This is a genomic window from Flavobacterium sp. (assembly GCF_050696275.1).
Classification (GTDB): Bacteria; Bacteroidota; Bacteroidia; order Flavobacteriales; family Flavobacteriaceae; genus Flavobacterium.
This window is the reverse complement of sequence record NZ_JBOGUT010000008.1, coordinates 1-57,671: the sequence shown is the minus strand read 5'-3', so window position 1 is coordinate 57,671 and position 57,671 is coordinate 1. Positions and strand designations below refer to the sequence as shown.

The 57,671-nt window shown below is 34.1% G+C and carries 61 protein-coding genes and 1 tRNA gene (1 of these 62 running past the window's edge); 38 read left to right on the top strand and 24 right to left on the bottom strand.

Annotated elements, in window-relative coordinates:
• The 9 genes from ACRDEC_RS06240 to ACRDEC_RS06200 all read right to left on the bottom strand — a co-directional run.
• A protein-coding gene (locus ACRDEC_RS06240) for a T9SS type A sorting domain-containing protein (protein ID WP_431497473.1) crosses the window boundary here: on the bottom strand, positions 1-1,382 show its 5' portion. 1,141 nt of this gene lie to the left of the window's left edge; the window shows 1,382 of its 2,523 coding nt (coding positions 1-1,382); its start codon is at positions 1,380-1,382; its stop codon lies off the left edge, out of view.
• A 105-nt stretch (positions 1,383-1,487) separates the two neighbouring features.
• A complete protein-coding gene (gene rpsA / locus ACRDEC_RS06235; RefSeq protein ID WP_431497472.1) occupies positions 1,488-3,260 on the bottom strand; it encodes a 30S ribosomal protein S1 in 1,773 nt (590 codons plus the stop codon).
• Between the two features lie 420 nt (positions 3,261-3,680).
• The gene (locus tag ACRDEC_RS06230; protein ID WP_431497471.1) at positions 3,681-5,006 is read right to left on the bottom strand and encodes a nucleoside permease; all 1,326 of its coding nucleotides are present in this window, start codon (positions 5,004-5,006) and stop codon (positions 3,681-3,683) included.
• A 167-nt stretch (positions 5,007-5,173) separates the two neighbouring features.
• Positions 5,174-5,857, bottom strand: coding sequence for a (d)CMP kinase (cmk, locus tag ACRDEC_RS06225; protein WP_431497470.1), 684 nt, complete (start codon positions 5,855-5,857; stop codon positions 5,174-5,176).
• 9 nt (positions 5,858-5,866) lie between these two features.
• Complete coding sequence (gene porQ, locus ACRDEC_RS06220; protein ID WP_431497469.1) at positions 5,867-6,883, bottom strand: type IX secretion system protein PorQ; 1,017 nt, start codon at positions 6,881-6,883, stop codon at positions 5,867-5,869.
• A gap of 91 nt (positions 6,884-6,974) precedes the next feature.
• Complete coding sequence (lon, locus tag ACRDEC_RS06215; RefSeq protein WP_431497468.1) at positions 6,975-9,425, bottom strand: endopeptidase La; 2,451 nt, start codon at positions 9,423-9,425, stop codon at positions 6,975-6,977.
• Between the two features lie 206 nt (positions 9,426-9,631).
• On the bottom strand, positions 9,632-10,600 hold the full coding sequence (locus tag ACRDEC_RS06210) for a DUF6252 family protein (RefSeq protein ID WP_431497467.1): 969 nt from the start codon (positions 10,598-10,600) through the stop codon (positions 9,632-9,634).
• Between the two features lie 48 nt (positions 10,601-10,648).
• On the bottom strand, positions 10,649-11,986 hold the full coding sequence (locus ACRDEC_RS06205) for an MFS transporter (protein WP_431497466.1): 1,338 nt from the start codon (positions 11,984-11,986) through the stop codon (positions 10,649-10,651).
• Positions 11,987-12,050: 64 nt separating this feature from the next.
• Positions 12,051-12,866, bottom strand: a complete 816-nt coding sequence (locus tag ACRDEC_RS06200; protein ID WP_431497465.1) for a M48 family metallopeptidase — start codon at positions 12,864-12,866, stop codon at positions 12,051-12,053.
• Between the two features lie 154 nt (positions 12,867-13,020).
• Here ACRDEC_RS06200 and ACRDEC_RS06195 point away from each other — a divergent pair, with 154 nt between their 5' ends.
• The 13 genes from ACRDEC_RS06195 to ACRDEC_RS06135 all read left to right on the top strand — a co-directional run bounded on the left by ACRDEC_RS06195 (position 13,021) and on the right by ACRDEC_RS06135 (position 26,760).
• On the top strand, positions 13,021-13,875 hold the full coding sequence (locus ACRDEC_RS06195) for an alpha/beta fold hydrolase (protein ID WP_431497464.1): 855 nt from the start codon (positions 13,021-13,023) through the stop codon (positions 13,873-13,875).
• A 106-nt stretch (positions 13,876-13,981) separates the two neighbouring features.
• Positions 13,982-14,368: a peptide-methionine (R)-S-oxide reductase MsrB gene (gene msrB / locus ACRDEC_RS06190; protein WP_431497463.1), complete on the top strand. Its 387-nt coding sequence runs from the start codon at positions 13,982-13,984 to the stop codon at positions 14,366-14,368.
• Positions 14,369-14,432: 64 nt separating this feature from the next.
• Entirely contained in the window at positions 14,433-16,205 is a 1,773-nt protein-coding gene (locus tag ACRDEC_RS06185; protein WP_431497462.1) for an AMP-dependent synthetase/ligase, read from the top strand.
• 12 nt (positions 16,206-16,217) lie between these two features.
• Complete coding sequence (locus ACRDEC_RS06180; protein WP_431497461.1) at positions 16,218-17,264, top strand: proline iminopeptidase-family hydrolase; 1,047 nt, start codon at positions 16,218-16,220, stop codon at positions 17,262-17,264.
• Positions 17,265-17,357: 93 nt separating this feature from the next.
• On the top strand, positions 17,358-17,741 hold the full coding sequence (locus tag ACRDEC_RS06175) for a hypothetical protein (RefSeq protein WP_431497460.1): 384 nt from the start codon (positions 17,358-17,360) through the stop codon (positions 17,739-17,741).
• Positions 17,742-17,876: 135 nt separating this feature from the next.
• Complete coding sequence (locus tag ACRDEC_RS06170) at positions 17,877-18,344, top strand: MarR family winged helix-turn-helix transcriptional regulator (RefSeq protein ID WP_431497459.1); 468 nt, start codon at positions 17,877-17,879, stop codon at positions 18,342-18,344.
• Complete coding sequence (locus ACRDEC_RS06165) at positions 18,328-20,718, top strand: 3-hydroxyacyl-CoA dehydrogenase NAD-binding domain-containing protein (RefSeq protein ID WP_431497458.1); 2,391 nt, start codon at positions 18,328-18,330, stop codon at positions 20,716-20,718. Before ACRDEC_RS06170 ends, ACRDEC_RS06165 begins: the two co-directional genes overlap by 17 nt.
• Positions 20,719-20,797: 79 nt before the next feature.
• A complete protein-coding gene (locus ACRDEC_RS06160; protein ID WP_431497457.1) occupies positions 20,798-21,979 on the top strand; it encodes an acetyl-CoA C-acyltransferase in 1,182 nt (393 codons plus the stop codon).
• A gap of 31 nt (positions 21,980-22,010) precedes the next feature.
• On the top strand, positions 22,011-22,370 hold the full coding sequence (locus tag ACRDEC_RS06155) for a four helix bundle protein (protein ID WP_431497456.1): 360 nt from the start codon (positions 22,011-22,013) through the stop codon (positions 22,368-22,370).
• A gap of 37 nt (positions 22,371-22,407) precedes the next feature.
• The gene (locus ACRDEC_RS06150; RefSeq protein ID WP_431497455.1) at positions 22,408-24,198 is read left to right on the top strand and encodes an acyl-CoA dehydrogenase family protein; all 1,791 of its coding nucleotides are present in this window, start codon (positions 22,408-22,410) and stop codon (positions 24,196-24,198) included.
• A gap of 174 nt (positions 24,199-24,372) precedes the next feature.
• Entirely contained in the window at positions 24,373-24,894 is a 522-nt protein-coding gene (locus ACRDEC_RS06145; RefSeq protein WP_431497454.1) for a superoxide dismutase family protein, read from the top strand.
• A gap of 14 nt (positions 24,895-24,908) precedes the next feature.
• Complete coding sequence (locus ACRDEC_RS06140) at positions 24,909-25,478, top strand: YdeI/OmpD-associated family protein (protein WP_431497453.1); 570 nt, start codon at positions 24,909-24,911, stop codon at positions 25,476-25,478.
• Between the two features lie 76 nt (positions 25,479-25,554).
• Positions 25,555-26,760, top strand: coding sequence for an LETM1-related biofilm-associated protein (locus ACRDEC_RS06135; RefSeq protein WP_431497452.1), 1,206 nt, complete (start codon positions 25,555-25,557; stop codon positions 26,758-26,760).
• Here the strand turns inward: ACRDEC_RS06135 and ACRDEC_RS06130 are convergent, their stop codons facing one another.
• Positions 26,761-27,240 (bottom strand): Dps family protein, encoded by a 480-nt coding sequence (locus ACRDEC_RS06130; protein ID WP_431497451.1) that lies wholly within the window; start codon positions 27,238-27,240, stop codon positions 26,761-26,763.
• 98 nt (positions 27,241-27,338) lie between these two features.
• On the opposite strand from ACRDEC_RS06130, the gene ACRDEC_RS06125 reads away from it, so the two are divergent.
• Positions 27,339-28,280: a LysR substrate-binding domain-containing protein gene (locus ACRDEC_RS06125; RefSeq protein WP_431497450.1), complete on the top strand. Its 942-nt coding sequence runs from the start codon at positions 27,339-27,341 to the stop codon at positions 28,278-28,280.
• Between the two features lie 45 nt (positions 28,281-28,325).
• On the opposite strand, the gene ACRDEC_RS06120 is transcribed toward ACRDEC_RS06125, so the two are convergent.
• From ACRDEC_RS06120 to ACRDEC_RS06100, 5 genes are all read right to left on the bottom strand, one after another.
• Positions 28,326-28,523 carry a hypothetical protein gene (locus ACRDEC_RS06120; RefSeq protein WP_431497449.1) on the bottom strand — a complete coding sequence of 66 codons (198 nt, stop codon included), beginning with the start codon at positions 28,521-28,523 and terminating at the stop codon, positions 28,326-28,328.
• Between the two features lie 244 nt (positions 28,524-28,767).
• Positions 28,768-28,965, bottom strand: a complete 198-nt coding sequence (locus ACRDEC_RS06115) for a hypothetical protein (protein ID WP_431497448.1) — start codon at positions 28,963-28,965, stop codon at positions 28,768-28,770.
• Between the two features lie 90 nt (positions 28,966-29,055).
• On the bottom strand, positions 29,056-29,721 hold the full coding sequence (mnmD, locus tag ACRDEC_RS06110; RefSeq protein ID WP_431497447.1) for a tRNA (5-methylaminomethyl-2-thiouridine)(34)-methyltransferase MnmD: 666 nt from the start codon (positions 29,719-29,721) through the stop codon (positions 29,056-29,058).
• Positions 29,722-29,727: 6 nt separating this feature from the next.
• A complete protein-coding gene (locus ACRDEC_RS06105; protein ID WP_431497446.1) occupies positions 29,728-30,159 on the bottom strand; it encodes a hypothetical protein in 432 nt (143 codons plus the stop codon).
• The gene (locus ACRDEC_RS06100; protein WP_431497445.1) at positions 30,159-30,677 is read right to left on the bottom strand and encodes a DUF4920 domain-containing protein; all 519 of its coding nucleotides are present in this window, start codon (positions 30,675-30,677) and stop codon (positions 30,159-30,161) included. The genes ACRDEC_RS06105 and ACRDEC_RS06100 overlap by 1 nt, the downstream gene beginning before the upstream one ends.
• A gap of 218 nt (positions 30,678-30,895) precedes the next feature.
• Between ACRDEC_RS06100 and ACRDEC_RS06095 the strand changes: the two genes are divergently transcribed.
• Positions 30,896-31,963 (top strand): branched-chain amino acid aminotransferase, encoded by a 1,068-nt coding sequence (locus ACRDEC_RS06095; RefSeq protein WP_431497444.1) that lies wholly within the window; start codon positions 30,896-30,898, stop codon positions 31,961-31,963.
• 65 nt (positions 31,964-32,028) lie between these two features.
• Here the strand turns inward: ACRDEC_RS06095 and ACRDEC_RS06090 are convergent, their stop codons facing one another.
• Positions 32,029-32,415, bottom strand: a complete 387-nt coding sequence (locus ACRDEC_RS06090) for a hypothetical protein (RefSeq protein ID WP_431497443.1) — start codon at positions 32,413-32,415, stop codon at positions 32,029-32,031.
• Positions 32,416-32,754: 339 nt separating this feature from the next.
• Here ACRDEC_RS06090 and ACRDEC_RS06085 point away from each other — a divergent pair, with 339 nt between their 5' ends.
• Positions 32,755-33,786 carry a GyrI-like domain-containing protein gene (locus tag ACRDEC_RS06085; protein WP_431497442.1) on the top strand — a complete coding sequence of 344 codons (1,032 nt, stop codon included), beginning with the start codon at positions 32,755-32,757 and terminating at the stop codon, positions 33,784-33,786.
• Here ACRDEC_RS06085 and ACRDEC_RS06080 read toward each other — a convergent pair.
• Both ACRDEC_RS06080 and ACRDEC_RS06075 read right to left on the bottom strand, forming a co-directional pair.
• Positions 33,783-34,508, bottom strand: a complete 726-nt coding sequence (locus ACRDEC_RS06080; RefSeq protein ID WP_431497441.1) for a tRNA threonylcarbamoyladenosine dehydratase — start codon at positions 34,506-34,508, stop codon at positions 33,783-33,785. The two genes, ACRDEC_RS06085 and ACRDEC_RS06080, sit on opposite strands and share 4 nt — an antisense overlap.
• Before the next feature lie 25 nt (positions 34,509-34,533).
• A complete protein-coding gene (locus ACRDEC_RS06075) occupies positions 34,534-35,178 on the bottom strand; it encodes a TatD family hydrolase (RefSeq protein ID WP_431497440.1) in 645 nt (214 codons plus the stop codon).
• Between the two features lie 91 nt (positions 35,179-35,269).
• Here ACRDEC_RS06075 and ACRDEC_RS06070 point away from each other — a divergent pair, with 91 nt between their 5' ends.
• From ACRDEC_RS06070 to ACRDEC_RS06060, 3 genes are all read left to right on the top strand, one after another.
• The gene (locus ACRDEC_RS06070) at positions 35,270-36,523 is read left to right on the top strand and encodes an MDR family MFS transporter (RefSeq protein ID WP_431497439.1); all 1,254 of its coding nucleotides are present in this window, start codon (positions 35,270-35,272) and stop codon (positions 36,521-36,523) included.
• A gap of 112 nt (positions 36,524-36,635) precedes the next feature.
• The gene (locus ACRDEC_RS06065; RefSeq protein WP_431497438.1) at positions 36,636-38,126 is read left to right on the top strand and encodes a tetratricopeptide repeat protein; all 1,491 of its coding nucleotides are present in this window, start codon (positions 36,636-36,638) and stop codon (positions 38,124-38,126) included.
• 223 nt (positions 38,127-38,349) lie between these two features.
• A complete protein-coding gene (locus ACRDEC_RS06060) occupies positions 38,350-39,990 on the top strand; it encodes a T9SS type A sorting domain-containing protein (protein WP_431497437.1) in 1,641 nt (546 codons plus the stop codon).
• 107 nt (positions 39,991-40,097) lie between these two features.
• Here ACRDEC_RS06060 and ACRDEC_RS06055 read toward each other — a convergent pair whose 3' ends face one another.
• The 3 genes from ACRDEC_RS06055 to ACRDEC_RS06045 are packed head-to-tail and all read right to left on the bottom strand — an operon-like array spanning position 40,098 to position 42,973.
• Positions 40,098-41,567 carry a tyrosinase family protein gene (locus ACRDEC_RS06055; RefSeq protein ID WP_431497436.1) on the bottom strand — a complete coding sequence of 490 codons (1,470 nt, stop codon included), beginning with the start codon at positions 41,565-41,567 and terminating at the stop codon, positions 40,098-40,100.
• Positions 41,568-41,607: 40 nt separating this feature from the next.
• Positions 41,608-42,036: a hypothetical protein gene (locus ACRDEC_RS06050; protein WP_431497435.1), complete on the bottom strand. Its 429-nt coding sequence runs from the start codon at positions 42,034-42,036 to the stop codon at positions 41,608-41,610.
• 16 nt (positions 42,037-42,052) lie between these two features.
• On the bottom strand, positions 42,053-42,973 hold the full coding sequence (locus ACRDEC_RS06045; protein WP_431497434.1) for a multicopper oxidase domain-containing protein: 921 nt from the start codon (positions 42,971-42,973) through the stop codon (positions 42,053-42,055).
• A 375-nt stretch (positions 42,974-43,348) separates the two neighbouring features.
• Here ACRDEC_RS06045 and ACRDEC_RS06040 point away from each other — a divergent pair, with 375 nt between their 5' ends.
• The 14 genes from ACRDEC_RS06040 to ACRDEC_RS05975 all read left to right on the top strand — a co-directional run bounded on the left by ACRDEC_RS06040 (position 43,349) and on the right by ACRDEC_RS05975 (position 51,773).
• Positions 43,349-43,708 carry a BlaI/MecI/CopY family transcriptional regulator gene (locus ACRDEC_RS06040; protein WP_431497433.1) on the top strand — a complete coding sequence of 120 codons (360 nt, stop codon included), beginning with the start codon at positions 43,349-43,351 and terminating at the stop codon, positions 43,706-43,708.
• 1 nt (position 43,709) lies between these two features.
• The gene (locus ACRDEC_RS06035) at positions 43,710-45,659 is read left to right on the top strand and encodes a M56 family metallopeptidase (protein WP_431497432.1); all 1,950 of its coding nucleotides are present in this window, start codon (positions 43,710-43,712) and stop codon (positions 45,657-45,659) included.
• A 65-nt stretch (positions 45,660-45,724) separates the two neighbouring features.
• Positions 45,725-45,868, top strand: a complete 144-nt coding sequence (locus ACRDEC_RS06030; protein ID WP_431497431.1) for an SsrA-binding protein — start codon at positions 45,725-45,727, stop codon at positions 45,866-45,868.
• 128 nt (positions 45,869-45,996) lie between these two features.
• A tRNA-Arg gene (locus tag ACRDEC_RS06025) sits at positions 45,997-46,070 on the top strand.
• 316 nt (positions 46,071-46,386) lie between these two features.
• Positions 46,387-46,719 (top strand): ArsR/SmtB family transcription factor, encoded by a 333-nt coding sequence (locus ACRDEC_RS06020; RefSeq protein ID WP_431497430.1) that lies wholly within the window; start codon positions 46,387-46,389, stop codon positions 46,717-46,719.
• A gap of 10 nt (positions 46,720-46,729) precedes the next feature.
• Positions 46,730-47,215 carry an N-acetyltransferase family protein gene (locus tag ACRDEC_RS06015; protein WP_431497429.1) on the top strand — a complete coding sequence of 162 codons (486 nt, stop codon included), beginning with the start codon at positions 46,730-46,732 and terminating at the stop codon, positions 47,213-47,215.
• A gap of 32 nt (positions 47,216-47,247) precedes the next feature.
• A complete protein-coding gene (locus tag ACRDEC_RS06010) occupies positions 47,248-47,694 on the top strand; it encodes a DUF6428 family protein (protein WP_431497428.1) in 447 nt (148 codons plus the stop codon).
• A gap of 42 nt (positions 47,695-47,736) precedes the next feature.
• Positions 47,737-48,351 carry a low molecular weight phosphatase family protein gene (locus ACRDEC_RS06005; RefSeq protein ID WP_431497427.1) on the top strand — a complete coding sequence of 205 codons (615 nt, stop codon included), beginning with the start codon at positions 47,737-47,739 and terminating at the stop codon, positions 48,349-48,351.
• A gap of 2 nt (positions 48,352-48,353) precedes the next feature.
• On the top strand, positions 48,354-49,427 hold the full coding sequence (arsB, locus tag ACRDEC_RS06000; protein ID WP_431497426.1) for an ACR3 family arsenite efflux transporter: 1,074 nt from the start codon (positions 48,354-48,356) through the stop codon (positions 49,425-49,427).
• A 2-nt stretch (positions 49,428-49,429) separates the two neighbouring features.
• On the top strand, positions 49,430-50,005 hold the full coding sequence (locus ACRDEC_RS05995) for a Crp/Fnr family transcriptional regulator (RefSeq protein WP_431497425.1): 576 nt from the start codon (positions 49,430-49,432) through the stop codon (positions 50,003-50,005).
• 65 nt (positions 50,006-50,070) lie between these two features.
• Positions 50,071-50,640: a hypothetical protein gene (locus ACRDEC_RS05990; RefSeq protein ID WP_431497424.1), complete on the top strand. Its 570-nt coding sequence runs from the start codon at positions 50,071-50,073 to the stop codon at positions 50,638-50,640.
• Between the two features lie 39 nt (positions 50,641-50,679).
• The gene (gene sigZ / locus ACRDEC_RS05985; RefSeq protein ID WP_431497423.1) at positions 50,680-51,237 is read left to right on the top strand and encodes an RNA polymerase sigma factor SigZ; all 558 of its coding nucleotides are present in this window, start codon (positions 50,680-50,682) and stop codon (positions 51,235-51,237) included.
• 72 nt (positions 51,238-51,309) lie between these two features.
• The gene (locus ACRDEC_RS05980) at positions 51,310-51,522 is read left to right on the top strand and encodes a hypothetical protein (protein ID WP_431497422.1); all 213 of its coding nucleotides are present in this window, start codon (positions 51,310-51,312) and stop codon (positions 51,520-51,522) included.
• Between the two features lie 77 nt (positions 51,523-51,599).
• Positions 51,600-51,773 carry a hypothetical protein gene (locus ACRDEC_RS05975; RefSeq protein ID WP_431497421.1) on the top strand — a complete coding sequence of 58 codons (174 nt, stop codon included), beginning with the start codon at positions 51,600-51,602 and terminating at the stop codon, positions 51,771-51,773.
• A 592-nt stretch (positions 51,774-52,365) separates the two neighbouring features.
• On the opposite strand, the gene ACRDEC_RS05970 is transcribed toward ACRDEC_RS05975, so the two are convergent.
• Complete coding sequence (locus ACRDEC_RS05970) at positions 52,366-52,512, bottom strand: hypothetical protein (RefSeq protein ID WP_431497420.1); 147 nt, start codon at positions 52,510-52,512, stop codon at positions 52,366-52,368.
• 126 nt (positions 52,513-52,638) lie between these two features.
• Here ACRDEC_RS05970 and ACRDEC_RS05965 point away from each other — a divergent pair, with 126 nt between their 5' ends.
• From ACRDEC_RS05965 to ACRDEC_RS05945, 5 genes are all read left to right on the top strand, one after another.
• A complete protein-coding gene (locus ACRDEC_RS05965; RefSeq protein ID WP_431497419.1) occupies positions 52,639-53,124 on the top strand; it encodes a hypothetical protein in 486 nt (161 codons plus the stop codon).
• A gap of 187 nt (positions 53,125-53,311) precedes the next feature.
• Positions 53,312-53,833 (top strand): hypothetical protein, encoded by a 522-nt coding sequence (locus ACRDEC_RS05960; RefSeq protein ID WP_431497418.1) that lies wholly within the window; start codon positions 53,312-53,314, stop codon positions 53,831-53,833.
• A 216-nt stretch (positions 53,834-54,049) separates the two neighbouring features.
• Positions 54,050-54,580, top strand: coding sequence for an NADPH-dependent FMN reductase (locus ACRDEC_RS05955; protein WP_431497417.1), 531 nt, complete (start codon positions 54,050-54,052; stop codon positions 54,578-54,580).
• A gap of 183 nt (positions 54,581-54,763) precedes the next feature.
• Entirely contained in the window at positions 54,764-55,399 is a 636-nt protein-coding gene (locus ACRDEC_RS05950; RefSeq protein ID WP_431497416.1) for a hypothetical protein, read from the top strand.
• A 438-nt stretch (positions 55,400-55,837) separates the two neighbouring features.
• Entirely contained in the window at positions 55,838-56,194 is a 357-nt protein-coding gene (locus ACRDEC_RS05945) for a bleomycin resistance protein (protein ID WP_431497415.1), read from the top strand.
• Positions 56,195-56,253: 59 nt separating this feature from the next.
• Here the strand turns inward: ACRDEC_RS05945 and ACRDEC_RS05940 are convergent, their stop codons facing one another.
• Together ACRDEC_RS05940 and ACRDEC_RS05935 are read right to left on the bottom strand one after the other, a co-directional pair.
• Complete coding sequence (locus ACRDEC_RS05940) at positions 56,254-56,949, bottom strand: hypothetical protein (protein ID WP_431497414.1); 696 nt, start codon at positions 56,947-56,949, stop codon at positions 56,254-56,256.
• A 192-nt stretch (positions 56,950-57,141) separates the two neighbouring features.
• Positions 57,142-57,516, bottom strand: a complete 375-nt coding sequence (locus tag ACRDEC_RS05935; RefSeq protein ID WP_431497413.1) for a hypothetical protein — start codon at positions 57,514-57,516, stop codon at positions 57,142-57,144.
• Positions 57,517-57,671 lie beyond the last annotated feature (155 nt).

Here is a 57,671-nt window from a genome sequence, read left to right as displayed (position 1 = left end):
TAAGAAGAATTTTCAAAAACCGGAGTTAGAGTATGAGTTCCGGCAATAACCGGAATACTGTAATTTCCAGTGGCATTAGAAATAAATCTTCCTCCAGTAGCACCGCTTGTAATATTAAATCTTAAGTTGGACAATATATTATCTGAAACATCACAGCCATTATTATTCCCATCAAACTTATTTTGGCCTTGAATAGTATAAAATATTCCTCCTGGCGCGAATGAACAATAGGAGTTTAAATGGCAATTCGTATAACCGTAAGAGGTAATTTTACTTTGAATATTTGCAAATTGGCCTTCATCTGCACAAACATATAGCAAAGTTGGGTTTTGTGAGAAAGTAATATTTGTCTCATTTATTCCGTTTTTTATAAAGAGACTCGTTAATTCATTATTATCGCAAAGCAATAGATTTAATAGCGTATTGTTACTCAAGTTTAAACTAGTTAATAGATTGTTTTGACAACGTAAGTTATTTAATAAAATATTATTACTAACATCTAAGTTTGTCAATTGATTACTGTAACACCATAAAACACTTAATAAGGAATTATTGTTTACATCTAGGTTTGTTAAATTATTTAAACTGCAGTATAAATTATTCAATAATAAATTATTACTTATATCTAAGGCGGTTATTTGATTTGAAGAACATGATATATAACTTAACTGTGTATTACTACCAACATTTAAGCTTGTTAAGTTATTAGATTCGCAATTTATACTATTTAACGCTAAATTATTATTCAAATTTAAGCTAGTTAATTGATTATGGTAGCAGTTTAAATACGTTAATAATGTATTGCTATTTATATTTAAACTGGTGAAAGCATTAACACTACAATTCAAAGTAGTTAATAAAGTATTATTATTTAGATTTAAACTGCTTATAATATTACTATTACAATCCAAAGTAGTTAATAAAGTATTATTATTCAAATTCAAACTAGGCAAATAATTCGCATAACAATTTAAAGTGATTAATGCCAAATTATTGCTAACATTTAAACTCTCTAAACTATTGCCGGAACAATCCAAATTGGTCAAAGCGGTATTGTTAATCAAACTTAAGCTAGTTAAGCGATTACCATTGCAAATCAAAGAAGTGATATTTGTAAAATAAGAGATTCCTGTTAAGTCAGTGATAAGTGAAGAATTAGTTACACTTAAAAAACTTACATTTAAAGCTTCACTTTGTTGGATTTCACCATCAGAATTGGCATCTATTTTAAAATAGTCACCTGCTAAATTTTTGGCTGTCTGATTACTTGGACTTGCGGCCAGCAACTTCGCTTTAAAATTCGCATTTGGAATCGTAATAACCTGAGCATTAACACCCGTAAAGAGGCCCAAAGCCAACAATAAAAAGTACTGTTTTTTCATTTTTAGAATTTAGTTGGGCAAATATAGGAATTATCAGCCGAGAATTACTATAAATAAAAAGCCCCGCATTACTGCAGGGCTTTTATATTTAAAAAAGATCAGAGATTATTTCCCTCCTTTTTCCATTTTAGCTTTCAATTCAGCCAAGATATCATTGTTGTCTCCTAAAGTAGAAGCAGCAGATACATTGTTTGATGAAGAATTGTTGTCAGATGAAGCTTTCACATTTTTCTCTTCTTCCTCACGGAAAATAGCAGTGTGAGAAGCAACTACTCTTTTGAATTCTTTGTTGAATTCAATTACTTTGAAGTCAGCAGCATCACCTTTTTTCAATTTCTTACCGTCTTCTTTTTCAAGGTGACGAGTAGGAATAAAAGCAATAACATCATCTCCGAAATCTACAGTAGCACCTTTGTCAACAATTTCAGCGATTACTCCGTTGTGGATAGTTCCAACAGCGAAAGCATCTTCATGTTTGTCCCAAGGGTTAGCTGTAGTTTGTTTGTGACCTAAAGATAATTTACGTCCGTCAACATCAAGTTCTAAAACAACAACGTCTAATTTTTCACCAACATTGATGAATTCAGATGGATGTTTGATTTTTTTAGTCCAAGATAAATCAGAGATATACACTAATCCGTCGATTCCTTCTTCTAATTCTACGAAAATTCCAAAGTTTGTAAAGTTTCTAACAGTACCTGTATGTTTAGAACCTACTGGGTATTTAGAAGTAATATCAGTCCATGGATCTTGTGTCATTTGTTTGATACCTAAAGACATTTTTCTTTCTTCTCTATCAAGAGTCAAGATAACTGCTTCAACAGTATCACCCACTTTTACGAAATCCTGAGCAGAACGCAAGTGCGTAGACCAAGACATTTCAGAAACGTGGATTAAACCTTCAACACCTTCAGCCACTTCGATAAATGCACCGTAGTCAGCAAGAACTACTACTTTACCTTTTACTTTATCTCCTACTGTTAATTTAGAATCTAAAGCATCCCATGGGTGAGCGTTTAATTGTTTTAAACCTAATTGAATTCTTGTTTTCTCATCATCGAAATCAAGGATTACAACGTTTAATTTTTGGTCTAATTCAAGAACTTCGCTTGGGTGATTGATTCTTGACCAAGAAAGGTCAGTAATGTGGATTAATCCATCTACACCACCTAAATCAATAAACACACCATAAGAAGTAATGTTTTTAACAACACCTTCTAATACTTGTCCTTTTTCTAATTGACCAATGATTTCTTTTTTCTGTACTTCAATATCCGCTTCAATAAGCGCTTTGTGAGAAACAACAACGTTTTTGAATTCGTGGTTAATTTTTACCACTTTGAATTCCATCATTTTGTTTACATATTGATCGTAATCACGGATTGGTTTCACATCGATTTGAGAACCTGGTAAGAAAGCTTCAATACCAAATACATCAACGATCATACCTCCTTTAGTTCTGCATTTTACAAAACCATTAACGATTTCTCCAGTTTCATTAGCAGCAATAACTCTATCCCATGCTTTGATAGTACGAGCTTTACGGTGAGATAAAACCAATTGACCTGTTTTGTCCTCACGAACGTCAATTAATACCTCAACTTTGTCACCTACTTTTAAACCTGGATTGTAACGGAATTCGTTTAAAGAAATTACACCTTCAGATTTAGCGTTGATATCAACGATAGCATCTCTTTCAGTGATTCTTACTACTACACCTTCTACTACTTCTTCCTGATCCGTTGAAATAAAAGTTTTAGCAACTAATTCTTCAAATTCTCTTAAGTTACTTTCATCAACAGCATCAATACCTTCAGCATAGTTATGCCAGTTAAACGTTGATAAGAACTCTTCTTGTGATTTTAATGTTTCAGACATGTCTGATAAAAAATTTGTATTCTGCATTCTCTCGTGTCTCATAAAGCGGTAGAAAACTACAGAAGTGTTTTACATAAATAATTGATTCCTAATGGATACACTGACCGCCAAAAGGTGTGCAAAATTAATTCTTTTTTTTGAAATTACAAAAGGTTTTCAACAATATCCTTTTTTCAATAAGCAGTTAAGTCAGACTATTTGTCTTTTAAGCAGTTTATCTGGTCTATTTTAAGGAGCTTTTTCCCGCTATCGCCTATATCTTTTTCCTTTCCAGTCCAAGTTTTTGCTGGCGCAAAGAGCGTAAAGAGTGAAGGAAAAAGGATATTTGGCTCTATCGGGGCTAAATATACACTATATCTAAAAAAACAAAAACCCGGTTAACAAAAGCTAACCGGGTTTCTGCCTACCAAAAATTTATTTTTAATGGCTCACACTTTCTACATCTTTAGGATTGTGTTTGTGTTTGAACAAAACAGCAAAAGCAACAGCAACAATTAAAGCATATATTGCAAATGACAACCATGTATTATGCCAATCTTTTATTCCACCATGAGTAAAATAATTATCAATAACAAATCCACTTATTTTACTTCCTAGATAAGCTCCAACCCCATTAGTCATCATCATAAACAATCCCTGAGCTGAAGAACGGATTTTTGAATCTGTAGTGGTTTCAATAAACAATGAACCTGAAATATTAAAGAAATCGAATGCCATACCGTAAACGATACAAGATAAGATGATCATCCACAACCCTCCAACTGGATCTCCATAAGCAAACAATCCAAATCGTAAAACCCATGCTATCATTGAAAACAACATCACCTGTTTGATTCCAAAACGTTTCAGGAAAAATGGAATAGCCAAAATGAATAATGTTTCAGACACTTGGGAAATAGACATAATTATAGTTGAATATTCAACTACAAAAGACTCCTTGTATTCAGGTATTTTGGCAAAATCATTTAAAAAAGCATCACCATACATATTGGTTAATTGCAATGCTCCTCCCAAAAACATAGAGAAAACAAAAAACAAAACCATTTTATAAGAACTGAATAATTTAAAAGCCGTTAAACCCAATTGTTCAACAAATGTAGCATCTTCAGAAATTGTTTTCTGAGGAGGACATTTTGGCAAAGTAAAAGAGTAAATACCCAAAACAATTGCCATAAAAGCTGCAATATAAAATTGATTAGCATAAATCGGACTGCCTGATATATCAGATATAGCGTTACCAACACTTAATCCAAAATCTTTAAAAATACTAGGAGGGGTTGGTGAACTGAATATATTTGTAATCCACATAGCCGCAATAAATCCTATTGTTCCCCAAACTCTGATTGGCGGGAAAACTTTGACTACATCGTATTTATTATTTTTCAGAATTGTATATGCAATAGAATTTGATAGTGAAATAGTTGGCATATAACAAATCATTGCGCCAAAAATCACATAAAATAAAGTATTCGGATCTTCAACTTTTGGAACATACAACAATATTAATCCATAACAAACATGAAGAATCCCATATAGTCGTTCAGCATTAATCCACTTATCCGCTAAAATCCCTGTAAGTGCCGGCATAAATAAAGAGGAAAGACCTAAAGTTGAAAAAATAGCTCCAAACTCGGCGCCAGTCCAGCCTTTTGCATTAAAGCAATAAGTTCCAATAGTAATTAACCAGGCTCCCCACACAAAGAATTGAAGGAAACTCATTAACGTTAATCTAAATTTAATATTCATAAAAATGTTTTTGGTTTTTGTTTGATTTAAAAAAGCCGGTAAATCTATAAAAAAATCATCAGTTCGGGTGGTTTTCACCGAAAATTTTATCGAGAACTAGCTTTTTTACGGAAACTGTCCTCAATACATTTTTTATTACATAAAAAACAATTGAATTGGCCTTTTGGCTAAATATCGTTAACCAAATCAAGAACAACCTGAAATTGTTCTTCTCTTGATAAGTAAGAATTGTCTATTTCGATAGCGTCATCAGCTATTACAAGTGGTGAATCATCACGATGCGTATCTATATAATCACGTTCTACAACATTTTTAAGTACTTCTTCAAAGGATACTGCATCTCCTTTGGCGATAAGCTCATCGTAACGACGCTGGGCACGCGTTTCCGCACTGGCTGTCATGAATACTTTAAGTTCTGCATCCGGAAAAACGACCGTTCCTATATCGCGGCCATCCATGACAATCCCTTTATTTTTCCCCATTTCCTGTTGCTGTTCCACTAATTTGGAACGAACTTCGGAAACTTCAGCAATTTTACTCACAAAACCTGAAACTTCAATGGTACGGATTTCTCTTTCAACGTTAGTATCATTCAAATACATTTCGGCAAAACCCAAATCAGGATTGAATTCAAAATGCAGTTTTATATTCGGAATATGATGAATCAGACTTTCTTTATCAAAAGCATCGGCAGTAATAAAATGATGCTGCATCGCATAGAGTGTCACGGCACGGTACATCGCTCCGGTATCCACATAAATATAGCCCAAATGTTTGGCTAATTGTTTGGCTAAAGTGCTTTTCCCTGTAGAGGAAAATCCGTCAATGGCAATGGTAATTTTTTTATTCAAAACTAAAATTTAAAGATTAATCATCAAACCAAATAAACTGGTGTTTGATGCTAATGTATATCTCGAATAAGAATAATCGAATCTAAATTTAGCAAATCGAATCCCAAATCCGGCAGAAATTCCGGAAAAAGTTCTTTGTTCAACTATTTTAAGTTCCGCAGCACGACGGAAATTATAACTTACTCGTAAGCTAAATGCTTTCTTAGGGAAAACCTCAGCACCAAAAATAACATGTCGGAACGCGTTTCCTAAAAAACCTACTTTTTCCTCAATGACTTCTCCATCAATAGTCTGCTCTCCTCTGGCGGGATTGGCAAAACCAACTTTCCATTTTTGTAAATTCTCTAATGTTAAATGCCAGCGGATAGGCACATTTTCCAATTCTTGTGAAATACCCGCAATTACCTCAATTGGCAGCTTTTCGTTTTGCCCGGCATAGGTAGTAACTTGAGTTCCTATATTCCTTACAACTAAACCGTAATTGATATCATTTTTATCATCTACATAAATGGCTCCTAAATCAGCAGCAACACCAAATGAATTGTATGATTCTAGTGTGGAAGAAATAAATTTTGCATTGGCACCAATATATAACTTTGTCCAAGGCACATTATAAGCATATCCCAAAGACAATGCAATTTCGCTGCCCGTAAATTCACCAGTGGCCTGTCCTGATTCATCACGACCGTCAAAATTTCCATAATTTACATAGGTAACTCCGCCATGAAAAGTTTGGACATGTCTGTCATGAGTATAAGCAAAAGCAGCAGTTCCGTAGGTTACATCTCCAAAATAATTCCCGTAATTTAACGACAGCCTTCCATTCATCTCCTCATTAATCGAAGCCGGATTAAACAACGGCTGATTAACATCATAATCATATGTCGTAATTGTTTTTCCACCTAAAGCTGCTTGTCTTGGTGAAGAAATTAAATTCAGAAACTGATATACACTTTGTCCTCCTACTTGGCTATAAGTTGAATAAGTAAGCAGAAGTACTAACAGAATAAAGGGTCTTTTTTGCATCGAAATTTGTACGGATTGAAAACAATATAACGCGGAAGCGAAGATATTATTTTTTACAAAAAAAACGGCTAAAAAATTTAGCCGTTTTAAATTATAATGTTTTAGCGTATTTTACCTTGTCTTTAGTGATGGCAATTGCTAAAACCTCGCTCATTTCGTTCACAAAGTGAAAAGTCAGGCCTTCAATATATTCTCCTTTTATTTCATTTATGTCTTTTCTGTTTTCTTCAGATAAAATAATTTCTTTAATTTTTGCTCTTTTTGCAGCCAATATCTTTTCTTTTATTCCTCCAACAGGAAGCACTCTTCCGCGAAGCGTAATTTCTCCGGTCATGGCCAAATTTTTCTTTACTCTCTTTTGAGTTAATAAAGAAACCAAAGAGGTCAACATCGCAATTCCCGCGCTTGGACCGTCTTTAGGCGTTGCTCCTTCCGGAATATGCACGTGAATATTGTATTTAGTAAAAATCTCTGTGTTTATACCTAATCTTTCGGCGTTGGCTTTTACATATTCCATAGCAATGGTTACAGATTCTTTCATTACTGTTCCCATATTTCCTGTAAAAGTCAAACCGCCTTTACCCGGAGAAATAATCGATTCAATAAACAATATATCACCGCCGACACTTGTCCAGGCTAATCCTGTAACCACTCCAGCCGTATCATTATTTTCGTATTTATCACGTTCCATTCTTGGAGCTCCTAAAACCTTTTCAATATCTTCATCAGTCACCTTGATGTCATATTCTTCTTCAAGGGCGATACTTTTGGCGGCATTACGCACCATTTGTGCAATTTTCTTTTCCAAGCCGCGCACACCAGACTCTCGGGTGTATCCTTCCACAATTTTCTCTATTTGCTTTTTGCCGAAGGAAATCTGCTTGGTAGTCAATCCGTGTTCTTTGATTTGCTTTGGAACCAAATGCTGTTTTGCAATTTCCACTTTTTCTTCAATGGTATAACCTGACATATTGATAATTTCCATACGGTCACGCAAAGCAGGCTGTACATTAGCAATGTTATTTGACGTAGCAATAAACATTACTTTAGACAAATCGAATCCCATTTCAAGGAAATTATCATAAAACTCCTTGTTTTGTTCCGGATCTAAAACCTCAAGCAAAGCAGAAGAAGGATCTCCCTGATTACTGCTCGATAATTTATCAATCTCATCCAGAATAAAGACCGGATTTGAAGTTCCCGCTTTTTTCAAACTTTGAATAATCCTTCCCGGCATAGCGCCAATGTATGTTTTACGATGACCTCGGATTTCTGCTTCATCCCGCAAACCTCCAAGCGACATGCGTACATATTCTCTTCCTAAAGCTTCCGCAACCGAACGTCCAATAGACGTTTTACCAACTCCTGGAGGTCCTGTAAAGCAAAGGATTGGCGATTTCATATCATTTCGCAATTTTAAAACTGCCAAATGCTCTATCATTCTTTTCTTAACATCGTCCAGACCAAAATGATCTCTGTCCAGTATTTTTTGTGCGCGTTTTAAATCAAAATTATCTTTTGAAAACTTATTCCAAGGCAATTCCAAAAATAATTCAAGGTAATTTCTTTGGATTCCAAAATCAGGAGAATTCGGGTTTGTACGCTGTAATTTGGAAATTTCTTTATCAAAATGCTTTTTAGTTTTGGCATCCCAATTGATTTCCGAAGCTTTTTTGCGCATTTCTTCAATTTCTTCTTCATGCGAAGCGCCTCCCAATTCTTCCTGAATGGTTTTCATTTGCTGCTGCAAAAAATATTCCCTTTGCTGCTGGTCTAAATCGAAACGCACTTTAGACTGAATGTCATTCTTAAGCTCCAATTTCTGAAGCTCGACATTCATGTGTTTCAATGTAGCCAAAGCACGATCTTTCAAATCATTGACTTCTAATAATTCTTGCTTTTCAACAACAGAAAGATTCATATTAGAGGATACAAAATTGACTAAAAAGGAATTACTTTCGATGTTTTTTATAGCAAAAGTAGCTTCAGTCGGGATATTTGGACTTTCTTTTATAATTTGAATGGCCAAATCACGAACTGAATCAATAATCGCTGAAAATTCTTTGTCTTTTGAAACTGGTCTTACCTCCGAGACTTCTTTTATAGTAGCTTTCAGATACGGTTCTGTTGCCGTCATCTGATCAATTTCAAAACGTTTTTTCCCTTGCAGAATAACTGTTACGTTTCCGTCAGGCATTTTTAAGACGCGAAGGATACGAGCAACTGTTCCAACTTTGTTGATTCCCTCTTCGGTTGGATCTTCGTCTTCTTCATTTTTTTGGGAAACTACCCCAATGATCTTATCCGAAGCATTGGCATCGTTAATTAGTTTTATCGATTTATCTCTTCCCGCAGTAATAGGAATTACAACACCAGGAAAAAGTACTGTGTTGCGAAGCGGAAGAATAGGTAAATCAGCCGGAAGCTCTTCGTTATTCATTTCTTCTTCGTCTTCTGGCGTAAGAAGTGGAATTAAATCAGCTTCAGAATCAAATTCTTGTAGTGACAAATTGTCAATGGTGATTATTTTTTGTTGAGACATATTGTATTTAGGTCATTTTGTCATTAAACTTATAACAGTTTATACTACAAAGTTATTACATTATAAACTATCATCTTGTTGAAAACCAACAAATAAGATGATAATTTGTTGGTTTTGCATTATAATATTGTCAAGTATTATGCCATAAAAAACCCGTTCACTAAAATGGAACGGGAATTTAAATTGAATGCTTCAGATTTGTTTGATTACATATAAGTGATATCAAATGTCCCTTGCGTAATTTCATGAGTTACAATAGGAGGCATCATAGTACTGGCCGTAAAGCTGAAAGTACCTTTTATTCTTTTAGTTGTCGTATTATGTGAAATAATTGTCATTGTTCCTGCACCTCCAAATATACCGGTTGCAGTAGCATTCAAAATATATTGTCCTCTGGCTGTCGAACTAAGTTCTGTAAAAGTATAAGTTGAATTTGCTGTTGCATTATCAGGAATTGACAAACCAATGTTCTCTACATTCCCTCTTCTGCCAATTACAGAAATGAATCCACCTGATCTAACGCCGTTTATATTTGTTGAAACATAATCAACATTGTCTAATTTAGCTGTAAAAGTATTTCCTGCAGGAGCCACTACATCAGCAGTATATGATAAGTTAGTAAACACACCGTTTGTAAATACTTTGGTTTCAATTGTGGTACTTGAACCCGTTGCAAATCGCACACCTGTGAATTTAAATGTTCCTGATATTTTTTTATTTACCGTATCAATACTTGAAATTACAATTTGTGCCGTGTCTGTATAATTTGGGAAAGCAGCAAAATCACCTGTATCATCATCGGCTGCCAAATAAGGAATATTCCCTGAACCTGCACTGTAAATTAATGCAAAAGTAGTTAATGAAGTCGTTGGCATATCTAAAGTATAAGTACCAACTGTAGCACCTGGAATTGTAATTTGAAAAAACGCTCCTGATGCATTCATACCTGTAATGGCAACATAATCGCTGTTAACAATAGCCTGAATGGTAGATGCTGTAAATGTACTTCCATCAAAATCAGCTTTAAATGATGCTGGTGATGTCGGATTTGTAGCTGGATTATTTCCTGACCCCGGTATTGTTCCTTCATAAGGCTCAATTTCCGTTGTACATGAAGAGTAAAAAACTGCTGTAAACAACAGTATAAATGTTGAAAATTTTCTTAATTTATTCATTTTGCGGGGTTGGTTTTTTGTAAATTTTGACAAATATATAATTATTTATTATTCTACAGCATTTTGTTTTGGCATCCTTAAAAGCAACAGTACACCAATGACAAAGAAAACACCCAAGAAAACAATTGAGTTCCGCATTGAGCCAGTAACCTGATCGATAATTCCATACACTGACATTCCAATTACGATACCTACCTTCTCTGTAACATCATAAAAACTAAAATAAGATGCTGTATCAGTCGTATCAGGTAATAATTTTGAATATGTTGAACGAGCTAACGATTGAATCCCACCCATTACTAATCCGACGAAACCTGCAACAATGTAAAATTCATTTGGTGTTTCCACGAAATAAGCAAACACACACAAAACCGCCCAAAATGCATTTAAAAAGATCAATGAATTAATATTTCCAAACTTACCGGAAGCTCTCGAAGTTAAAAAAGCGCCTAGAACAGCTACTATTTGAATCAATAAAATACAGATTATCAAACCCGTTTCTTTTACTTGAAAAATTTTATCCATTCCTATTAAGGCTGGATCGTCTGAGTTTTTCCAATGAATTTCTTTTGCACCAAAATAAGTAGCCACTAACATTACCGTCTGAACAGCCATGATGAATACAAAATAACTGGACAAGTATCTTTTTAAAGGAATGTTGCTTTTAACATCTTTCCAAACTAATTTTAATTCTTTAAAACCATCAAAAACAACCTCTTTAGTCACTTTATGACCTGTGGAGGCTCCTTTAGGCAAATAATAATAAGTAATATGACTAAACCCTATCCACCAAATTCCTGTCAGAACAAATGAATATTTCATCATTTGAATTTTTTCACTATCAGGAACACTCATTACCATAATTAAATTAATAATAAGTAATAAGGTGCTTCCAATATATCCCATAGAAAATCCACGTGCACTAACTTTGTCCTGTTGTTCCGGGTAAGCGATGTCAGGTAAGTATGAATTATAAAAAACCAAACTCGCCCAAAAACCTATTAATCCAAATAAATAAACGGTATAACTCCAAAAAAAGCTGTTAATATCAAACCAATACAAACCAATGCATGACAATCCTCCCATATAACAAAAGAATCTCAAGAAGGCCAGTTTGTTTCCAATATAATCCGCAATACCTGATAAGATTGGTGAAATGAAAGCTACAATTAAAAAGGCTAAAGCAGTAACAAAAGTGATCATTGCCGTATCTTTAAAATGGTATCCGAATACTTCTACATAATCTCTTTTAGCTTCCTTAAATATTGTTTCGTAAAAAATAGGGAATATGGAGGATGCAATTACCAAACTATACACTGAATTGGCCCAGTCGTAAAATGCCCAGGCATTTAATAATTTTCTATCTCCTTTTTGTAGTGTTTCCATTCTTTATAAATTTTTAGACATAAAAAAAGCTGCTCAAAAGAGCAGCTTCGAAAGTACTATATTTTTATTTAAAAGCAACACCAAATTTTGCTGCTTCCGCTTTTGCCTGTGGCAATAATTTTTTCAAATTGGCAATACGCGTTTCATTTGACGGGTGCGTACTTAAAATTTCCGCTGGTGCCTCGCCTCCCTGAGCAGACATTCTTTCCCAAAGAAATACTGCGTTCTCAGGATTGTATCCGGCAATTCCCATTAAAGTAAGCCCTATCATATCGGCTTCACTCTCATGGTCACGGCTAAACGGAAGCATTACTCCTACCTGACTCCCTACTCCATATGCCTGCATAATCATCTGTTGTGTTTGAGGGCTTTTGTTTCCGGTAGCAGCTGCTACGCCAACGCCTCCAAGCTGTTGCAATAATCCGGCACTCATTCTTTGCTGACCGTGATTCGCCAAAGCATGTGAAACTTCATGTCCCAAAACAGCTGCTAAGCCGGCATCATCTTTACAGATTGGTAAAATCCCGGTATATACCACAATTTTTCCTCCAGGCATGCACCAGGCATTCACTTCTTTACTGTCTACTAATTTATATTCCCATTGGTAATTGGCTAAATAAGAAGCATTACCATTAGCAGTAAGCCATCTTTCAGCAGCAACCTTTATTTTATTAGCCACAGTCTCTACTCTTTTAGCATCTTTAGTGCCGGTAATTACTTTATTTTCAGCCAAAAATTGTCCATATTGCTGAAATGCTGATGGAAATATTTCGCTATCGGGAACTAAGGCCATCGTTTTCTTACCTGTAAAAGGATTTGTGGCACAAGAATATACCAATGCCAAAATACCTATTGCAACAATTATTAAACCTCTTTTCATCTTTTTTGTATTTGTTATGTGTAGTAAAATTAATCCATTTTTTTCAATTCCGTTAAATAAAAACGTAAAGTATTTATGATTATTTTATGATTCAAATTTTATTTAAAATTTTAAAAAAACCTTAAATTGCGGTACATTAATAACATCCTATATTTTGAAAACAAAACACAAGGAAGGAATACAAGTTCCCAAAGTAATTATATACGCTGTCAAATTTGTCCAATTTATTTCAGCCGATTTAGTAACAAAGCTCGCTTCCAGAATCTTTACCAGTCCTATCAAACATAAAATTCCGAAAAGAGAATTTGAAATGGAAGGAAAAACAAAGCAGGAAACTATTTTTATCCCTGAAATAAAAAAAGAAATTGTAGTATATCATTATGGAGACAGCCCTAAAAAGGTGCTGTTGGTGCATGGCTGGTCCGGACGAGGCACGCAACTGGTTAAGTTTGCCGATGAATTGCTTGGCTTAGGCTATTCAACTATAAGTTTTGATGCGCCTGCTCATGGAAAATCTGCCGGAAAAACAACGCTAATGCCCGAATTCATTGCTTCTATACTTGAACTTGAAAAATTATACGGCCCGTTTGATTACGCAATAGGACATTCTCTTGGTGGAATTTCATTACTGAATGCTGTCAAACAAGGTTTAAAAATCAAGAAATTAGTTGTTATTGGAAGTGCTGACAAAATCAGAGATATTTTTGATGAATTTGTTAGAAAATTAGAATTAAAACCAATCATATCCAATAAAATGATTGACGGTTTCGAAAAGAAATTTGGTGTTTCAATGGATAATTATTCGGCACATATCGCAGCAGAAAAAGTAACCATTCCAACATTGGTCATTCATGATGAGAATGATTATGAAGTGCCTGTCTTTTGCGGAAAAAACATTCATAAACATCTTCCAAACGGTGAAATCTTCATCACAAAAAAATTAGGTCACCGAAAAATTCTCGGAGATAAGAATGTCATCAACAAAACAATGGATTTTATTCAGAAGTAAATTATAGTAATACCAATTGTATTTTGTTTGCTAACATTTAATAGTAATCGAGTAATGCTTTTTCAATTTGAATTAAGCAATCACTAAAATAAAAAAGTCTGTAATCATGAAATATCCGATAGAAAAAACAGAAGAACAATGGAAACTGGAATTAGGTGAGGAAAAATACCGAGTTCTTCGTGAGAAAGGCACAGAATATCCCCATTCCGGAGAGTACAATCTTCATTTTGAAAAGGGAACTTATGTTTGTGCCGCCTGCAAAGAACCTTTATTTGAAAGTGATACGAAATTTAACGCACATTGTGGCTGGCCTTCATTTGATGAATCCATCCCAGGCAAATTAGAATATATAAAAGACCATACACACGGTATGATCAGAACCGAAATTTTGTGCGCCAACTGCGGCAGTCACTTAGGTCACGTGTTTGATGACGGCCCTACAAAAACAGGAATCCGGTATTGTGTAAATTCACTTTCTTTAGATTTTAAATAAATATATCTATTGTCCATCTTGTTTAATTTGTTTAATTTGCATTCAATTAACACCTATTTTTAGAATGACCAATATTACAAGACTATTTGATTTTCCTTATTATCAATTAAGTAAGCAGAATTTACCAGATGCTTTGGTAACAAAATATAATGGAGAATGGATTAAAACTTCAACGCAGGAATATATAAATAATGCCAATACCATTTCGAGAGCCTTGCTTCGGATGGGGATTCAAAAAGATGATAAAATTGCTGTCATTTCATCCAACAACAGAACCGAATGGAATACTGTAGATATTGGTATCTTGCAAACAGGAGCACAAAATGTTCCTATCTATCCGACGATTTCCGAAGAAGATTACAAATACATACTAAATCACTCTGAAGCGAAGTACTGCTTTGTTTCGGATTTGGAAGTTTTAGAAAAATTAAACCTGATAAAACATAATGTTCCTTCTCTGAAAGAGGTATTTTCATTTAATGAAATTGAAGGCTGCAAAAACTGGAAAGAGTTACTTGTTCTTGGGGAAGATAATTCAAATCAAGCCGATGTTGAAGACAGAAAAAACGCAATTACTACAAATGATCTTGCTACTATAATATATACTTCAGGTACAACAGGGAGGCCAAAAGGCGTTATGCTTTCCCATAAAAATATAGTTTCGAATGTATTGGACAGTGCCTGCAGAATTCCATTTGATGAAGGGAGAAACAAAGCTTTAAGTTTCTTACCTGTTTGTCATATTTTCGAAAGAATGATTCTGTACTTATACCAATATTACAGTGTTTCGATTTATTTTGGAGAATCAATTGAGAAAATCAGTGACAACCTTAAAGAAGTAAAACCTAATGTCATTACTGCTGTTCCAAGGCTTTTGGAAAAAGTATATGATAAAATCTATGCTAAAGGATCGGAACTTACCGGTATTAAAAAGAAATTATTCTTCTGGGCTATCGATTTAGGTTTACGATACGAACCTTACGGAGCCAATGGTTTTTGGTATGAATTCCAGCTTAAAATTGCAAGAAAACTTATTTTCAGTAAATGGAAAGAAGGATTAGGCGGAAACCTTGACCTGATGGTTTCAGGAAGTGCAGCTTTACAGACAAGATTAGCAAGAGTGTTTGCCGCCGCCGGGATTTCAATTGTTGAAGGCTATGGATTAAGCGAAACTTCCCCGGTAATTGCTGTAAATGATATGAGACACAGAGGTTTCAAAATTGGAACTGTTGGTAAGGTTATCGATAATTTAGAAGTAAAAATCGCTGAAGACGGAGAAATCCTTTGCAAAGGACCTAACGTAATGATGGGATACTATAAAGACAAAGAAAAAACAGATGAAGCCATTATAGACGGTTATTTCCATACTGGAGATATTGGTGAAATTGACAAAGAAGGCTTCCTTAAGATTACGGATCGTAAAAAAGAAATGTTTAAAACTTCGGGAGGAAAATACATCGCACCGCAAATTCTTGAAAATACAATGAAACAATCTCGTTTTATTGAACAGATCATGGTTATCGGTGACGGACAGAAAATGCCGGCTGCTTTTATTCAGCCAAGTTTTGACTTTATTAAAGAATGGGCTTCATTACATCAGATCACTTTAGGGAATTCAAACTCTGAAATCATTGAAAATCCAAAGGTCATTGAGCGTATACAGCAAGAAGTGGATTCTTTGAACGAAAAATTCGGTAATTGGGAAAAAATCAAACGATTTGAACTTACTCCTGATATCTGGTCTATCGATGGCGGCCAGCTTACTCCTACTTTAAAACTGAAACGTAAAGTAGTCTTGGAAAAATACAAAGGCTTATACGATAAAATCTATAATTAAAACTCCTGGAATATGAAACTTAACTTCCTTCCTTGTCTAGTATTGCTGATGATTGTGTTTATTGGCTGTAAAAAAAATGAGGATTCGGTTAAGTACCATTACCTGGATTTTTCAAAAAGAGACGATCAATTTACCGGCGGTATCAAAATGATTCCGATCACTACTCCCGCCGGTACATTTAAAGTCTGGACAAAAACTGTTGGCAATAATCCAAAAATAAAAGTATTACTCTTACACGGCGGTCCGGGACTGACTCACGAATTATATGAAAGTTTTGATGGCTATTTTCCCAACGAAAGCATTGAATACATATATTATGACCAATTAGGTTCTTATTACAGTGACCAACCTAATGATAACAAATTATGGACAAACGAGCGTTTTGTTGAAGAAGTCGAGCAAGTTCGCATTGCACTTGGCTTAGATAATTCCAATTTTTATTTGTTAGGACAATCCTGGGGAGGAATTCTAGCCATGGAATATGCCTTAAAATACCAAAAAAACTTAAAAGGCCTGATTATTTCAAACATGATGGCAAGTGCATCGGACTATAATAAATATGCCGAAGAAGTTTTGGGACCACAATTACCAAAAACTGTCTTCAATCAGATTAAAGAATTTGAAAAGAATAAAGATTATTCAAATCCAAAGTATACCGAATTACTTTTCAAATATTACTACACAGAACATATTCTGAGAAAACCGCTTGGAGAATGGCCGGAATCGATTAACAGATGTTTCAAACATATCAACCCGAATGTATATGTTTATATGCAAGGTCCGAGTGAATTTGGAATCACAGGAAATGCAACACTGCAAGATTGGGATGTAAAATCTCGATTGAAAACCATTACGGTTCCTACACTGACAATTGGCGCAAAATACGACACCATGGATCCCAAGCATATGGAATGGATTTCCGAAGAAGTTCAAAACGGCCGATTCCTATTCTGCCCTAACGGAAGTCATCTTTCTCAATACGATGATCAGAAAACCTATTTTTCCGGAGTAATACAATTTTTAAAAGATGTTAACGACGGCAATTTCAAAAAACAATAAACAACAAATAAGGTCATTCTTGTTAAAATAAATTAATTTTTTTAACTTTTTTTTTATTAAATTCACATTGTTAACCAATAAAACAAAAACAAAATGAATTTAAAGAACTTTTTTATTGCAGGAATTGTAGGTGGAATTGTAGATTTCCTTTTAGGTTGGGTATTTTATGGTATGCTTTTTAAAGATTTGTATCCGCAAAATGAAAACACCAATCTGCTTTTTATCTTTTTAGGATGTATGACATTTGGTTTTTTTATGTCTTATATATTTACAAAGTGGGCTGGCATTACCAACGTTGTTACCGGATTATCCGCAGGTGCGGTTATTGGCTTTTTTAACAGTTTATCCATGAACTTTTTTATGTATTCCAGTAGGGAATTAAACATCCAGCATATGCTTACTGATATCGTAGTTTGCATATTAATGGGTGCATGTATTGGTGCCGCAGTAGCATTTGTAAACGGCAAATTAAAATAAATTTTACTTCACTATAACGAAAACTCCTTAATTCTAAGGGGTTTTTTTTATATCTAATCATTAAATAAAAAAATAAATAAAATTTATTATGCATGCATAGTATTTTTTATTATCTTTGATTTTCAAATTCAATCTATGAAAGATAAAACGATAGATTATGTACTTCGGGCAACTTGGCAGGCAGTGTCAAGAATGTACAATGAAGAAGCCTCTAAATATGGAGCTACAATGGCTACAGGGTTTGCTTTGCTAAGTATTGACAGGGAAAACGGAACGCCATCAACAGCTCTGGGACCACGAATGGGAATGGAAGCAACCAGCCTTACCAGGACCTTAAAATCTATGGAAGAAAAAGGACTGATATATCGCAAACCAAATCCGGAAGATGGCCGTGGCGTACTCATTTATTTAACTGAATTCGGTAAAGAGAAAAGGGAACTTTCCAAAAACACCGTATTAAAGTTTAATGAGACTGTAAAACAAAATGTTTCTGAAGAGAAACTCCTCCACTTTATGGAAGTAGCAGAAATAATAAACGAATTAATTCAAGACAAAAATATATTCAATCAACCCGAAAAAATAGAAAATGAAAAGATCTATTAAAAAAGTTGCAGTCATCGGATCCGGAATTATGGGTTCGGGGATTGCTTGCCATTTTGCCAATATTGGCGTAGAAGTTCTGCTTCTTGATATTGTTCCCCGCGAACTAACGGAAGCCGAAACCAAAAAAGGACTTACCCTTGAGAGTAAAATCGTTCGAAACAGATTGGTAAACGACCATTTAGCGAATGCTCTAAAATCAAAACCCTCTCCTATCTATGATGTAAAATTTGCTAACCGAATCGCAACTGGAAACACCACTGACGATTTAGCTAAAATAAAAGATGTCGATTGGATCATTGAAGTTGTCGTAGAAAGATTAGACATCAAAAAATCAGTTTTTGAAGAAATTGAAAAATATAGAAAACCCGGTACTTTAATTACATCAAATACTTCGGGAATCCCTATTCATTTTATGAGCGAAGGACGAAGTGAAGATTTCCAAAAGCATTTCTGCGGAACCCATTTCTTCAATCCGGCACGTTACTTAAAATTATTTGAAATCATTCCTGGACCACAAACTTCAACTGAAGTATTGGATTTCCTTAATGAATATGGAGAAAAATTCCTTGGAAAAACTTCGGTCGTAGCCAAAGATACTCCTGCATTCATCGGAAACAGAATCGGAATCTTCGGAATCCAGAGTTTGTTCCATCTGGTAAAAGAAATGGGATTAACCATTGAAGAAGTAGACAAATTAACCGGTCCTGTTATTGGTCGCCCAAAATCAGCTACTTTCAGAACCGTTGATGTTGTTGGTTTAGATACTTTGGTTCACGTAGCCAACGGAATTTACGAAAACTGTCCTAACGACGAAGCACACGAATTGTTCAAATTACCTGATTTCATCAATAAAATGATGGAAAATAAATGGTTGGGAAGCAAAACAGGACAAGGTTTCTACAAAAAAGTAGACAAAGACATACTTTCTTTAGATTTAGATACTTTAGAATACAGAGCGGCAAAAAAAGCTTCATTCGCTACTTTAGAATTAACAAAAACAATTGACAAACCTATTGACCGATTCAAAATATTGGTAAAAGGAAAAGATAAAGCGGGTGAATTTTACCGAAAAAGCTTCTCTTCTATGTTTGCTTATGTTTCAAACAGAGTTCCTGAAATCACTGATGACTTTTACAAAATTGATGATGCAATGAAAGCCGGTTTCGGTTGGGAGAATGGTCCATTTGAAATTTGGGACGCCATTGGTGTTGAAAAAGGAATCGAATTAATGAAGGCTGAAGGCTATACTCCTGCTGCTTGGGTTAATGATATGATTGCTTCAGGAAATACTTCATTCTATTCTGTAAAAGAAGGAGCAACTCATTATTATAATATCACTTCAAAATCACAAGCTAAAGTTCCGGGTCAGGATGCATTTATCATCTTAAACAATATCCGTGAAAGCAAAAAAGTCTGGGGTAATGCAGATGCAACTATCCAGCACTTAGGAGATGGAATTTTAAATTTAGAATTCCATTCAAAAATGAATACCATCGGTGGCGGTGTAATTCAAGGAATTAATAAAGCTATCGATTTAGCCGAAAAAGAATATTCAGGATTAGTTATTGGAAATCAGGGAACAAATTTCTCAGTAGGTGCTAATATCGGAATGATTTTCATGATGGCAGTCGAACAAGAATATGACGAATTGAATATGGCTATCAAAATGTTTCAGGACACTATGATGCGTGCACGTTATTCATCAATCCCGGTAATAGTTGCTCCTCACGGAATGACATTAGGCGGTGGCTGCGAATTATCAATGCATGCTGACAAAGTAGTCGCTGCTGCGGAAACTTACATCGGATTAGTAGAATTTGGTGTTGGAGTTATCCCTGGCGGTGGTGGTTCTAAAGAAATGGCATTGAGAGCTTCTGATACTTTCCGTAAAAATGATGTGGAATTGAATGTGCTGCAGGAATATTTCTTAACCGTAGGTATGGCCAAAGTAGCAACTTCTGCTTACGAAGCTTTTGATTTAGGAATTTTACAAAAAGGAAAAGATGTAGTTGTCGTAAATAAAGACCGCCAAATTGCTGAAGCTAAAAAACATGCTTTGTTAATGGCCGAAGCCGGTTATACACAACCCGTTAAACGCAAAGACATTAAAGTATTAGGTAAACAAGCTTTAGGAATGTTCTTAGTGGGAACTGACCAAATGAAAGCCGGTCAATACATTTCAGATCACGATAGAAAAATTGCCAATAAATTAGCTTATGTAATGGCTGGTGGTGATTTATCTGAACCAACATTAGTAACGGAACAATATTTATTGGATTTAGAAAGAGAAGCTTTCCTTTCCCTTTGTACCGAAAGAAAAACGTTGGAAAGAATCCAATTTATGTTAACCAAAGGGAAACCGTTGAGAAACTAATTTTAAATTATAAATGTTGACTTTTAAATGATTTTTGAAGTAATTCAAAATTTAAAATTCAAAATTCAAAATAATAATTATGAAAACAGCATATATAGTAAAAGCATACAGAACAGCCGTTGGTAAAGCACCTAAAGGTTTGTTCCGATTTAAAAGACCAGACGAATTAGCCGCTGAAACCATCGAATACATGATGAACGAGTTACCTGGTTTCGACAAAAAACGCATCGATGACGTTATGGTAGGAAATGCCATGCCGGAAGCAGAACAAGGACTAAACGTAGCTCGTTTAATTTCATTAATGGGATTAAAAATTGAGGATGTTCCTGGTGTAACTGTAAATCGTTATTGTGCCTCAGGTTTGGAAACAATCGGAATGGCAACAGCCAAAATTCAAGCAGGAATGGCTGATTGTATCATCGCAGGTGGTGCCGAAAGCATGAGTTTTATTCCAATGGGAGGTTACAAACCTACTCCTGATTATAAAGCAGCAGCGGCTGGGCATGAAGATTATTACTGGGGAATGGGTTTAACAGCTGAAGCTGTAGCAAAACAGTTTAATGTTTCCCGTCAGGATCAGGATGAATTTGCATTCAATTCGCATCAAAAAGCATTAAAAGCACAAGCGGAAGGGAAATTTGACAAACAAATTGTTCCTATTACAGTTGAACAGACATTTGTCAATGAAAATGGTAAAAAAGAAACCAAATCATATGTTGTTTCTAAAGATGAAGGTCCAAGAGCTGATACTACTGTAGCTGCTTTAGGAAACTTAAGACCTGTTTTCGCTGCTGATGGTAGTGTTACGGCCGGAAATTCATCTCAAATGAGTGACGGTGCAGCTTTTGTCTTAATCATGAGCGAAGAAATGGTAAAAGAGTTAAACCTTGAGCCTATTGCAAGATTGGTAAACTTTGCTTCAGCTGGTGTTGAGCCAAGAATCATGGGAATCGGGCCTGTAAAAGCAATTCCGAAAGCGATAAAACAAGCTGGTTTACAATTGAAAGACATCGAGTTATTCGAATTGAACGAGGCATTTGCTTCGCAATCATTAGCTGTTATTCGAGAATTAGGTTTAAATCCGGATATCGTAAACGTAAATGGAGGAGCAATTTCTTTAGGTCACCCACTGGGCTGTACCGGAGCAAAATTATCTGTCCAATTGTTTGACGAAATGAAACGTCGTGGTAATAAATACGGAATGGTAACCATGTGTGTGGGAACTGGCCAAGGAACAGCTGGAATTTACGAGTTGCTTTAATTTATTTTAAATTTTGAATTATATATTTTAAATGAGTGTGAAGGATAATATTATTGCGGTTAAAACTTTTGACTTTGCATTATCAATAGTAAATCTTTTCATAGAGCTTAAAAAAGAACATGAATTCATTATTTCAAAACAAATACTGCAGTCAGCAACGAGTATTGGAGCAAATGTGGAAGAAGCAATTGCAGCACAATCAAAGAAAGATTTTATAAATAAAATGGCAATAGCTTCAAAAGAGGCAAGAGAAACTAAATATTGGTTACGGTTACTAGACAAATCTGAATTAACCTCAATACCAATAGCCAATTATTTAATAGAAATTGAACACATAATAAACATAATTACCAAGATAATTAAAACATCAAAAGAGACTATTTTAAAATAATTTAAAATTTAAAATTCATCATTTAAAATAAGAAATAATGGAAGATATCACAAGAGGAGGTCAATTCCTTGTAAAAGAAACTAAATGTGAAAATGTATTCACTCCTGAAGATTTTTCAGAAGAACAAATTATGATGCGTGACTCTGTAAAAGAGTTTGTAGATAAAGAAATTTGGCCAAATAAAGACCGTTTTGAGAAAAAAGATTACAAATTTACTGAAGAGTGTATGCGTAAAACAGGGGAACTTGGTTTGCTTGGAGTAGCTGTTCCTGAAGCTTACGGCGGATTAGGAATGGGATTTGTTTCAACCATGCTGGTTTGTGACTATATTTCTGGGGCAACTGGATCTTTTTCAACGGCATTTGGAGCTCACACAGGGATTGGAACCATGCCTATTACTTTATATGGTACTGAAGAACAAAAGAAAAAATACGTTCCTAAATTAGCTTCAGGCGAATGGTTTGGTGCGTATTGTTTAACGGAACCGGGTGCAGGTTCTGATGCCAATTCAGGAAAAACAAAAGCGGTTCTTTCAGAAGACGGAACGCATTATAAAATCACTGGTCAAAAAATGTGGATTTCGAACGCAGGATTCTGTTCGTTATTCATTGTTTTTGCAAGAATTGGTGATGATAAAAACATTACAGGTTTCATTGTTGAAAACGATTCAAGTAACGGAATTACAATGAATGAAGAAGAGCATAAATTAGGAATTCGTGCTTCTTCTACTCGTCAGGTTTTCTTTGCTGACACAAAAGTTCCAGTTGAAAACATGCTTTCTGAAAGAGGAAATGGTTTCAAAATTGCCATGAATGCTTTAAATGTTGGTCGTATCAAATTAGCTGCCGCTTGTTTGGATGCACAACGCAGAGTAACTTCAGGTGCTGTAAAATACGCTAACGAAAGAATTCAATTCAATACCTCTATTTCTAATTTTGGTGCAATCCGTTCAAAATTAGCAGAAATGGCTACTTCTTGCTACGCTGGCGAAAGTGCTTCATATCGTGCTGCAAAAGGCATTGAAGACAGAATTATTGCTCGTGAAGCTGAAGGTGCTTCTCATCAAGAGGCAGAATTAAAAGGTGTTGAAGAATTTGCTATCGAATGTTCTATTCTTAAAGTAGCGGTTTCAGAAGACGTACAAAACTGTGCGGATGAAGGAATCCAGATTTTTGGAGGAATGGGCTTCTCTGAAGATACTCCAATGGAAAGTGCTTGGCGTGATGCTCGTATCGCTCGTATCTACGAAGGTACAAACGAAATCAACCGAATGCTTTCAGTGGGAATGTTAATCAAAAAAGCAATGAAAGGTCATGTAGATTTACTAGGACCTGCTATGAAAGTTGCCGAAGAATTAGTAGGAATCCCTGATTTCAATACACCTGATTATTCTGAACTATTCGCTGAAGAAAAAGAATTAATCGGTAAATTGAAAAAAGCATTCTTAATGGTTGCCGGAGCTGCAGTTCAGAAATTCGGACCGGATTTAGATGCCCACCAACAATTGTTAATGGCAGCTTCCGATATGCTAATCGAGATTTACATGGCGGAAAGTACTGTTTTACGTACTGAAAAACTAGCTAAATCTAAAGGTGCTGAAAACGTAAAAGAGCAAATTGCAATGGCTCAATTGTATTTATATAATGCCGTAGATATCATTAACCAAAAAGGAAAAGAAGGTATCGTTTCTTTTGCTGAAGGAGATGAGCAACGCATGATGTTAATGGGATTGCGTCGTTTTACAAAATATACAAATATGCCTAATGTGGTAGCTTTGAGAGAAACTATTACTTCTAAATTAGTAGAAGAAAATGCATACTGTTTCTAAAAGAGTAAACTATTAGTTAAGTTAATTGTTGTTAAAAGGCCGTCAGATTAGAAATAATTATGACGGTTTTTTTATTTAGATTATTTCAGATTTTAACATCCTCAGACACTAACTATTTCTCTTTTTAGTTTTTTAAAGCATTTCAAATTTACTTATCTTTGAAAGAAAAAGCATATGAAAAAGTTAATTCTTCTTTCCTGTTCAATATTTCTGGCCGTAGTAGCCTGCAAAAGTTCTTCCGGAAACAAAAACCAATTGAATATTGTCTTCTCCTCAAAAAGTGACAGCAACGTAACCGGAACTGCGACTTTTGTAGAAAAAAATAACGTAGTCACTTTTACGGCAAACATGAGTGGCCTAACTCCTGGTATACACGCCATCCACATTCATGAAAAATCTGATTGCTCTGCAGCGGATGCAAGTTCTGCAGGAGGCCATTGGAATCCAACCTTTAAAAAACACGGAAAATGGGGCATTGGTGAATACCACAAAGGAGATATAGGAAATTTTACTGCTGATGCAAACGGAAACGGAACCATACAATTAACTACAAACGAATGGTGTATCGGTTGTGGAGACGAAACTAAAGATATTTTAGGAAAAGGACTGATTATCCACAAAGGGACTGATGATTTTACGTCACAGCCAGCCGGAAATGCAGGAGCCAGAGTTGCATGTTCAGCCATTATTAAATAATTTGCCAAGTAGTTTTGAAAACAAAAGAAGAATTCTATTTCAAAAACGATACAGAATGGTGGCAATGGCTGGATAAAAATCATAATACGTCTGATGGCATTTATTTGATTTTTTACAAAGTAAGCAGTGAATCTGAAAGTATGCGGTGGGAAGAAGCGGTACAAGTCGCAATTTGTTACGGTTGGATAGATTCTACAGTGAAAAGAATTGACGAAGAGCGTCGCAGACAGCTTTTTACACCCAGAAAAGATAAAAGCGTTTGGAGCAAGCTCAATAAAACATACATAGAAAAACTCATTAAGGAAAATCGGATGCATGAAAGCGGTTTGAAAAAAATTGAAACGGCCAAACAAAACGGCTCCTGGACTTCGCTGGATAGTGTCGAAAATCACGAAATCCCGGAAGATTTGCAATTGGCTTTCAATAAAAACAAGACTGCGTTTACCAATTACCAAAATTTTAGTCCAACGTATCGAAAAAGCTATCTTTACTGGTTAAATCATGCCAAAAAAGAAGAAACAAGAAACTCCAGAATAGTCGAAATCATTAAGCTTTGTGAACAGAACTTAAAATCCAGACCCTGATTTATTATTGAAAACTTATTTTTAAATTCTTTGCACTTCAGTAAAAAGATATAGCTTTGCAGTACAAAAAACAGGTATGATAAATGCTTCGGCACATGGTTGGATTGATAAGTTTTTCTTTGGGCAGAATTCTCAGAAACAGACTATTATCAGTGATTCAAAATTATTCTATGAAAAAACCAGGGAAACAGGATTTTTAGTAGGATACACTACCCATTTTGTTACCGAAAAACCGATTGAAACCAAAGGATGGACAACGGAAGAATTTTCTAAAATAGCACTTCTAAACACGTTATTTGGTGTTTATCAACTTTGTGAAAACAATAGAAACCATATTGAATTCATACAGAAATGTGTTGATTTTTATAATGATTTACATCCTAAAAGCTCCAATATCTTATATAAAATCCTTCCGCAGGATTCTCCTTCGAATTCATTAGAAAAAATTATAAATTCCCGTATTCAGACAAACGAAAATATCATAAGCAAAAATTTTTCGCATATTCTGACTAATGCTTTATTGTTTATAGATGTTTTAGCGTTCAAAAAGTATTTAAAAGGAGGAAATATTCCTGAAAAATACCTCAAAAAAACAGAAGAAATTATAGTAAACATTGTTTCGCTTGCTTTAAAAACCAAAGAAACAAAAACAAAATATGACGAACTTCTTCAAAAATTATTTGAATCATCAGTCCGCTATACCAAATTTAGTAAACTAGGGATTGTATCGCTTGAGAATTTAGATTTATCCTATTTTAGTGATGATTATGAGAAATTTTACCTCATTGATATGGCTGGGATGGCCATGTGGAATGACCAGAAAATGGAAAAAAAGGAAGAAGAATTCTTATTTCAATTAGCAGAAAAATTACAAATTCCCAATTCATTTGCTAAAAAAAGCATTGCGGATGTTGATTTATTCCTGACAACAAATAAAAATCAGATACCTTATTTCAATTTTTCAAATCCGGTGAAACATTTTTACGATCAGACAACACAAAGTGTACACACGCTGATTTCCAGAAATAAAAACAGGCTTTTACTCGAAATTTCACAAAGCAAGGAACTGATGGTTTTATTAGCAAAATCAACTACCCGCGATTTAAATCCGGAGGAAAAGAAAAAAGTAAGGAATCAAATTCTTGACATTTGTAAAACCATTCCGTCATTAACTATTTTCCTAGTTCCCGGAGGTAGTTTATTACTTCCTATTCTGATTAAATTCATCCCTCAGATGCTTCCTTCTGCATTTAATGAAAACCTGGATTTAGATAAAGAATAATTATATTTCTTCCTCAAGCCACGCTTTCATCATCCAGATTGTTTTTTCCTGCTCTTTTATAAAATCACTCATCATTGAATTTGTTCCTTCATCATGTATATCTGCTGCCTGATTCAGAATTATTCTTTCAATTTTAAGCAATTGCGACAATGAATTTACGATCAAGGCGATCGCTTCTTCATCATTATGAATATTTTTCCCAATGGCAAGCTTGCTCATTTTAATATAATCTTCAAAAGTATGCAAAGGAGTTCCTCCTAAAGTCAGTACACGTTCGGCAATTAAATCTATTTTTAACTGACTGTCATTATACAACTCTTCAAATTTCAAATGCAGATCAAAAAATCGTTTTCCGCGGATATTCCAATGTAAACCTCTAAGATTTTGGTAATATACCTGAAAATTGGATAATAAGATATTTAATTCCGTAACTAGGATTTCTGTTTCCTCAATAGGCAATCCTAAACTATTCATTTTCATAACTTTACTTTTATTAATACAAAATTATTACAAAATAGACAGTAATTTACATCAATTAAATTGATAGTTTTTATATTTGCATAACAAAATCCTATCTAATGACAATCACACAACTTCAATATGTTTTGGCAGTAGCCGAATACAAAAACTTTACATTAGCAGCCGAAAAATGTTTTGTAACGCAGCCTACGCTTAGTATGCAGATTCAAAAAATTGAAGAAGAACTTGATATTCAAATCTTTGATCGAAGCAAAAAACCCATTCAATTAACTGAAATCGGTCAAAAAATAGTAACTCAAGCGAAAAATATCGTAAACGAAGCAGATAGAATTCAGGATATTGTCGATTTACAAAAAGGATTTATTGGTGGTGAATTCAGGCTTGGCATTATACCAACAGTTATGCCAACACTATTACCAATGTTCCTCAATAATTTTATCAAAAAATACCCGAAAGTCAAACTGATTATTGAAGAATTAAATACTGCTGAAATCATTGCGAAGCTTAAAAACGGTCATCTGGATGCCGCAATTGCAGCTACACCGCTTCAGGAAGAAAAAATAAAAGAAATCGTTCTGTACTATGAGCCTTTTATGGTTTATGTTCCTGAGAGCCATTTAAAATTCGCTAAAAATGAATTGGAAATAGATGATTTGAATGTTGATGAAATTTTACTGTTGCAAGACGGCCATTGTTTTAGAGACGGTATTTTAAACTTGTGCAAGCGCAATGCCCAGAGTTCGGAAAATAAATTTCAAATTGAAAGCGGAAGTTTTGAAACCTTAATAAAATTGGCCAATGAAGGCTTAGGAATCACACTCCTTCCCTATTTGCATACTTTAGATTTAAAAGAATCAGATCAATTAAAGCTAAAACATTTTGTTGAACCAAAACCAGCACGGGAAATAAGCCTCATTTTCCCTAAAAACGAGCTTAAAATTCATATAATTGAAGCTTTGCGTCAAACTATATCAGGTGTTTTACGTGGCGCAATTACTTTTCACAATGTGGATATTATTAGTCCTTTACATAAAAAATAAAGGAGCTATAGAAGCTCCGGTTAAGTTTATGTCAAAATAAGTAGGTTAATCATTTACAATGTATAAGCATTGCTTAAGTTCCGGTTTTTCACTTGTAAAAAACAACAACCATTTCTTTAGATGTTCAATTTCGTAAGGTAGTAGATTTCTAACTGCTTTTTTAAGCTCTTTCATGAAAAGCTTAGAATCAAAGCTTACTTTTTCAAGTACATTTTTGGTGTAATCATAAATCATTCTAGGCATATTAAAAAAATTAAAGTGAGACTATTTTGAATAATAACGCCTTGTAAAAATAAAGGAAAAAGAAGTAATAAACTAGAAAAAAATACGACAAAATACACTTTTTATCGACGAACTGCATTTTATGGGCTTTTTTAAGAGTAAAGTCTTACTGCATTCAAAAAAATATTTTTTAAGAATGTAATCCTTTGATTACCAAAATGTAAAATACACATAAAAGAAAAGGAGCTATACAGCTCCTTTTCTTTTATACATTAAGGTAAATTTCACATTTTTTAAGTTCCGGTTTCTCTTTGGTAAAGTTTAAAACCCAAACTGTTAACTCTTCTAGTTCATAAGGTAAAAGCATTCTTATAGCTTTTTCTAACTCCTTACAGAACAATACAGGATCAAAACTAACTCTTTCAAGAATTGATTTTGTGTAACTCATCATTTGTCTTGACATTGGCAATAAATTAAAATTTGTGGTATTATATCTTCTCTCAAATTTAAGATAATATAATGTATTTAACGAATAATTTATCATAAAATTGTGCTAAATGTTTTTAAAACCAATCATCATTTCCCTTTTTCCAGGTGGTCCAGGTACTTTTTTGACTTTAAATCCGACTTCTTCCATGGAGCGTTTTATAACACCACGGGCAGCATAAGTTACTAAAATACCGCTGTCTTTTAAGGATTCATACATACTTTTAAAGATTTCTGTACTCCATAATTCAGGCTGCACTTGGTAGCCAAAGGCATCGAAATAAATCAGATTAAAAGAATTTTTATCCTGAATATCCTGAAAAAACTGTTTTCGTTTTGTTAATGAGAAATTCGTATTGAAATTTATTTTTTCCTCCCAATTGCATTGATGCATTTTTTTGAATTCTGCTTCAAAAGAATTTGATTTCAATTCTTCCAGGTAATTCATTGCAAAAGCTTCCTCTTCTGCAACAGGATACGCTTCTATTCCTGTATAATCAATATTCAGATTGTTTTTTTTAGCCTCTAAAAAAGTAATAAAGGCGTTCAAACCGGTTCCAAAACCTATTTCTAAAACAGAAACGGACTTCTCTTCAATTAAGGAAAGTCCGTTTTTGATAAATACATGATAAGCTTCCTGAATCGCTCCATTTTTAGAATGATAACTTTCATTCCAGTCTACTAAGTGAATCGTTGTGGAGCCATCACGTGTTTTAATAATTTCTCTTTTCAATTAAAACTATTTTATATACAATTTCTTAATCCTGACAATTGGGCCTCCACATTTTACTTCGTGGCATTTTACGCAGGCATCCACGCCTTCGTTAAAATGTGCTTTGGCATTTTCAGGATCCTGATAGATTAATTCCTGCGACTTGATAAAGGCAGCGGCATGTTCTTTAAAAAAAGCGTCATTTTCCTGCTTATCTGTCATTACTGCTTTATGAATTTTTAAAAAATGATTTGGAAATTCTCCAATAGTATCACCTTGAATAATCCGTTGTTTCAAACGTTCGTTATCAGCATACATTTGCTCCATGAGCATTGACATTTCTGACATTTCATACATTTCAAACTTCTTACCTTCAGATTTTTCTACTGTTTTCTCCTGTTTTTTATCGCAGGAAAATAGTAGTATTGAGGCAAAAATCAATAGTATAGCATTTTTCATTATTTCTTAATTAAAACGCCCGTAGCTTGAAAAGCATAAGTGATTTTTGGCTTAGTGATTTTATTAATTTCAGATTGTGGCTTTCCAGCATCTTTAGCATAATGTCTTAATTCTTCAACAGATACAACATCGATATAGGCAATTCCACTTACAATTGCTTCCTGACTGTCTGCATTTAAAGGAACAAAAAAACCATAATCCTTAAATCGTACAAATGATTCGTTGCTGTCAGTCAAATCCATAGACATCCAACATCCTTTTTTCTTGCAAACCTCTTTGATACTTGATTTGAATTGAACCGTAATTGTATCCCCTTTTTTTAATGATTTGTATTTTTTAAGCATTTCTTTATTACTTAAAACTTTTGCAGCCGTAAACTTATCGCCAAACAAAGCATAGTCATTAGTATTGACAGCCGTAGCACTTGTCTTTTTTATTTTTTTTTCAGTATTCTGCGAATAAGCACTAAAACTTAAGAATAGAACCATTAGGAAAGCAAATACGTTTATCTTTTTCATTTTTTTTGAGTGTTTAAAAATTATAAGGGCAAATTTAATAAGAAATTATGGAGTTTGTAAATTTACTTTAACAGAAATCTAAAAATATTAACAAAAATGTAATAATCGATATTAAGTTTTATTTTTTTGAAAAAAATTAGGGATAATACATCAGAAATTAGTCAAAATTTAAAATATACCCATGATTTTTACTAAATTAGCAAAAAATAATTTCTGTAATGGGTTTAAATATTCAAAGTGAAATCGATATAGTGAGAGTAGCTTCTTCAAAAATTAATGAGGTAGATTTCGAAAATCTTACCTTTGGTAATGTTTTTACCGATCACATGTTAGTGTGTGATTTTAAAGACGGTGCTTGGCAGAAACCTGTTATAAAACCATATGAACCTTTCTTATTAGATCCATCAGCAAAAGTTTTCCATTATGGTCAGGCTATATTTGAAGGGATGAAGGCTTATAAAACCGAAGACGATTCCATTTGGCTTTTCAGACCGGAAGAAAACTACATCAGATTTAACAAATCGGCTGAGAGAATGTGTATGCCGGAAGTTCCTGAAACCGTTTTTCTTGATGGATTAAAAGAAATTTTAAAAATCGAAAAGGACTGGGTAAAAAAAGGAAAAGGAAACACCTTATATATTAGACCGTTCATGATTGCCATTGGTTCAGGTGTTGTTGCGCAACCCTCTACGCAATATAGATTTATGATTATTTTATCTCCGGCAAGAGCATATTATTCAGGAGAAGTAAAAGTTTTGGTCGCAGATTATTATAGCCGTGCTGCCAATGGCGGAATTGGTGCTGCAAAAGCTGCCGGTAACTATTCAGGGCAATTTTATCCGACAAAACTAGCTAACCAACAAGGTTTCCAACAAGTTATCTGGACAGATGATTCCACGCATACGAAACTGGAAGAAGCCGGAACGATGAACGTTTTCTTTAGAATTAACGATACACTATATACTGCTCCGACAAGCGAGCGTATTCTTGATGGTGTAACACGTAAAAGCCTTATAGACTTGGCTAAACGTGAAGGAATCAATGTGGATGTTCGTCCTGTTTTAGTTTCTGAACTTGTAGAAGCTGCTAAAAACGGCAGTCTGAAAGAAATTTTTGGTGCTGGAACGGCCGCTGTCGTAAACCCGATTGTTGGTTTTTCATATCAGGATACTTATTATGAATTACCAAAAATCGAAAATTCATTCGCATTAGACTTAAAAGAAAAATTAACCAATATTCAATACAAACTGGCTGAAGATACTTTTGGCTGGACTGTTAAAGTGTAGGTTAAAATAAATAGTAAATAAAGCAGAAGTAAGACTAAAAATCTCACTTCTGCTTTTTATTCAGATCAAGGCTGAAGAATTTCCTCAAAATTCGGTTTAAAATAATTTGGACCTTTCAGTACTTTACCATCTTCACGATAAATAGGTTTTCCATTTTCGCCTAATTTACTCATATTACTTCGTTGAATTTCATCAAAAACCGCTTCAATTTTATGTTGCAGGCCGTGCTCTAAAATTGTTCCGCACAAAATGTAAAGCATATCACCCAAAGCATCTGCTATTTCCACAATATCATTATTCTGAACAGCTTCCAGATATTCTTCGTTTTCTTCTTTCATCAAATTAAAACGAAGTACGTTTTTACTTTCTCCTAAATCGCCTGTTGGTTCATTATTAATCCCCAGTCCGAAAGCACTGTGGAACTCATGAACAGCTTTGATTTGTTTTTGCATAATTCTATTTAATTAATTTAGAATGCAAAGTATTAAAATGAAATTACAATTGATTATTTTTACAGAAAAAATTTATGTTCAGTCAGGGTCAGCTTATCTTCGCGGCAATTTTTGTCGTTTGTTTTATATCCATCATGGTGTTTTCTTACCGAAAAGATTTGAAGCTTCACAAACAATACTACAAAGGAAGTTTATGGATTTTGGTCGCATTTATATTATTTATTGCAATTTTATTTGCCATTAAAGCATTCATGAAAGAATAATTAAAATTTCGATGTAGATCGAATGTTTTGTTAACATTTTTTTTTATAAATTTACAGACCTACTATCCTACAAAACATGAGAATTGCAAAATATCTTTTTTTACTATTACTTCTGATTTCCGGAACTATTTCGGTTTTTGTTGCCACTAAAGACGGAAATTACACAGTTGAAAAAACTAAAATTATTGATGTCCCCAAGGATATCGTTTTTAAATACGTTTCCGATTCAAAAAACTGGGACAACATAAATCCTTGGAAAAATGAAGTGACAAAAATCAATCATATTGAAAATGTCGATGGTGAAAAGATTTTACAAAATATTTCAATAAACAATATTGAAAGTGAAATGGAGCTTAGCTTCAAGGATACGTTAAATAAAAAAACAGCCGTTACCTGGACAAAAAAAGGAACATTAAATTTCAAGGATAAATTTCTAGGCCTTATCAATAGAGGAACTCACCACAATTTTGATAAAATGTTTGAGTTGGGATTGTCTAACTTAAATGCGATTCTTACTTCTGAAGTAAACAGTTTTAGTATAAAAGATATTGCTTTTGTAGACCGTGACACTATTTTTTACATACAACGTCCTTTAAGTTGTAAAGCGGAAGAATTGCCGGCTAAAATAAAAGCAGTACTTCCAAAGCTAAATCAGTTATTGAAAAGCACAAATACTCCTTCAAATGGATCTCCTTTTATTATTTATCACTCCAGAGATACCATAAAGAATACCATTACTTTTTCTGTGGCCGTTCCAACGAAACAAAAGGTATTTACAACTCCTGAAAGTGATATTTATACTGGACAGACAAATCCGTTTCAAGCAGTAAAAGCGACGCTTACAGGAAATTACATGCATAAAAAAGAAGCTTTGTCTAAAATCTTTGCCTTCATGGAAAAGAATCGATTGGAACAAAGCCCTCTTCATAAAGAAATTGAAATAATTCCAGTAAATAGTCTGAACAGTAATTCGGCTGCCAAATGGACTACTGAAATTTACATTCCCGTAAGACCTAAAAAACTGACAATCAAAGTAAAAACAGTCAAAAAAGACTCTATAAATACTGTGATTGACAGTTATTTTAATAAAGAAAAAAAGACTTCTTAGTTACGTTCTTTTTTCAATAGGTATTTTACAACTGTTTCAGCTGCATGAAGTCCGAATAATCCTGGCATCCAGCTGTTTGTCCCATAAAATGATTTTTTGAAATTTTTCCCGTCAGTCATTTTCAAACTTGTTGCATCTGGCTTTTCGGTTGAAAAAACTGCTTTAACACCAGTGGAAATTCCTTCTTTTTTAAGGCGCTTTCTAATGGTTTTGGCCAAAGGACAAACATCGGTTTTACTGATATCTTTTACCACAACTTTATTTGCCAGCAGTTTTCCGCCAGCTCCCATATTACTGATTATTTTTACTTTTTTACGTTTTGCAGCAAGGATCAGATTCAATTTGGGGGTAATACTGTCAATACAATCCAAGACATAATCAAAATCTTGTGTAACCAGTTCGAATGCTCTTTCAGGAGAAAGAAACTCTTCAACTCTTGTTAACTCCAACTCAGGATTAATATCCATTAGCCTGTCCCCTACTATTTTTACTTTAGGTTGCCCAACCGTTGAATGCAATGCAGGCAATTGTCTGTTTACATTCGTAATATCAACCACATCACCATCCACAATAGTCATTTTTCCAACTCCGGCTCTAGCGATAAACTCGGCTGCAAACGAGCCTACACCTCCCATTCCCACAACTAATACATTTGACTTTTTAAGTCTTTCTAAACCTTCCTTTTTAAATAATAATTCAGCTCTCTCTGTCCACTCTGCCATAATATATATTTGATTATCCGTTAATTTATTTAATTGTCTTAAAAAAAATAGCTTTAAAATTAGCTTCAACTCTATTTTCCAGATTCATTTTCTTTATCAATGCTGCCTTTTCATATACATCGAAAATAGTTTCTTCAATAGTATCTGTTTCCAATAAAAACCGATCGTCAGGTATTTTTTCAAAAACAGCTGCCAGCTCCGGATTGCGCAACAGGTATTTCCCGAAGGACAAATAAAACCCATTATCCAAAAGCGATTTTGCAACTTGCCAGTTTTTTGAAAATCCATGAATAACCATTGGAACTTCAACTTTCAGTCTTTTTTTTATTTCTATTACCTCCTGATACGCTGAAACGCAGTGCAAAATTACAGGTTTTTTATATTTTTTGGCAATAGCCAATTGTTTTTCAAAAACTTCCATCTGAATCGCTAACGAAGTTTCAATTCGTTTGTCCAAACCGCACTCTCCTAAAGCCAGGCAATTTTCAAATTGCAGTTTTTCTTCAATACATGTTAAATGCGCATCCACTTTTTCCAAGTCAATATGCCACGGATGAATTCCAATGGAAAAATAAGTTACTTCAGCCTCGAATTCATCCGGATATTGATTAACAATTTCCAAGACATTCTCCTGATTTGTGGTTTTATGTGTGTGAAGATTATAAAACATTATATGGTAAAATTTTTGGCAAAATTAGTTTAAAAGTTGGAAAGTGGCAAAGCCGTAATTTTGTAACTTTGAAATTTACACTTCATTCTTTATGCTTCAAAACGCTTTTAACCACTACATCAATAGTTTCAGAGGTTTTTCGAGAGAAATTTGGATTCTGACACTAATGACTTTTATTAACCGGGCCGGAACAATGGTTCTGCCTTTTTTATCAAAATATTTAAAAGAAGATTTACATTTTTCATACAGTCAGGTAGGTACGATTATGGTTTGTTTTGGAGCTGGTTCAATGCTGGGATCTTGGCTTGGCGGGAAACTTTCAGATAAGATCGGCTTTTATAGAATTATGATTTTCAGCTTATTCACTAGTGGAATCGCCTTTTTTATTCTACAATATATAACCAGTTTTATCGGACTTTGTATCAGTATGTTTGTAATTATGATCATTGCCGATATGTTTCGTCCGGCTATGTTTGTTTCGCTTGGAGCTTATGCCAACAAAGAAAACAGAACTCGGGCACTAACTCTGGTGCGTTTGGCTATTAATTTAGGATTTGCTGCCGGACCAGCCATGGGTGGCTTAATTATTATGAATATCGGTTACGGAGGATTATTCTGGGTTGATGGAGCTACCTGTATTTTGGCTATTTTAATCTTTTGGCTGAATGTAAAAGAGAAGAAAAAATCGAAATTTACAGATAAAGAACATCCTGGAGAAATACTTACTCATTCCGTTTTTAAAGACAAGCCGTTTTGGATATTTTTAGCATGCTGTACAATCACCGGAATATTGTTTTTTCAGCTGTTTACAACCATTCCATTATACCATAAAGAGCAATTCAACTTAACAGAATTTCAAACCGGATTACTGTTAATGATGAATGGATTACTTATTTTTTTCCTTGAAATGCCAATCGTAAGCTATGTGGAAAGAAAAAAGTTAAACAAAGTCAGAATTGTAACCTATGGTGCATTAGCCATGACAATGAGTATGTTTCTGATGCTTATTAATGCTTGGGCCGGAATATTAGTTGTTATGATGTTGTTTATGACTTTTGGAGAGATGTTTGCGTTTCCATTTTCCAATTCATTTGCTATGAGTAGAGCTCCAAAAGGTCACGAAGGCCGTTATATGGCTATTTTTACGATGAGCTACAGTTTGGCACACATTACAAGTGCTAAACTTGGTATGGAAATCATTGAATATTATGGAAAAAAGTACGGCCACTTGACCGGTTATCAAGCCAATTGGATCTTCATGGGATTTTTAGGGATTATTTCAGCGCTTTTAGGAATATGGGTTTACCGATTAACAATTAAAGAACCGCAACAAATTAGTAGTTAACTTTCCATGGAAAATAGATTTTAATATGAAAAAGGCCTTGCTTTTATTTCTTTTTTTAACACAATTTGCCTTCTCGCAAAATGAGATCAATACGTTGCTTGATAGCTTGACTATGAGCTTACAGGATAAAGAAAAGGCTAGAATTTCATTAAAAATTGCTTCCGAATTGAAGGATTCCGATTGGAAAAGAGCGCTTCATTATATTGAATACTCTGAGGAATTGGTCAAAAAAATTGATTTAGAAGAAGTTACTGCAAACAACAACATCGCAATCGCAGGGATATATCGAACAAAAGATGCCTACGATGTTGCTTTGGCTTATTATTTAAAAGCCTACGAATTTTATCAACAAGACAATACCAATGAAAAAAAACACCACCTCGAAGGTTCTTTGGCTATTGTCTATGCCGCCTCTAATAATTGGGAAAAGGCAATGTATTATTTTAGGAATCTGCTGAAACATTACACTAAAAACAAAGCCCCTTTTTCTATTGCTAAAACATACAACAATATTGGCAGACTATACATGAGTAAAAATGATCTTGATAGTGCCATGGTGAATTTCGAAAAGGCATTGCAATTGATACAAAACCTCGAAGATGATGACTTAAAGACTGTTCTATATAGTAATCTGGGATATTGCTATGCTCAGAAAAACAATTTTGATCGGGCGAGTTATTATTTTTATAAATCACTTCATTTAATAAAAAACAAATCGGACAATAGCACAAAATCTTGGATTTACAATTCTATTTCAAACTTATATCTATTACAGAAAAAATCAGATTCTGCTTTATTTTACTCTAAAAAAGCAGCAGAGATTACAAAAATTTCCAAATATGGCTTTCAAAATAAAGATGCTGTTTTTAATTTGTATAAATCATATTTATTAAAAGGAGATTATAAAAATGCCGCAACTTATTTTGAAGAATACAATCAGATAAGAGACAGTCTCAATGTAGAAGAAAAAGGTATCAATATTGAAAAACTAAAATTAGAGCAGCAATATAAAGAAAACGAAGAGGTAAGGGTTTTAAAGGAAACCAAAGAGAATTTTAAATATTACATCATTGTATTCAGTTTAATTATTGTGATGCTAGTACTTTTTATTTTATTAATAAAGTATAAAAACAAACTTTCGAAGGCACAATTAGAAAAAGATTTGTTTGAATCAAAAAAGAAAGAATTGGTAACTCTATCGATGATGGAAATTCAAAGAGCAGAAATTATCGAACAGATTTTAGATGACTTAAAACAATTGAAGCTGCAATCTCCAAAAAAAGAAACCCAGCAAACTATTGACTTAATAATAAAGCAATTGGGGCAAAATAACAACTCCAATGTTTGGGAAGAATTTGAATTGCACTACGGACAAGTTTATGAATCCTTCTACAATATTCTCAATGAAAAACATCCGGAATTAACGTATCGGGATAAAAGATTATGTGCTTTATTAAAACTGAATCTGACCACAAAAGAAATTGCTCAAATTACAGGCCAATCGATAAAATCGTTAGAAAATGCCAGAACCAGATTGAGAAAAAAATTAGATCTGACCAATACCAATCAGGATTTAATAACATATTTAATCAACTTACATTAAAAAAATTCGGCTGCAATTTAAAAAATAGTAAAAACAACATTTTATTCAAATTATTAAGAACCAATTAATTAAATAAAAATGAGTGGCAAATAATTGGTATAAAAATGAGCATGAGTAGTTTATAGAGGTTCCTAAAATATTCTTTGAAATTGTAATTAAATAGTTTTGAATCATCATAAAACAATCGTCTTGTTTTTTAATTCTAAACTTAAACAATATTACAATGAAAAAAATTACGCTATTATTTGCATTATTGACTTGTTTTTATGCAAATGCCCAATGGACAACAGATACTGCTGTTAATACTTTGGTAATCAATAAAATTTCAAGTGATTCACAGTCTATTGCAACTTCAGATGGAAAAACTTTTATCGTATTTTGGAAACAAGTTCCAGCACCTATAAACTTTGAATTGAGAGTACAACTATTAGACAGCGATGGTTACCAGCAATTTGGCCCCGAAGGAATGTTAATCAGTAATACAATTCCGATGTCTACCTCTACAGTAATTTGGAAAATTGCAATTGATTCTCAAAACAGTTTGTATGTGGGCGCAACCGGAACCGCAAATGGTGCAGGAAACCCAGGATTTGTATACAAAATAAGTTCTAATGGTACCATGTTATGGGGACAAAACGGAATTAGTTTGGGAGCAGCTTATTTGCCAACTATGCTACCGTTAGCCAACGGTGACGTAATTATAAACTATTGGACAGGAAACGGACAATCTAAAATACAACGATTTACATCAGATGGAGCTCCAATATGGGCGACACCAGTTAGTGTTATGTCTGATAACGGAACAAATGCAACCACACCAGCTAACATGTATGAATTGTCGAATCAGGAAATCATGGTAGTTTTTCATAAGAAGCTTTCTTTCGGTGTAGCAAGTAATTTATTTGCCCAAAAATACAACGCAAACGGAATTGCTCAATGGGCAGCTCCAACACAATTGTCAAACAAAGGAACTGCCTATAATTCTCTTTACAGCAGTACTCAGGATGGAAATGTCATATATTATGGTTATTCCGGAGCAACCGGAACGCGTTATGATTCTTACTTGCAAAGAATAAATACTGACGGAACAATACCTTGGGGAATAAACGGAGTCGATTTTGATACTAACCAAACTTTTTATGAAATGGATACAAAAGTGGCTTGTACACCGGGTTCACAATATGTATGGTCCATTAGTAAATATACAACTTCCTCACAAAGCAGTACTGGAGAATTTGTTCAAAAATTCGATAAAATTACAGGAGAGAGACAATTTACTGCCAATGCAAAACAAGTTTATCCTGTAAACACCAATTACAAAAACCACACTGGTGATTTATATTTAGTAAATGATAATCCTTATTTTCTAATTAAAAGTGGTATTGATAATGGTGTTAGTCCAATACCTTTAAACATGGTTCAACTTGATTCAAATGGTAATTTTTCATGGCCGGAAGAATTTTTGCCTGTTGCTACTTTTAGCGCCAGTAAAGGTCGAATTGTTTTAAACAAGCCTTTTAATAATGAAAGTGTTGTTGTTTTTGTGGAAGAAAAAATGAGTGGTGAACCAAGAATCTATGCTCAAAAATTCATCAGCCCGGCACTTTCAACAAATGATTTTGAAGTAACGGATTCCTTCCAGCTTTATCCCAATCCAACTAATGCCATTTTTACTATTAAAGGAAATACTTCAATACAATCTGTTTCCATTTATAATGCACTAGGCCAACAGATATACAGCAATGAGACTGCTTATACTGCCAAATTAACCATCGGTACAAACGATTGGGCAAAAGGACTTTATATCGTTAATGTTGCAACCGATAATGGCATCCAAAAAACGATTAAGCTAATTAAAAATTAATGATGAAACAGAAGCACTAGTGTAATCATCAATGTAAAGTAATTAAAAATAAAAAAGCGATACCTCACGGTACCGCTTTTTTCGAATAATCTTTATTAGTTTGTGGCTTAGTTTAACTTTGCTACACTAATGTTTTCCAATGTCACTTTAGCATCGCCAATTCCGGTCTTTTTTATAATGATTTCGAAATCGTTATTCATCTTCGATAAATCATCTGATATATAATAAGAGAAATTAAGTTTTACGCCGCTTTCCCCTATTTCATGATTTACTCCAGTTCCATGATCGTGGCTGACTCCAAAGAAAGTCATTACTCCAACATATTGATCTTGTTTCCCAGGATAACGAAGATACACAGTATAATAATCTTTTGGCTCTTTATAAACCACAACATCCAAATTTAGTACTATTTTCGAATCTGCCTCACTTGTAAAGGATTTATTCGTGCTTTTTGCCAAATTCCCAGATACTTTATGTGCAAAAGCAGTTTCTCCAAGTGTTTTTCCAACTTTTTGTTCCCAAATGATTTTTTCTTTGGAATCCTGGAATGAAATTTTACTTTTTGCCTTCGGTTCTTTGGCAGCTAAAGCCGAAGATTTAGATCCATACAGCAAATTATCATATTTATAATCTAAATTGAAAACTATGCTATACATTTCCTCCATGGTATACGTAACATGATCACCGTTAGGAGCAATAAACTCATAAGGCCAAGGGTTCGCTTTCAAATCCTCTAACGTAGGGCGCTGTCCATAAGCTGAAACATCCCAGGATTCCCAAATACGGTCAACCATACTATGATGCAGCCAAAAAATAGGATCAAATCCCGCAGAAGGCACATTGGCCATCAAACCTGAATAATCTTTTTGGTAAATCGAATTATAATACGTTTCACTTGGAATTGCATATCCTCCCCCGATAAGATTGTGCATATAACCATGTGGCGAGCCTTCTAATGTTTTGCTAAATCCGGCCGAGCCTGCAAACGAAGGGTTCTTTTGCAATTCATCCAATGCTAATTGAATTTGTTGTACCTGATCTTCGAGAATTGGTTTTCCGGCATTAAGAATGCTATACCTTGCCGGTTCGTACAAAGAGCCGGATTTGTTCCTCATTTTTTCTGCCATGATATTATCTTTCACCTCTTTGCTTCCATAATTCCAATACGGTAGGGCAAAATCTTTTTTCCCGGATAACTCCCTTACAATTTTTTCCAAATACCATGTATACATCCTATGCCACAAAAGAAAATTTAAGGAAGCGCTTTCTGTCCTTTTGTGTGTACAATCACCCCAGGCCCATAATTTGTCTTTACTAGTTTGATACTCTGGGCAAAGTACATTTTTTCCATTAATTACATCTGGAATATTATGTATTGCACCTTGATAATACCAGGCAAGTCCTTTGTCACAGCCCATTTCCCGCATTTTTTTGAAAGCTATGTTCATGGCTTCGAGATCAGGCTGTGCCTCTACCGAGTTAGCGTTCCGACGAATATATTTCGTCTCTGTTTTATCTTGACTATAGCAGAAGCCTGTAATCAAGACAGTAGATAATAAAAGAAAGATTTTTTTCATTTTGGTTGTTTTTAAGTGAATATTAGATTGTTTATTTATATTAAAAAACTTCAACTTCAAAGGTTAGAATCTTGGCATAATCCGGATTTTCTTTATCATAAATTTTAAATTTTACAATCCCAGTGCCTGTTTTGTTGGCAGGAATTACATGAATGGCAATAAATCCCTGCTGATCTGCATTCAGTTTACTAAAAGCAGAACCCTTCGGAATCCCTATCTGGCATGCCCCATGCTGGCACATAGAACAATCCCATTCTTTCGGAAATGTATTACTCACTGTTTCCCAAACGAGATATATGGGTTTATTTGAAATATTTTCCACTTTAATCTTGGAAATATCCAACCGCTTACTTTTTAGCAAACTTTCCTTATTTGTTTCATTGCCAACTACAGAAAAAGTCGGCTTATTTTGCGCAAATGAGCAGGAAAAAGAAAAAAGAATAATGAGGCATAAAAATGTTTTTTTCATGAGGTCGCTTTAAATATTAATAAAAGACTGGGAAATTAGCCTTGTAAGATTCCTTTTTTGAAATCGGTTCTATAAAATGATACGTGATTTGTTCTTTTTCTGCTGTATTTCCTAAAAAAGTGAGCAATTCAATACATTCACCCGGAGGAAGCAGCACTTTATATCCTTTATCCGAAGTTATTACACTGGTATTGTTTCCAAACATCAGCTGAAGTTTTGCACTGGATGGAAATTCTATCTCATGAAGGTATAATCCGGAATTAGCTAAACGGAGAAGTACCGCTTCGTTTTTGTGCTCTAACGACTGCAAACCTTTGCTTTCTGAAGCAATTTCACCATTAATCAAAAAGTAATTGGGTTTGTAATCAGGAAGGATTATCGGTTTGTTTGTCACGTCATATTCCGTACCCATAATAGCATCTGTATGCCATTTAGTATCTATTTCATAACTGCACCATAGTGTTTCACTGAAAGGCTTGGCATTTTCTTTTGGCCGTATAATAATGACTCCAAACATGCCTGCCTGAAGATTAAAAGGATAATTTTCAGGACTGTAATAAAGATAGGTTCCTGCTTTTTTAGCCAGAAAAGAATAAAACCCATGTTCCATATGATGTACAGGCTCTTTCGTATTCATTATTTCCTTTTCTTTATTCCGTTGCAGAAATTCAATTTCCTTACAATACAAAGAGACTGGATTTCCTTGCGAAATATTCCAAAAATCGATACTTAGGCTGTCCCCTTCTTTTATATCAATAGTAGAACCTGGCAGAGTGACCTGACCGGAAAGTGAGTTAGTAAACCCGAAAGTCCTTATTTCCGTTTTTTTCCTGACAGCTAACTTCCCTGTCGTTCTCCCAATAATTAATTTTTCATTTTGAGAAAACAGAAAGGTACTGACAAATAAAAGAGAAAACACTGCTATGATTCTATTCATTTCTAAACCCGAATTACTGTTCAATGGCATGATTTGGTACTCCAATTCAAATGTAGTGCTACTTAAAACGAGAAAATAGCGTATAAATACCTGTTTTTTGTAGTAAAAATACTAATATATTTTCAATTAACTTATTTATAATACCCGTTAATATTAAGGTTGTTTTGAGTGAATGTCAATTTCATTTCACAAATAAATTAATCTCAATTAATTGGCATCTTTATATTTTCATTTAGTATCTTTATGAAATTCAACGTCTTAACATTACAAAATAGATTGATTTCATTTTTTAAACTTAAAATTCAGTTAAATAACTATAAAAATAGTTGCGTAACTAAAAATATAGTTATAAGTTTGAAATATAAAATTTAAGAAATGCAAAAACTAACAAATAAAGAGGAAGAGGTAATGCACATTTTATGGAAGCTGAAAAAAGCTTTCGTAAAAGATGTATTGGCTGAAATTACAGAAGACCAGCCACACTATAATACACTTTCAACTATCATAAGAAATCTTGAAGAAAAGGGTTTTGTATCACATAATGCCTACGGAAACACACATCAATATTTTCCCGTAATCGCTATGGAGGAATACCGTAAGCGCTTTATGAATACGGCAATTGACAATTATTTTAACAGCTCATATAAAAATCTGGTTTCCTTTTTTGCAGAAGAAGACAAGATTTCAGCTGAAGAGTTACGAGAAATTTTAGATATCATAGAAAAAAAGAAATAATATGGAAACACTTTTCATATATCTATTAAAAGTAAGTGCTCTTGTAGCAGCTTATTTTTTGGCCTATTATTTTTTACTGAGGAAAGAGACATTTTTCAACACAAACAGATGGTTTTTGCTGGCTGGCCTACTTACTTCAGTTATAATGCCTTTATTATTTATCCGAAAAGTAGTTCTCGTAGAAAAGCCGAAGGTTTCTTTAGACAACTTAGTGCAATACACAAATCAGGCAAGTATTCCGGCCGAAGTGCCAATCGATTGGTTTCAATTGACACTTGTTAGTTATACAATTATTGCAATAGTATTGTTTATTAGAATTTTAACTCATTTTATTTCACTTTATAAACTTTTATACAAAAAAGATATAATCAGAAGAGAGCAGTTTTCGCTGGTCGACCTGAATGAAGATATTGCTCCGTTTTCTTTCTTCAATTATATCGTTTTCAACTCTAGTTTTTATACGAATGATGAATTGCACAGTATTTTACTCCATGAAAAGATACACAGCAAGGAAAGACATTCCATCGATATTTTATTAGCCAAAATCTTTTGCATCATTTTCTGGTTTAATCCTTTTATCTGGCTCTATAAAAAAGCCATTGCACAAAACCTCGAATACATTGCTGATCAAAAAGCAATACAACACATAGACGACAAAAAAGTGTATCAAAAAGCACTTTTAAAGGTAGTTTCTCATCAAAACTGCTTAACGATTACCAATCATTTTTATCAATCATTAATCAAAAAACGAATTGTTATGTTAAACAAAAATCAATCAAGTAAGACAAACTCCTGGAAGTACCTCGCTATTCTCCCTTTGTTAGCCTTTTTCATGTTTCAATTTCAGGTACGAGTTTTAGCGCAGGAAAAACCAGCTTCAAAAACTGAAGAGCGCAAGCAAAACAGAGATGTAATCTCAGTTGTTATCGATAAAAACTCAACCAATGAAGAAATTGACAGGGAATCGGAAAGACTGAAAAAGGATCACGGGGTTACTTTAAAAGTTTCTAAAATAAAAAGAAACAATAATGGCGAAATCACTGGTATTAAAGTGACTTACAAAGACAAAAACGGAAACACCGGAACCAGCCAAACGGAAAGCGATGCTCCTATCCAACCGATACATTTCTATAAGGAAACGAATGAAAAGGGAAAAGGTGCTATTGGTTTTGGTACTTCCAAAGCAAGAAGAGGCCTGAACGGATTGGCTGAAATCAGAAAAATCAGACATCACGATGACGACGATGACATTGAAGTAATTGTGGAAGATGAAGATGATTACAGTTTTAATTGGGAAGCTCCTGAAATGCCAGAAATACCTGAGATGCCAGAAATGACCGAGATGCCGGAAATGCCAGAAATGCCTGAAGGTGTAATTGCTCCTATTCCTCCAATGCCTCCAAAATCACCAAAGATTGCCCGAAAAAGCGTAGTAGTTAAACAAAATGGAAACAAAAAAGAAGTTTGGGTAAATGGTGAGAAAATCGCGGAAGATATAGTAGGCGAAATGGATTTTGAAGATGCAGACAAAGTGTTCGTATACAATACCAAGGGACCAAAAGGGCCAAAAGGACCTAAAGGGCCAAAAGGTTCTAAAAATATCGTTATTGCCGATGATGTTATCCAAACCATAGAAGATGGAGATGGCAAAATCATTATCGTAACCAAAGATAAAAATGGCAGAAGAACGGAAAACATTGAGCGTATCGATATTCGCAGACGTGCTATGGAAGATGCTCGCGAAGGAGTAGAAAGAGCAAGACCTGCAATCGAAAGAGCGAGAAAAGAAGCTCAAGAAGCCAGAAAAGAAGCAGAAGAAGCAAGAAGAGATGCTATGAAAGACCGCGAAGAAGCAATAAAAGAAGCAATGAAAGAGCGTGAAGAAGCCTTAAAAGAAGCCAGAAAAGCAAGAGAAGAAGCCCAAAAAGAAAAAGAGAAACGAAATAATTAAAACAAAAAAGACTGTCGAAAGCCAAGACAGTCTTTTTTTATACCTTTGCTCAAAATTTACAATTCATGTATAAAGTTTTAGCTCAAATAAACAGACTACTATTACCCAGTTTTACTAAACAACAGTTAGATTTGACCAAAGCCAAAAAATGGCAAATGGCTATTATTGGCTGGCGATATTACGTAACTTCAAGAGCATTAGGTAATTAATTACTTTACAGAAAAATTAATCATTTATTTTTTATTTCTTATTTGCATTTTAATCAAATATGCCTATATTTGCACCCGCAAACAAGTTCACAGAACAATCTTATTAATAAGAGTCTGCAAAACAAAAAGGCCTCGTGGCGCAACTGAATAGCGCATCTGATTACGGCTCAGAAGGTTACTGGTTTGAATCCAGTCGAGGTCACTCTTAAAAAAACGTTAAAACACCAGTTTTAGCGTTTTTTTTATGCTTTTTCCTTCCTTTTTTCAGTTTTAACCTATATAATTAAACGGTTTGGATGTACCGTCGAGGTGACTACCCTGGATTCAAACCACCTTTGTTATCCCTTTATATACTAAGATTTAAAATTTATATTAACAAAATTTAAAGAAAATTAATTTAAAGAAAATTAATTTAAAAAAAATAATTAGTGCTTTCAAATAACTTACATTACAAAAAAAGCATAAAATATTTTTATTTTAATTTTTATATCGTAATATTGCAATATTAATATAAAACGATGGGGGCAACAAAAACAGATCACTTTACAGAAAGCCAGAATGAATTGGCTGTTTTAGCCAAGGCGTTAGGACATCCTGCACGTATTGCTATTATGGAATATTTATTAAAAGTAGATACATGTATCTGCGGAGATATTGTAAATGAACTTCCTCTTTCACAGCCGACAGTTTCTCAGCATCTTAAGGAGTTGAAGAATGCCGGTTTAATAAAAGGAAGCATCGAAGGAAATTCTATCTGCTATTGCATCAATGAACCTGGACTGGAAAAGATAAAAGGTTTTTTTGAGCATATATCAAATCATCTTGCTAAAAAGAGAAACGAATGCTGTTAATCTAAAAATTATGGAAATCAGAAAACTATCAGCTGAAGACTGGCGACAGGTAAAATTAATTTACGAAAAAGGAATAGAGACCAATAATGCCACTTTTCAAACCAGCGCACCGTCATGGGAGGACTGGGACAATTCACATCTTACATCTTGCAGAATTGTGATGGAAGATGATGACAGTATAATCGGATGGACTGCTCTTACTCCTGTTTCTTCCCGCTGTGTTTATGCAGGAGTTGCAGAAGTGAGCGTATATGTTGATCCAACACATTCAGGAAAAGGGATCGGCCTTATTCTTTTAAATGAACTTGTTAAACAAAGCGAAGCAGAAGGCATCTGGACATTACAGGCTGGGATATTTCCAGAAAATATAGCAAGTATACGCATTCATGAAAAAGCCGGATTCAGAATCCTAGGTATTCGGGAAAAAATTGGAAAACAAAATAATATCTGGAGAGATACTGCCCTTCTTGAAAGAAGAAGCACACTAATTATTTAAAGATAAAATAGTTTAACTAAATATAAAAAATTATGAAACTTTCAGAAATTAAAGAAGTACTTAAAACAGTGGAAGCTGTAAATTTTGAACTGCCAAATGGTGATTTTGTTCCAGAATATTTTCACGTTACAGAAGTTGGTTTGATAACTAAAAACTTTATTGACTGCGGCGGAACAGTAAGAAAAGAAACTGTTGTAAACTTCCAGCTTTGGGATGCCAATGACTATGAACACAGGCTTAAACCTCAGAAACTGGTTCATATCATTGAACTTTCAGAGAAAGTTTTAGGCATTGAAGATCATGAAATTGAAGTGGAATATCAAGATACTACCATTGGTAAGTATGATTTAGACTTTAATGGAAAAAACTTCATTTTATTAAATAAACAGACTGCATGTTTGGCTCAAGATCAATGTGGAATTCCTTCAGAAAAAACAAGTCAAGCTAATACCTGCACGCCTGGCGGAGGCTGCTGCTAATTAAAAAATAAAACAACACATCAACTAAACAGCAATTAGATTATGTTATACGCTGAAATAAAAAGTACCATTCAATCATTCGATTTTAACCAAATTTCTGAAGAACGTAAAAGTGTTCTTCAGCCATTAGTTGACTTTATACAAAATAAAACTAGCAATAGGCAGGAAATCAGATTAAACCTAATTTGTACACATAATTCCAGAAGAAGCCATTTGTCCCAAGTGTGGGCGCAGACTGCTGCTGCACATTATAATATAAAAGACGTTTCATGTTATTCAGGAGGTACTGAAGCTACTGCTTTATTTCCAATGGTAGCAGAAACATTAATGCTTTCAGGATTTAAAGTCAAAACGATTTCAGAAGGTTCAAATCCTGTGTATTCCATAAAGTTTTCAGCGAATGAACTCCCTATCATTGGCTTTTCTAAAACGTATGACGATGATTTTAATCCTGAAAGTGGGTTTGCTGCTATAATGACCTGCTCTCAGGCTGATGGAGGCTGTCCGTTTATTGCCGGTGCAGAAAAAAGAATCCCGATTACTTTTGAAGATCCAAAGGTTTCAGACGCTACACCGCAGCAGAAACAAATATACCAAGATCGAAGTCTTCAAATCGGAACTGAAATGTTTTATGTATTCTCAAAAATTAAACAATAGCTATGTCAGCAAATAATTGTGTGCCTGTAGTTGAGCGAAAGAAATTAGGTTTTCTTGACCGGTTTTTAACCCTTTGGATTTTCCTGGCTATGGCTCTTGGTGTCGCAATTGGTTATTTCATACCTTCCAGTAGCAATTTTATCAATTCCTTTTCCAGCGGAACAACGAATATCCCCTTAGCTTTTGGATTAATCCTAATGATGTATCCCCCGCTGGCAAAAGTAAAATATGAACAGATGGGGGAGGTTTTCAAAAACACCAAGGTATTAGGTGCATCCTTATTCTTAAACTGGATTGTTGGTCCTATTTTGATGTTTTTCCTAGCCTTACTACTGTTAAACGGTTATCCTGAATACATGATAGGTGTCATTCTTATTGGCTTAGCACGTTGTATTGCGATGGTCGTAGTTTGGAATGATCTAGCAGATGGAAACCGTGAATATGCTGCGGGTCTAATTGCCCTCAATAGCATTTTCCAGGTAATGCTTTACAGTGTTTACGCTTATGTATTTATTACAATTCTTCCGCCGTATTTTGGCTATACCGGCTTTGAGGTGAATATTAGCATCCGCCAAATTGCGGAAAGTGTTGGGATATATTTAGGAATTCCTTTTGCACTTGGTATTATCAGTCGCTATGCTCTTATTGCATGGAAAGGTTCTGAGTGGTTTGAAACTAGATATGCACCCTTTATTTCACCAATCACATTAATATCATTACTTTTTACAATTATAGTAATGTTCAGCCTTAAAGGAGAACTGATTGTTCAGATTCCGATGGATGTTATACGCATTGCTGTACCACTGGTAATTTACTTTACTATCATGTTTGTCATTAGCTTTTTTGTCGGCAAGTATTTCGGAGCCGATTACTCAAAAGCTACAGCTATTGCTTTTACAGCTACAGGAAATAATTTTGAATTGGCCATTGCCGTGGCAATTGGTGTTTTTGGAATAAATAGCGGTCAGGCCTTTGCAGGAGTTATTGGGCCTTTGGTAGAGGTTCCGGCACTTATAGCTTTAGTAAATGTAGCTTTCTGGTTCAGAAAAAAATATTACAGCCTTCAAGCATTATAAAGATGGAACACTTCAAAACATTTTTAAAGCAAATAGCACCAATCACAGACGAGGAATTTGAAAATACCCTTCCAAATTTCAAGAAGATAAGTTTGGAAAAAAACAGCCATTTTATCCAATTGGGTAAAGTTTGCAGACAAATCGCTTTTATACAAAAAGGGACTTTGAGAACCTCTTATATAAATGAAAATGCAGAAGAAATAACTTCCTGTTTTTGTACTGAGAATAGTTTCACAACTTCTTATAAAAGCTTTATTCTACAAGAACCCTCTACCCTATCAATTCAAGCAATGGAAGATGCAGAACTTTTAGTAATCAACTATGAAAACTTGCAAAAACTATTTAAAGAAAGTATAGTTTGGCAAACGATAGGGAGAGTCATTGCCGAAAGACAATACATTGTAATGGAACAATACGCAAATGTGTTGTGTAATGAAAATGCTAAAGAAAAGTACTTGCGGCTTTTAAAAGAACAACCAAGCATCCTTCATAAGGCAACCATAAATGATATCGCTTCTTATCTCGGTATAACCCGCAGAACATTAAGCCGAATAAGAAAAGAAATTGCACAAAATTAGAGGACATTTGTCCTTAGTGTTAATCCCGCTGTCCCATAACTTTGCAGTTATTAATTAAAACTAAAATGGAAATAGCAATTATCATCTCATCTTTTTTTCTTGTTCTTTTTGCAATCTTAGCCTTATATGATGGCTTTTATCTGCACATTTTCAAATATCAGCTGCACAATCAGATTGAAAGTAAAATGGAGCATCTTACCCATGCCTTAAGAGCTGTTTTCTTTCCGATAATCCTTTATTTTTTGTTTCTAAAACAGGATAGTGATGCAAATTTCCTTATAGGATTAGCCATTGTGATTTTAGATATACTGGTATTGGGTTATGATGCTTTTGTAGAAAAAGACAGTCGGCAGTTTATGGGAGGGTTGCCTCGCTGGGAATATATTGTTCATTTATTTGTGAATGGTTTTCACTTTGCCTCCATTGCGGTTTATTTGTCCATCAGACTAACCTTTCAAAATGGTGAGATACTAATTTCACATATTACTCAATCTTCCGTCACTGACCTATTTAATACATTAATCATAAATCTTTTACCAGGAGCTATTATAATGGCACTACTTCATATTGTGTTGTGCATTCCAAAAACAGCTAATGTGTGGAACAATTTCAGAAGCAAACTCAATTGTTGTTAATCTGGCTTTCTGCAAAAACGGAACATAAAATCTATTAAAATGGAAATAAACACTATCCACAATCAGTTTTACAATATTCTAGGCAATTACATTAAAGCCCGCATAAATAATAGTGATGATGCATCTGATGTCTTACAGGAAGTCTTTATAAAGGTAAACGAGAAATTAGGCTTACTGACAGATGAAAGTAAATTGAAAAACTGGCTTTTCACTATTACCAAAAATTCCATCATCGATTACTATCGAAAAAACTCCCATCACAAGAAATCGGAATTAACCGAATACTTGATGGAAGAATTAGAACAGGAAACAGATTTTGAAACTACACAGGGCCTGGATTGTTGCCTTAAAAATTTCATTGAGCGGTTACCCGAAGAATATCGGGATATTATCATGGATAGCGAAATCCATGGCATTAAACAGAAAGACCTGACGGAAAAATACAACCTCGCTTACCCTTCTATCCGTTCACGGGTACAAAGAGGCAGATCCCGATTAAAGGAAATGCTTTTGGATTGCTGCAGCATTGAATTAGACCGCCGTGGGAATGTAATGAATGTTACTTCTAAAAGATCATGCCGTGGAGAAAACTGCTAATAACACTGCATCATTTTTGTAAAGTTGCGTCTATATAAGTGTAATTAATAACTCACTTAAATAGTATTCAAAATGAAAAACGAAATTATTTCCCCGGTATTAAAAAACATGAGTAACAATGATGCGCAAACAACGGAAAACAATACTTCCACATGTTGTGGCGGTGCTCCATCTAATAAAGAAGATGCCTGTTGCCAATTAGATGAAGAAAAAAAACTTAAAGGAGAAGAAGGCTGTGGCTGTGAGACTCCAATCACTGCCAACATGAAAACTTCGTGTTGTTAAATATAAAAATTCAAAAAACTTGCATCATTTTTAGATTGCTGCGTCTTTACTAGTATTAATCATTTAAAATTCAAGTTATGAAAAACAAAATGTTTCTTTCTCTTGCGGCTATGGTATTAACCGCCGGAAGTGTCTTCGCTTATGCCAACTTAACGAAATCTGAGGCTAAGAAAAACTGTACTGAAAAATGTTTACCTCATTGCTGCGATGATGATCCAGGTACTTGTGGTCCGGCAGATTGCAAAAAGTAAATTTTCATTTTTGCAGTTAATTAAACAAAAGACAACTCAAAAGGTTGTCTTTTTTATATACCGGAATCATGGCATTCTGTTTTATTGGTATTTAAACATATCTAAAATATATACAGGTCACTAAGAGCTCAATTTAAAAGTTGGCTGTTCTTTACAACATATTGTTATGAGGATATTTAAAAATATTTCTTTAGAATTAACTTTAACATTCTACCTTCACTGAACCTACATATAATTATACTTTAAGTGATCCACATCTTGAGTTTTTTATAATTGGATATTTAAATAGAAAATTTTTCAATCACTCATTCTCATATGACTGAACAAGGCACCAATCCCCAACGGTACATCCAAACCAAATTGTTAACGCCATTCAAAGACAAACTCTACATATAGTAAGCCAAAATCTTCAAATCTTCCATAAAATGATTTGAAATTTGTCCGTTTGGGGTCACGAAATAACCCTTTTTATGGGTAATTACAAAGGTTTTAGTCAACATTTAGTCAACGAAAGTTGTAAAATGGAGATTAAAACCTTTTTTATTGATGGAATTTCTATCATATTAGGACACTATTTAACGACAAACACAGCCTACCTTTGGTTTGTATTCCAAAAAATAAACCCGCGCAATTTTTCAGACACCACCACCCTATCCTTTTTCCCTTTCGACTGCCTGACCATAATCATCATTTTAGCAGAATCAATATCCGAAATTTTTAAATTAACAACTTCTGACAAACGCAATCCTGCAGCATAAACAGCTGTTAAAATTACTAAGTTTAAATTTTGTTTATCTTTAGAACTAATTATTAAAGTTCCGCCACTGCGCTAAGCAGCGGAACGTTAGCAAAAACACTTTAAAAAATGAACCGAATAAAAGTCGAATTTGTGGTTATTTTATTTCTGTCAATTTACGCGATATCATCTTTCTTCAGTATTCAATATATTAGCTTGCCTTTCGCAATTGGTATTGCCGGTCTTTTGATTTCTGTTTTTCTAGTATATCGATTCTATAAATATTCCTTCTATTTTTTATCGCTTCTTTTAATTTTTGCAATACCTAATCTAGTTACTTTTAGCCAAACAAAATTCTATGCTGGAATTGGTAGTTTTGGCATCAATATCATCCCAACTTTATTATTGTTTTATCTATGTGTAAAACGTAGAAAAGTTATTGCAGAACTGTTTACAGATCATGACGAAATAGAAAAGGTAGAATCGAGAAACAGGAAAATTCTAATGTTCAAAAACGAATTTAAAAGCTATTCGCAAGATGAAATTCGCAGAAAACTTCAGAATGATGATTTGGTTGATGAGGCAAAATCAGCACTAAATGAATTGTTAGATTAAACGAGTTAATGCTTCTGCTAAGGCGGTTTTATGCAATAGCGGGCTAAGTGTGTAATTAGAGGAGTTTGAGCTAGCACATCTCTCCTATTCAATCACAATTCTCTTTAAAACTTTTCGGTATATTTGTAAACATCAGTAACAAAAATCCGCCACTTCTTAAAGCCGGTGGGACGTTGTATGCAAGTTTATGAGAACGATTAGTTATTCCGTATTTATCCGTTGCTTAGTATTACTAAGTTCATTTTCTGTAGCCAAAAAAATTACTTCGGAATCTATCCGGTTGGAGAAATTGGAACTTCTAGCTTTAGAAAAAAATGTGACTGGTAAAAATTATGTGTATGATTTAGCTAAAATGAAAGATTGCAATAAAACCAAAATTAAATACTTGGGGTTTATAAAAACTAAAAGTGGAAAGCAATATAAAATCTTGACTTCATTTTATGTCTTTCGCGCAGCTTCGACTTGTCATGGAACTAGCAATATTAAAGTTTACGACATAAACAATAAGTATGTTGGAAAATACTATGTTGGAATGCCTGAAGAATTACCAGAAAAAATAATACAAAATAAGATACTTATCTGGTCGAAATCAAAGGATTGCGAAATGAGAAAAGAGTTTTCTGTTAATCTTGAAAACGGATTATCGGAAAATATTTTTATACCATGTTCAAAAAGTGGAGGTTACCAATATAGTTTCAGTACAGAATAAAAAACCTGCGTTTAACATAGATGCTTGGCGTGATTGCTAATTTTGTGGTAAATTCACGTTTGCGTTTCGCAAGAAATTTTATATTTACAAACGTTTCCGAATTTTCGCAACAGCTGCAAAGCCAAAGATCGTTGTATGCTAGTTAACAAAAAAACCCAATACAATCATATTAAATCGTATTAAAGCCGGCAGCCACTAACAGTTCAGACAAACAAAATGAAAAAAATATTTGTAATAAACGGAAGTGCAAGCCACAATTCTTCTAACCTAAAACTCATTGACAACTTTGCGGACTTAACAAAAGACTTTTTTACTTTGACAGTTTTCAACGATTTAAAAACACTTCCACATTTTGACCCCGAACTTTCCATTGACAATACGCCACAGACAGTTTTAGACCTTAGGCACAGCATTGGAACTGCAGACGGAATTTTGATTTGTACACCTGAATATGTTTTCAGTATTCCAAGCGGACTAAAAAACGTTATTGAATGGTGCATTTCAACAACAGTATTTTCAGACAAACCATTAGGAATAATTACAGCATCGGCAAATGGTGAGAAAGGACACGAAGAACTACAGTTAATAATGAAAACAGTAATGACAAAATTCACGACTGACACAACATTGCTCATTCAAGGAGTGAAAGGAAAAATAGACGAACACAGCAATATAATTGATAACAAAACAAAAAACGACCTGATAAAATTTATTGACGCATTTAAACGGCTGACCGAAAACAGCTGATACTAACATCGGTTTGCGTCAAGCAGGCTGAAGTGCAAAATTCAACATTTTTTTATAAATTTAGCATCCGTTAAAGGCTGAACATTTGTGCATAAAATCCCGCCCGAACGCAAAGCCGCAAAACGTTAGCGGTCATTGCAAACGACTTTTGCTGTAACTATACATAACTAATTTTTTGACCAAATGATTAAAGAGATGATTAAGAAGTATTCGGTTTTGATATGCTTAGTTACTTCAGGGATATTAATAGTAATAGCAACATTGGCTTATCCAGGCGGCTCATTGCTTGACAAAAATTCTATAGGGTTTGGTTGGTCAAAAAATTTCCTAAGCAATTTGTTTGCAACAAAAGCGATAAATGGTTCGGAAAACCTTGGCAGGATTTGGGCACTTATTGGAATGGCATTCCACTCGGTTGGTTATGGAGTTTTTTTTATCAATATGTCAAAAAAAATCTCTTCAAGACAATGGGCTACTATTATAAAATTTATAGGTGCTACCAACATAATATTTATTTTCTTAATCGCAACACCCTTGCATGACGTAGGAGTAATATCAATTATTTTAACATTGTTTGGTTTATTTATTATTACTGTATTTATCCTAAAGTCAAAACTTCATTTACTTAAATTCTGCTGTATTATTTGCTTACTGACTTTTTACTGTTTCTTTGCCTTATTTGGATTTGGCTATTTGGGTTTGGCAGTCATTATGCAGAAAGTATATGTCATAAGCTCAATGCTATTAGTTTTAGGACTAGAGTATTTTACCAAATATGAAGACTTTATACAAATTAAATCGGCAGAACAAAAAATATAAGCAACGAACCGCTAACAATAGTTTTTGCGTCATGCAGGCTAAAGTGCAAAATTCAATGCTAGTTTTTCAATTGAACTTTAGTAATAAACTCAGCTTTTGTGCTTCGAAATCCGCTGCTTCGCCAAGTGCCAGAACATTAGCCGAAATATCACACAAAATCGTTAAAATAGAATGATACCGAAATTTTCAGATGAATTAAAAGATAAACTTGAAAAGTTTAAAGGAAAAAGATTTTAGCCAAGCTTGGTTCAATTGGGATTGTTGCTAACCTAAAATGAAAAAATATTACGGCGGTTTGGCACAATAGCTTGTTTGTTTTTCTTAGTCGGAAATTACTAAATTGAAATTTTGCTTATCTTTAGGATTATTTATTAAAAATCCCGCTACTGCACCAAGCCACTGAACTTTACATAATACAACAACTTGACAATAAAAAATATGCTGACAGAAATCAATCCAAAGTTACCAATGCGGGACAAAGCAATAACGAAAGACTATTATGTGAACAAATTAGGTTTTCAGTTTTTTGGCGACAAAGACTTTGATGGCTATTTAATGATTCATAAGGACAGTATTCAAATTCATTTTTTTGAGTTTAAAGAACTTGACCCAAAAGAAAATTACGGACAAGTTTATATCAGAACAAATGACATTGATAAACTCTATCAAACGCTTTTGGATAACAAAATTTCAATTCACCCAAACGGATATTTAGAAACAAAGCCTTGGGGACAAAGAGAATTTGCGTTGCTTGACCCAGACAACAACCTGTTGACTTTCGGACAGAGTGTTTAATATGTGTAATATGACGAACGACAGAAAAGAAACGGCAGCCACTAACAGTGGTAGCTGTTTTATCTTTCCGCTTCGTTGTCTATTGTCTCCATAATTTTTTCTGCCTGATTGATTGCTTTATCAAAAGAAAAAATGCTTTGTTCAGCGTTATACTCAATATTGTGAAGCATAGATTTTAATTTTTTACTATTGTAATAAGTGTATAGTGATAAGCTATCAGGACTATTTTGAGAATCTTTGAGTTGTTCTAATTGAAAGGAATTGAGATAATTAATTCCCGTAGTTAAATTCGGAATAGTTTGTTGGTAATATAGCAGAATGGCATTTTTTAAACTGTCGTTTTCAATGGTTTCAATTTTCCCGCTGGACTTAAATCCTTCATATCTAGCGTTATTAAATGCAGTTCCAAGCATATAAAAAGTAGTATGTGGACCAATTATTGAGTCAGATTGACTTTTGCTAACATTTTGCAAAAATTTATAATTTGAATTTAATTCTATTGAGCTATTTTTATTGCTTTTTAAAATTTCAATATCACCTTTTAAATCATTTTTAAGTCCAATTAGGAATTTATTAGCTTCCTTTTGTTCGTGTTTGTGCTCACTCCAACTATGCAACCAAATCGAAAGTGTCACAGCAAAAACTATGATACATACTTCTAAAAGTATCTCTTTTGCTTTTTCCCAAAATGTGTGTTTGGTGTCCTTAGCTGATTTGTATATTTTTCTTGAATGCTTTAAAATTTCGTCTTGCATATATTAAAATGTTTATTACGTTCTGTTTTGGTAACGGTCTTCACAAAATGGCACACAACGTCCCGACGCTTGGCGTGGTTGCGAACTTCGGAACCGATTATTTTCTGTTAAAGATAGAATTTCTTGCGAAATGTAAACATGAATTTACTACAAAATTAGCAATCTCGCCAAACGGCTGTTATGCGATCGTTACTATTCGTACATATTATATTTTATTTTTTCTTCCAGTTCTTTTATTGAAATTCGGTCTTTTATTTCTGAAGAAAAATCCACAACAATATTATTTGGGTTCTCTTTGTCATATTTCATAGAGAAAAACTTGTTTATTTTTTGTTCACCACCATCTGGGCAACCACCTGCGTTTGTTCTATATTTTCTTCCATTAACATAATACTTTACAAAAGCTACGCTACTTTTTCCACGCTGTTCGCAAAGAGTTAGTTTGCAAATTGTACTCTCTCCATAATTTTGGATTTTATCGAGGCGATAATTAGCTCTAAAAAATATAGTTCCCACAAATACAATCATCGATAATAAAATAAATTTATACAAGTTTTCCTTTTTCATTGACAGGTTTTTGAGGTGTAATGTCGCATAACTCTCAAATATACGCAACTCTCACAAAATGATATAAAAAAGATACTATCATTGCCGAACAGACGAAGTAAATCCGCCTTTACTTTGTCTTTGATAAAAAATGGTTACCTTTTTCAAAGGAAAGC

What these genes read in the sequence shown, in the direction of transcription:
- arsB (WP_431497426.1), top strand. Translation starts at nt 48,354, where the DNA reads ATGTCAGCAAATAATTGTGTGCCTGTAGTTGAGCGAAAGAAATTAGGT.
- ACRDEC_RS05935 (WP_431497413.1), bottom strand. Translation starts at nt 57,516, where the DNA reads ATGAAAAAGGAAAACTTGTATAAATTTATTTTATTATCGATGATTGTA.
- ACRDEC_RS06135 (WP_431497452.1), top strand. Translation starts at nt 25,555, where the DNA reads ATGATAAATGCTTCGGCACATGGTTGGATTGATAAGTTTTTCTTTGGG.
- ACRDEC_RS06120 (WP_431497449.1), bottom strand. Translation starts at nt 28,523, where the DNA reads ATGCCTAGAATGATTTATGATTACACCAAAAATGTACTTGAAAAAGTA.
- ACRDEC_RS06125 (WP_431497450.1), top strand. Translation starts at nt 27,339, where the DNA reads ATGACAATCACACAACTTCAATATGTTTTGGCAGTAGCCGAATACAAA.
- ACRDEC_RS06060 (WP_431497437.1), top strand. Translation starts at nt 38,350, where the DNA reads ATGAAAAAAATTACGCTATTATTTGCATTATTGACTTGTTTTTATGCA.
- ACRDEC_RS06090 (WP_431497443.1), bottom strand. Translation starts at nt 32,415, where the DNA reads ATGCAAAAACAAATCAAAGCTGTTCATGAGTTCCACAGTGCTTTCGGA.
- ACRDEC_RS06010 (WP_431497428.1), top strand. Translation starts at nt 47,248, where the DNA reads ATGAAACTTTCAGAAATTAAAGAAGTACTTAAAACAGTGGAAGCTGTA.
- ACRDEC_RS06185 (WP_431497462.1), top strand. Translation starts at nt 14,433, where the DNA reads ATGACCAATATTACAAGACTATTTGATTTTCCTTATTATCAATTAAGT.
- ACRDEC_RS05940 (WP_431497414.1), bottom strand. Translation starts at nt 56,949, where the DNA reads ATGCAAGACGAAATTTTAAAGCATTCAAGAAAAATATACAAATCAGCT.
- rpsA (WP_431497472.1), bottom strand. Translation starts at nt 3,260, where the DNA reads ATGTCTGAAACATTAAAATCACAAGAAGAGTTCTTATCAACGTTTAAC.
- ACRDEC_RS06155 (WP_431497456.1), top strand. Translation starts at nt 22,011, where the DNA reads ATGAGTGTGAAGGATAATATTATTGCGGTTAAAACTTTTGACTTTGCA.
- ACRDEC_RS06075 (WP_431497440.1), bottom strand. Translation starts at nt 35,178, where the DNA reads ATGTTTTATAATCTTCACACACATAAAACCACAAATCAGGAGAATGTC.
- ACRDEC_RS06230 (WP_431497471.1), bottom strand. Translation starts at nt 5,006, where the DNA reads ATGAATATTAAATTTAGATTAACGTTAATGAGTTTCCTTCAATTCTTT.
- ACRDEC_RS06015 (WP_431497429.1), top strand. Translation starts at nt 46,730, where the DNA reads ATGGAAATCAGAAAACTATCAGCTGAAGACTGGCGACAGGTAAAATTA.
- ACRDEC_RS06180 (WP_431497461.1), top strand. Translation starts at nt 16,218, where the DNA reads ATGAAACTTAACTTCCTTCCTTGTCTAGTATTGCTGATGATTGTGTTT.
- ACRDEC_RS06030 (WP_431497431.1), top strand. Translation starts at nt 45,725, where the DNA reads ATGTATAAAGTTTTAGCTCAAATAAACAGACTACTATTACCCAGTTTT.
- ACRDEC_RS06040 (WP_431497433.1), top strand. Translation starts at nt 43,349, where the DNA reads ATGCAAAAACTAACAAATAAAGAGGAAGAGGTAATGCACATTTTATGG.
- ACRDEC_RS05975 (WP_431497421.1), top strand. Translation starts at nt 51,600, where the DNA reads ATGAAAAACAAAATGTTTCTTTCTCTTGCGGCTATGGTATTAACCGCC.
- sigZ (WP_431497423.1), top strand. Translation starts at nt 50,680, where the DNA reads ATGGAAATAAACACTATCCACAATCAGTTTTACAATATTCTAGGCAAT.
- ACRDEC_RS06170 (WP_431497459.1), top strand. Translation starts at nt 17,877, where the DNA reads ATGAAAGATAAAACGATAGATTATGTACTTCGGGCAACTTGGCAGGCA.
- ACRDEC_RS05960 (WP_431497418.1), top strand. Translation starts at nt 53,312, where the DNA reads ATGAGAACGATTAGTTATTCCGTATTTATCCGTTGCTTAGTATTACTA.
- ACRDEC_RS06150 (WP_431497455.1), top strand. Translation starts at nt 22,408, where the DNA reads ATGGAAGATATCACAAGAGGAGGTCAATTCCTTGTAAAAGAAACTAAA.
- ACRDEC_RS06160 (WP_431497457.1), top strand. Translation starts at nt 20,798, where the DNA reads ATGAAAACAGCATATATAGTAAAAGCATACAGAACAGCCGTTGGTAAA.
- ACRDEC_RS05995 (WP_431497425.1), top strand. Translation starts at nt 49,430, where the DNA reads ATGGAACACTTCAAAACATTTTTAAAGCAAATAGCACCAATCACAGAC.
- ACRDEC_RS05955 (WP_431497417.1), top strand. Translation starts at nt 54,050, where the DNA reads ATGAAAAAAATATTTGTAATAAACGGAAGTGCAAGCCACAATTCTTCT.
- lon (WP_431497468.1), bottom strand. Translation starts at nt 9,425, where the DNA reads ATGTCTCAACAAAAAATAATCACCATTGACAATTTGTCACTACAAGAA.
- msrB (WP_431497463.1), top strand. Translation starts at nt 13,982, where the DNA reads ATGAAATATCCGATAGAAAAAACAGAAGAACAATGGAAACTGGAATTA.
- ACRDEC_RS06205 (WP_431497466.1), bottom strand. Translation starts at nt 11,986, where the DNA reads ATGGAAACACTACAAAAAGGAGATAGAAAATTATTAAATGCCTGGGCA.
- ACRDEC_RS05950 (WP_431497416.1), top strand. Translation starts at nt 54,764, where the DNA reads ATGATTAAAGAGATGATTAAGAAGTATTCGGTTTTGATATGCTTAGTT.
- ACRDEC_RS06175 (WP_431497460.1), top strand. Translation starts at nt 17,358, where the DNA reads ATGAATTTAAAGAACTTTTTTATTGCAGGAATTGTAGGTGGAATTGTA.
- ACRDEC_RS06100 (WP_431497445.1), bottom strand. Translation starts at nt 30,677, where the DNA reads ATGAAAAAGATAAACGTATTTGCTTTCCTAATGGTTCTATTCTTAAGT.
- ACRDEC_RS06115 (WP_431497448.1), bottom strand. Translation starts at nt 28,965, where the DNA reads ATGTCAAGACAAATGATGAGTTACACAAAATCAATTCTTGAAAGAGTT.
- ACRDEC_RS05990 (WP_431497424.1), top strand. Translation starts at nt 50,071, where the DNA reads ATGGAAATAGCAATTATCATCTCATCTTTTTTTCTTGTTCTTTTTGCA.
- ACRDEC_RS06045 (WP_431497434.1), bottom strand. Translation starts at nt 42,973, where the DNA reads ATGAATAGAATCATAGCAGTGTTTTCTCTTTTATTTGTCAGTACCTTT.
- ACRDEC_RS06165 (WP_431497458.1), top strand. Translation starts at nt 18,328, where the DNA reads ATGAAAAGATCTATTAAAAAAGTTGCAGTCATCGGATCCGGAATTATG.
- ACRDEC_RS06020 (WP_431497430.1), top strand. Translation starts at nt 46,387, where the DNA reads ATGGGGGCAACAAAAACAGATCACTTTACAGAAAGCCAGAATGAATTG.
- ACRDEC_RS06210 (WP_431497467.1), bottom strand. Translation starts at nt 10,600, where the DNA reads ATGAATAAATTAAGAAAATTTTCAACATTTATACTGTTGTTTACAGCA.
- ACRDEC_RS06005 (WP_431497427.1), top strand. Translation starts at nt 47,737, where the DNA reads ATGTTATACGCTGAAATAAAAAGTACCATTCAATCATTCGATTTTAAC.
- ACRDEC_RS06130 (WP_431497451.1), bottom strand. Translation starts at nt 27,240, where the DNA reads ATGAAAATGAATAGTTTAGGATTGCCTATTGAGGAAACAGAAATCCTA.
- ACRDEC_RS06065 (WP_431497438.1), top strand. Translation starts at nt 36,636, where the DNA reads ATGAGCTTACAGGATAAAGAAAAGGCTAGAATTTCATTAAAAATTGCT.
- ACRDEC_RS06085 (WP_431497442.1), top strand. Translation starts at nt 32,755, where the DNA reads ATGAGAATTGCAAAATATCTTTTTTTACTATTACTTCTGATTTCCGGA.
- ACRDEC_RS05945 (WP_431497415.1), top strand. Translation starts at nt 55,838, where the DNA reads ATGCTGACAGAAATCAATCCAAAGTTACCAATGCGGGACAAAGCAATA.
- ACRDEC_RS06050 (WP_431497435.1), bottom strand. Translation starts at nt 42,036, where the DNA reads ATGAAAAAAACATTTTTATGCCTCATTATTCTTTTTTCTTTTTCCTGC.
- ACRDEC_RS06095 (WP_431497444.1), top strand. Translation starts at nt 30,896, where the DNA reads ATGGGTTTAAATATTCAAAGTGAAATCGATATAGTGAGAGTAGCTTCT.
- ACRDEC_RS06105 (WP_431497446.1), bottom strand. Translation starts at nt 30,159, where the DNA reads ATGAAAAATGCTATACTATTGATTTTTGCCTCAATACTACTATTTTCC.
- ACRDEC_RS05980 (WP_431497422.1), top strand. Translation starts at nt 51,310, where the DNA reads ATGAAAAACGAAATTATTTCCCCGGTATTAAAAAACATGAGTAACAAT.
- ACRDEC_RS06035 (WP_431497432.1), top strand. Translation starts at nt 43,710, where the DNA reads ATGGAAACACTTTTCATATATCTATTAAAAGTAAGTGCTCTTGTAGCA.
- ACRDEC_RS06055 (WP_431497436.1), bottom strand. Translation starts at nt 41,567, where the DNA reads ATGAAAAAAATCTTTCTTTTATTATCTACTGTCTTGATTACAGGCTTC.
- ACRDEC_RS06200 (WP_431497465.1), bottom strand. Translation starts at nt 12,866, where the DNA reads ATGAAAAGAGGTTTAATAATTGTTGCAATAGGTATTTTGGCATTGGTA.
- ACRDEC_RS06070 (WP_431497439.1), top strand. Translation starts at nt 35,270, where the DNA reads ATGCTTCAAAACGCTTTTAACCACTACATCAATAGTTTCAGAGGTTTT.
- porQ (WP_431497469.1), bottom strand. Translation starts at nt 6,883, where the DNA reads ATGCAAAAAAGACCCTTTATTCTGTTAGTACTTCTGCTTACTTATTCA.
- ACRDEC_RS05965 (WP_431497419.1), top strand. Translation starts at nt 52,639, where the DNA reads ATGAACCGAATAAAAGTCGAATTTGTGGTTATTTTATTTCTGTCAATT.
- ACRDEC_RS06080 (WP_431497441.1), bottom strand. Translation starts at nt 34,508, where the DNA reads ATGGCAGAGTGGACAGAGAGAGCTGAATTATTATTTAAAAAGGAAGGT.
- ACRDEC_RS06145 (WP_431497454.1), top strand. Translation starts at nt 24,373, where the DNA reads ATGAAAAAGTTAATTCTTCTTTCCTGTTCAATATTTCTGGCCGTAGTA.